We start from the raw sequence: 42,128 nt of genomic DNA, 5'->3' as shown, positions 1-42,128 counted from the left end.
GAGCAAGGCAGGCTAAATGCCTGCCTTGCTCCGTTTCCTCTCCATAGAGAGCGAGTGCTGCCTGAGCAAAGCCGCGGGCGGGCGGCGGGCGCAGCGCCTGTGCGGCGGCGAGCAGCGCAGGGCTCGTGGCTGCGCGCGCAGCGCGCTTCGTCAACTGACTCGTCGCGGCTGTTTGAGCGCAGTGAGCAAAGCGAACGAAGCGAGTTCCGCGACGCAGCCACGAGCCCGAGCAGCACAGCGCAGTCGGCCCGCAGGGCCGACCGCAGCACCGAAGCGAAGCCCGCCGCCCTCCCGCGGCTTTGCTCACGCCCGAAATCCGCAAAGCAATAGCAACGCGTGCCGCAGATCCGCAACGTGCCGAAAGCAGATGGTCGGTTCATTTCAGTGCACCGCCGAAAAGCACTCCGCCGGCAGCAGCCGCCCGCCGTTCGTGCAGCGGCACAGCTCGTCGTGGCCGATGGTGGCGTGGCGGTAGGCGACGCTCAGGTGCTGGTCGCTGTACTGCTGCAGTGTCTTCTCGATGCCGCGGTCGAAGGCCGGTTGCACGAAGTGCGTGCCGCCGGTAGGGGTGGCGGTGATGATGCCGGCGCGCGAGACGCGCACGCCGTCCTTGAATACGTGCTCGGGCGCGGTGAACATGGTCTCGGGATTCGCGTCGGTCCGGTAGACCGCGATGTCGGCCGCCGCGCCCGCTGCGAGATGCCCACGGTCCTTCAGGCCGAGCAACCGGGCCGGGCCGCCACGCGTCATGATCGCAATCTCGTTGAGGCTGAGTTCGCGCTTGATCGAGGCGAGCTGCGACTGCGCCGCCACGTCGGGGTGCAGCCGGGCGAGCTGCTCGTCGCGAAAGCTCTTGTCCATGAGCAGCCGGATCAGGTGCGGGTAGCTGGTGAAGGGCGCGCCGTTCGGGTGGTCGGTGGTGAGCACCACGCGCCAGGGGTCGTCGACAAGCAGAAAGATCTCCAGCCCGATCACCCACTGCAGCGCATTGACGAAGCTCTGCTCGCGGTACTTGAAGGGCACCACGCCGCAGCCGGCATCGCACTCGATGTCGGCGCCGACCCACTTGCGCGGGTGGGCGAAGCCGTGCTGCGCATGCTGGCGCATCGAGTCGCCCGAGGCGGTGACGGTCTGGCCGAACATGATCTGCCCGACGTCGATGCTGATGTTCTTGTTGGCGTTCACGGCCTCGATGAGTTGCTGTGCGGCCGACGAGAACTTCTTCGGCCCCTCGGTGCCGTAGGCGTGAAACTGGATGTGCGTGAGGTGGGCGCGCTGGCCTTCGAGCGCGTCGATGGTGGCCAGGGTCGATTCGATGTTGCCGGCCACGCCGAGGTTGCTGCCGTGGATGTGCAGCGGGTGCGGCAGGCCGAGCTCGTCGATCGCGCGCGCAAGCGTGTGCACCACCTTGCGCGGCGTGATGCGCCAGTGCACGTGGTCCTCGTCGACGTCGAGCTTGCGCTGGTTGAACTTGAAGGCCGAGATGCCGCCCGGGTTGACCACCTTCACGCCCATCGCCTTGGCGGCGTTGACGGTCCAGGCGACGTAGTCGCGCAGCAGCTCGAAGTCGCGCTCCTCGGCGAGCATTTGCAGGAACAGTTCGTCGTTGCCGAGCATCACGTAGGCGCCGTGATCGAGGATGGGCACGTCGCCCATCTCCATATGGGCGTGGCGCGCATTGGCCAGCAGCATGGCCGGCTCGAAAGCCGAGGTGTAGCCCATCTCGGCGTAGCGATAGCCGGTGGCCAGCGTGCCCGGCGTGCAGTGGCCGCAGGACGCGAGCTCCAGCGGATTGCTCGGCAGGGGAATCGGCTCGCGGTTCAGGCGGTGGTCCTCGGGCAGCAGCATGCGCGCAAGGTTGACCTTGCCGCCGCCGATGTGGCTGTGCAGGTCGATGCCACCGGCCATGACGACACAACCGCTGGCGTCGATTTCCTCGGTCACGGCTTCCTTGGCGTGCAGATCGACGATGCGGCCGTCGCGCACGCCGATGTCGCGCACGGCGTCCTCGCCGTGCTGCGGATCGATGACGCGGCCGCCCTTGATGCGCAGAGTGCTCATGCAGTGGCTCCGGATTTGAGTGCAGCGACACGTGCCGTGAGCCGCGCCAGCACTTGCGGCAAGCCCGGCAGCGGATCGACGCGCAGCGGCTCCAGCGGCAGCGCGACGACGCCGTCGGTGCGAAACAGATGGCCGGTGCCGCCGATGCCAGGCGTGGCGACCGGGATGAACACCGCGCCGTCGGGCACCGTGATCTCCGGATGACCGAGCACCACGCTGGGCAGCCCGCTTGCCGGGGCCGCCGGCTCGGGCCCGAAAGACGAGATCCACAGCAGCGCATCGACGCTGCCGTCTTCGATCAGCCGCGTCGCATCGAAGCGCTGCGGTTCGTGCTCGAGCCCGAGAGGGCCGGCACGGCTGCGCAGCGGCACGCCCGAGAGCCAGGTGAAGGTCTGGTTGACCGAGAGCATGCCGTCGTTGCCGCCGAGCGGCAGCGCGGCTGCGCGGGTGTGGTTGTTGAGCGTGCCGATGAGCTGGTGGTTGAGCGCTTCGGCCACCAGCGCGCCGTGCAGCGGCATCTCGGCCAGCTCCCAGATGAAGACGACATAGCGCGCAGCACGCAGCCGTTCGGCCAGCGCGACCAGGGTCGGCGAAGCGGCCGGCAGCTTGCGCTCGGCCACCAGCGCGGCCAGCGTCGAGAGCGTCTCGAACAGGTCGTCTTCCAGCGGTACGGCATGCTGGGTGATGCCCGAGCGTCCTTCGAGGACCGGATCGATGCCGGTGCCCAGGAAAACCACGTCGCGCTCGGCGACCAGCGGCTCACCGACGCCGCAGCGGCGCCAGATTTCGGGAAAGGCCTCGCGCGGCGAACTGCCCACGCACACGATCACGTCGGCGCGGTTGCGCACTTCGGCCAGGGTGGTGGTGAAGCTGCCACGGTCCTGCAGCGAACGCAGGTTGTGCAGCAGCGAAGGGCCGCCGGCGGGATCGCAGATGGCGCCCGTGGCGCAGGCCAGCGGGTAGAGCGCGCGCGCACCGATCACATCGGTCGCCAGGCCGCCGAACAGCGGCTGGCGGCTCGCGGCGAGGATCTGCGCAGCGCGCTCGATGGCGGCGTCGAGCGAGGCCGGCTGGCCATCGACCTGCGGCTGTGCGTTCGAAGCGCCGGCTCCGAAGTGGCTCAGGCCCCGGAGGGCGCGCGGGCAATCGCTGCCGCGCAGCGCCAGCCGATCGCCATCGGCCTCGATGGCGAAGCCGTCGCACAGCAGCGAGCAGAAGGGGCAGGTCCAGGGAGCCGGGCCGGCGGCGGTCTGTAATGCAGCGGCAGGCGCGGTGGCGGCGGGAACGGCACTCATGCGTCAGGGTTCAGGCAAGGCATCAGCCATTGTGGTTTGGTTTGCGGCGCCGGTTCGGCACAGGGGAGCAGGAAGCACCGAGGACAGACTGTGGCCGAGGTGTTCGTCGACGCGACAGTCTGTGTCGCTGAGTCTTACGCAAGCTGAGTGTGTCGACGCCGCTCACGGCGTGACCTTGTTCCTCCGGGACGGCGCCAAGGTGGGGGCAGGCCGGCACCACACCGATCCGCCCATCGTGCAAAGCCGAGGCCACCAGCCAGGCCTGCGCGCCGGCCTGCGCCGCGGCCGACAAATCGTCCTCGCCCCGAATTCCGCCGGCGCCGATCAGCGTGGCCTCGGGCGCTCTTGCACGCACGGCGCCGAGCGTGACGAGGTCGGGACCGCCATCGGCGCCCACGCGGTCCAGCGTCATCACGATCACGCGCTGCGGCCAGAGCGCGGGTGCATCCCACAGGCCGGCCGGGTCGAGCACTGCGGGGCCGCGCCGGTCGAGCGAGAGCAGCGCGTCAGGTGCCAGCACGAGGCAGCGCGACAGTTCGGCCTTCGAGGCGATCGACTCGCTGGCCAGCACCGGCGCCACGCGCGCGGCCGTGGGGCCGAGCGCAGCGAACAAGGCTTCGAGCGCTTCGCGGCCCGCGAGTCCGGCATCGAGCCACAGGCGCAGCGCCGGCCGGGCGTACAGCAGGCTTGCAAGCACCTCGATCTGCAATGGCCGGCCCTGCAACGCGTCGAGGTCGGCGACATAGAGCAGGTCGGTGGCACAGTGTTCGCATAGCCGATCGGCCACCGCGAGCGGCTCGGCGGTGCCGGCGAGCGCCGACACGATGGGCCGGTACTGCGCACGGTTGCCGCGCACGCCGCGTACCACCTGGCCGTGCAACAGATCGATCACCGGGACGATGTTCATCAATGGCTCAACGGCTTCTTGTTTGCGAGTATGTCAGCGGTGGCGGATGGGTCGAGGCGGCCCGCCATGCACGCGCGCAGGCCGGCTCTGCATTCGCAGGCACGATCACCGCTCCGACGGGCTCTGCGATCGGCGTGCGCGCATCGACCGGCGCCGCGAAGGGGGCACCGCCAGGGGCCGGATCCACCATCGCGGCGACCGCACAGAGCGATGATCACGACCTGCTCGCCCAAGGCCTGGCGATGCGCGACGCGATCGTGGCCGACGCGGCCGCGCTGCCCGGCATCGAACTGGCGTGTGTGCAAGGCCCGGGCGTGCCGCGTGCGGCGGCCGGTGGCTCCGTCGAACTGCGCCCGGGCGAATCGCTGCTGGATCTCGTTCGCCGCGAAGCCCTTCATTTCGACCGGGTTTGGGTGGTCGCGCCCGAGACCGACGGCTGCTTGCTCGCGCTGGCACAGGCCGTCGATGCTGGCCGCTGGATGGGCTGCCGGCCGGCAGCCATCCGCCTGTGCAGCAGCAAGCGCGCCACGCTCGCGCATCTGACCGCGCGGGGCATCGCAACGCCGCTGGCCATCGACGAGGACGCTGCTCGCTGGGTCGTCAAACCCGACGATGGCGCGGGCTCGGTGGAGACGCAGGTTCATGGCACACGCGAGGCCGCCGCGGTGGACGTTGCCGCGCGCATGTCACAGGGCCGGGCCGCCACGCTGGAGCCCTGGGTCGAGGGCGAGGCGCTCAGCCTCTCGCTTTTCTTGCGCAAAGACGCCGGCGAGGGGTGTGCCGCCGAGCTGCTCAGCGTGAACCGCCAGCACATCACCGTCGGTTCGAGCGGCACGCTGGCCTACCGCGGCGTGGACATCCTTGCCATCGGTCCGGCCGATACGCGCCACGCCGCGCTGCGCGACACCGCCGCCGCGGTCGCGCGCGCGGTCCCCGGCCTGCGCGGTTTCGTCGGCATCGACCTGGTGTGGCACGAGCGATGCGGGCCCGTCGTGATCGAGATCAACCCGCGCCTCACCTGTGCCTATGCAGGCCTTTCTTCGGCACTCGGCCGCAATCTGGCCGGCGAGATGCTCGCATTGCATGACCACGAGGCGAGGGCGCATGCACGAGCCTGAACACTTCATCGGCTGGGACATCGGCGGCGCGCATGTCAAGGCAAGCTGGGTGCAGCGGGGCGCCGACGGTCCTGTGCTGCGCGACGCGGCCGAATGGGCCTGTCCGCTGTGGCAGGGGCTGGCGCACCTGCGCGCCGCACTCGCTGCCGCGGCCGAGCGCTGGCCGGCGAGCCGCGGCGCCACGCACGCGGTCACGATGACCGGTGAGATGGTCGATTTGTTCGAGCACCGCGAGGCGGGCGTCAACGCACTGGCCGCCGAGCTGGTCGCGACGCTCGAGGGCCCGCTGCGCTTTTATGCCGGCGAGGCGGAGACCGGCGCGAGCCGTTGGTGCGGCCCGGCCGAGGTGGCCGTTCAGTGGCGCAGCATCGCCTCGGTCAACTGGCTCGCCACCGCTCAGTGGGCCGCGCAGCAACTGCCGGACGGCGTGCTGGTCGACATCGGCAGCACCACCACCGACATGATCGCCTTGCGCAGTGGCCGTGTGGCGGTACAGGCCCGCAGCGACGCCGAGCGGCTGGCTGGCGGCGAGCTGGTCTATCACGGCGTCGTGCGCACGCCCTTGTGCGCGCTGGCGCCGCGCATCGCCTTCAAGGGCCGCAGCGTCAACGTGATGAACGAGTTCTTCGCGACCAGCGCCGACGTCTATCGCCTGACCGGCGAACTCGACCCTGCGCACGACCTGCAGCCCAGCGCCGACGGTGCGCCCAAGGACCTGCCGGCCAGCCGGCAACGCCTCGCACGCATGATCGGCCTGGATGCACGCGACGCCGGTGATAGCGATTGGCTGAGCTTGGCGAACGCGTGGCGCGAAGCGCAACTGCACGAGTTGCGCGGCAATCTTGCGAAAGTGATCGAGCAGGCTGCGCTGCCTGTCGATGCGCCGCTCATCGCTGCCGGCTGCGGCGACTTTCTGGCGGCGGCGCTGGCCGCGTCGCTGAGGCGGCCCTGGCTCGCGTTCGCATCGCTCGCGGTCGCGGCGCCGCAACCTGACGCGGCGACATCCCGGGCTGCGGACGCGGCGCTCGCGCGGCAACCAAAGCAAACGGCGCTCATGCCGTCTCGAACCGGACCCGCGTTGACGTCGCTGCCATTCGAAGTCGAGGCAGCGCTTGTGCGCCACTCACTCGAAGCCACTGCAGCGTTTGCGCGCCGCGTGCAGGTCGCGGCGCCGAGCGCGGCCGTCGCCTTGCTGTGCGCCTCGGCCGGGCGTAACGGGAAGCCCGGCTGATGTGGGTCGTCAAACTCGGCGGCAGCCTCGGCCTCGACGCCGCGCTGCCGCGCTGGCTGTCGTTGCTGGTCGAATGCGGTGGCGGCCGCGTGATCGTCGTGCCGGGTGGCGGCGCCTTTGCCGAGCAGGCCCGGCAAGCGCAGGCGCGCTGGCAGTTCGACGATCTGGCCGCCCACAACATGGCGGTGCTCGGCATGGCGCAGACGGGGCTGATGATGCAGGCCCTGAGCCCCGCATTGCAGATCGCCACCGGCGAAGCGCTGCTGCGCACGGTGCTGCAGCACGGCCGCGCCGCCGTGTGGCTGCCGCTCGACCTGCTGCGCGAGGCGCCGGACGAACTCACGCACTGGGGCGTCAGCTCCGACAGCCTGGCGCTGTGGCTTGCTCAGCGCCTGCACGCCGAGCGGCTGATCGTGGTGAAGTCCTGCCCCATCGAGGCTGGGTACTCGCTGCGGCAGTTAAGCGAGGCGGGCGTGCTCGATGCCGAGTTCGCCGAGCGGGCGCGCTCGGCGGCATTCCCGATCGACGTCCTGCAGAGCACGGAACTGCAGCGCGCGCGGGCGCTGCTCCTGGACGAGACCTTGAACTGCGGGCCCTAGCGGCGGCGTTCGCCGCTGGCCGCGCCGGTGCTATTTGGCAAAGACCTGGCTGAGGTCGCCGAAGGCCTTGAACTCCAGTGCATTGCCGGAGGGGTCGAGAAAGAACATCGTGGCCTGCTCGCCCGCCTGACCCTTGAAACGCACCTGCGGCTCGATCAGGAACCGCGTTCCGGCCGCCTGGAGCTTGGCGGCCATGCCGTCCCAATCGGCCATCGACAGGATCGCGCCGAAATGACGCACCGGAACCGCTTCGCCATCCACTTCGCTGGTGTTGCGATGGCCGCATTCTTCCGGCGACAGGTGGGCAACGATCTGGTGCCCGTAGAAATCGAAGTCGATCCAGCTCGGCGAACTGCGGCCTTCCGGGCAACCCAGCAGCTCGCCGTAGAACGCGCGTGCTTCGGGCAGGTCGCGCACCGGAAACGCAAGGTGAAAGAGAGCTCGGGCGTTCATCGCTGTTCCTTGTAGGTGCCGCGCGTTTGCGCGATCCGTCGAGTATCGATCCTTCCCGATCGCGCTTCACCGCGACTCGCGGTGTCCGACTTCTACAAGCTTGAAAAGGGTTGCGGCGGGCGGGAGATCTGCGTTGCTCGACGGCGCCCGCCTGCCGCGCTTGCGATCAGTGTCGCGAACGGCGCCGCATCAGGATCAGCGCGCCCAGGCCCGCGATCATCAGCGCATAGGTGTGCGGCTCGGGGATGGGCGTGATGTTGCCTGCCCCGGAAATGCTGTTGTCGTAGGCGCCGAAGTCGATGTCCGAGAAGCCGGTGGTCACGAAGGCGTACTGCGTGCCGGCCGTGAGTTCGTAGGTGAAGCCCGAGCTGCCGCCGGGGCCGCCGATGTCACCGAGGTCGTCGTTGCCCACCAGCGCGCCCACCAGCGGCGCGGCGGGATTCAGGGACGGGCTGTACAGGAAGGTGAAGTTGTCCCAGCTCCCGCTGGCCATGCTCGCGAAGCTGTAGTCGCCCGAGGCATCCACCGAAAAGATCAGGGAGTTGTAGTTCACGTTCCCGCCGATGGGCGACACGATGTCCAGTGTTTCGATGAGCCGGTCGTAGGTGGGCGCGCCGGAGGTGTTGCCGCTGAACGAGTAGGTCGCGGCCTGGGCCGCGCCCAGAATGCCGGCGCCGAGAGCCAGCGCCAAAAGGGTGTGTTTGAAGGGCATGGTTTGTCCTGAAGTGTCGACAAGAGGGCGCGCCAGCGGCGCGCCCGAAGGCTCGCTTGGTTCAGCGGCCCGAGTTCATGGCCTTCGTGAGTTCGCGCATCGAGGCCACGAGGCGGTCGACGTCCTGCCTGGAATGGAACAGGTGGGTAGAGATGCGCAGCGGGTGGTGCGGCGCGGTCGAGCCGATCACGGGCACGCCGGTGTTGCGCACCACGATGCCGTACTGTTCACGCAGGCGGGTCACGAACGTGCCCGACTGGGCCGTTTCAGCCGCGGCTGCGGCGCCCGGTTGCAGCATCAGGCTCGGCCCGTGGAAGGGGTTGAACGAGGTCAGGGCCGAGACGAGTTCCGGGTCGTCCTTCGGGGAGTAAAGGAAGTCCACGCCCCAGGTCTGAGCGATCTTCTGCTTCAGGTAGGCCGACAGCGCGAGGTCGTGGTCCTCGATGGCCTGACGGCCGATCTGGTCCCAATAGACGCAGGTCTCCGAGAAGGCCTTGAGCATCGGGTAGTTCGGGTTGCCGACGCTCTGCACGGCCGAGCCGATGCCGTAGGTCGCGGCGTTCTCGTTGGTGCGCGGTCCGCTGACCGTTCGGTTGGTGTTGGTCGGCCAGAAGTTGAACAGATCCAGCGGGTTGAAGCTGCTGACCCGGTTGCGGATGTACAGGATGCCTGTGCCGCCCGGACCGCACTGCCACTTGTGGCCCGAGCAACCCCAGAAGTCGACGCCGGTTTCGTGGAAGTTCAGGTTGAACATGCCGGTGGCGTGGGCGCCGTCGACGATGGTCATGATGTTGTGCTGCTGCGCCAGCATGGCGAGCCGGCGGTACGGCAGCATGGTGCCGGTCAGGAAGGTCGGCGCCGAGAAGCAGAAGGCCTTGGTGGCGGGCGTGATGGCGGCGGCGAACAGGTTCACGTAGTCCTGCGCCGTCTGCGCATTGCCGACCGGCAGGATCACGCGCTTGATGATGACGCCCTTGCGCACCGCCAGCAGGTTCATCGGGCCGTTGCCGCCCGGGTGTTCGTGGTTGGTGGTGATGATCTCGTCGCCGGCGTTCAACTCGACGCCGGCGAGGATCTTGTTCATGCCGTCGGTGGTGTTGTAGGACATCACCATTTCGTCGAATGTCGCCCCAAACCCGGGGGCGATGGCTTCGCGCATCGGCCCGGTGCCGCCCAGGTTCTCGCGCGGGTTGCGCGCCACCTCGCGGTTGTAGTCGTCGAAGGCCTTCAGGATGTGCTTGGGCGTCGAGCCGGTGGTGCCGATGTTCATGTAGAGAATCTGCGGGTCGAGCACGAACGCCGGATTGGGTTCGCCGAGCCGGAAGTTGCCGGGCGCTGCCAGCGCCTGGGTGGGCAGGCCGAGCAGCGGCAGCGCGCCGGCCGTGGCAGCGCCTGCCCCGATCAGCTTGAAGAAGTCCCGGCGACGGTTGTCGGGTTGCGGTTCGAACGACAGGTGCGGATCACGATTCGACATGGCGATTTCCTTAGAACAGGTTGGCGAAAGGAGTACTCCGGGCCCAAGCGGGCGACGGCGGATTGCGTCTTGCCCCGCCTGGGCGAAGAAGGCTTTACTTCACTGCGACAGCGGAAATTTCCACCGCGACATCGCGCGGCAGGCGCGCGACCTGGACGGTGGCGCGAGCGGGGGGCTTGCTCTTGAAATACGTGGCGTACACGGCGTTCATCTTCGCGAAGTCGTTGAGGTCCTTCATGAACACGTTGGTGAGCACCACGTTGTCCATCGTCATGCCGTCGGCCGCGAGCACGGCCTTCAGGTTGTCGAGCACCAGGCGCGTCTGCTCCTCGATGGAGCCCGTGTTGAGCTGCTTGGTCTTCGGATCGATCGGAATCTGCCCTGCAAGGTACAGGGTGTTGCCGTGTTTGATTGCCTGCGAATAAGGCCCGATCGCTTCGGGCGCGTCTTTCGAGGCGACGACGGTCTTGGTTCCGGGAACGGCGCAGCCGACAAGGCTTGCCGCAACGACGATCACCGGCAGCAGCCGTGTCGTCGCAAATAGTTGATTCATATGCAAGTGCCTCTTCAGTTGTTGACAAACTCCATACTGGAGCAGTGCATCACGGTATCTGCATATTCGGAAGTAACAATCTGGTAAACGCTCGGGTGGTTTGGCATCGGCTTTGCTAGGTCGCCAGCGCCTTGCGGAACGAAGTGGCATAAGTGAAAATCACGTACTCACCAAATACCATTCACGAGTCCCGAAATGCGTGGAATCAGTTGCTTCATCCACGGTGAAGCGGTCTTCTCCCGGACGACATTTGCTTACCTACGGATGTGCCGTTGTGGAACTGTTTGTGCGCCGTGGCAACACGCGGTCCCATGCCTCGCTCGGTACGTCAGCGATGTGGTAGCGGTGTCACATGAAGTCTTAGACTCGGCGGCATGGGGATGACGACCGCCGTTGCCGCTTCCCGTCGCCCGCGACGCGGCGCCGGTGGCATCACGCTCGGCGATGTGGCGCGGCTGGCGGGGGTTTCGCCCATCACGGCATCTCGCGCGCTGAACACGCCCGAGCAGGTCGCCCCCGAAACCCTGGCCCGTGTGCGCGAGGCGGTCGCCCGCACCGGCTACGTTCCGAACCGGCTGGCGGGAGGCCTGGCCTCGGCGCGCAGCCGGCTCGTGGCGGCCGTGGTGCCGACCATCACCGGCCCGGTGTTCATGGAGATGGTGCAGTCGCTGACCGCATCGCTTGCCGATGCGGGCTACCAGTTGATGCTGGGCCAGAGCGGCTACACCGAATCGCGCGAGGACGCGCTGCTCGAGGCCATCATCGGCCGCCGGCCGGACGGCATCGTGCTGACCGGCATCATGCATTCGAGCGAGGGCCGCCGGCGGCTGCTGGCCAGCGGCATTCCCGTGGTCGAGACCTGGGATCTGACGCCGACGCCCATCGACATGCTGGTCGGTTTCTCCCATATCCAGGCCGCCGCAGCCGTGGTGAAACACCTGCACGCCAAGGGCCGGCGCCGGCTCGCGCTGCTGAGCGGCGACGACGAGCGGGCGCTGCGCCGCAACCGCGGTTTCGTAGACGAGGCGCTGGCGCTCGGCCTGGTGCGCGAGGCCAGTGAGATCGCGGTGCACATCGTGCCGGCGCCGACCACGCTGGGCAGCGGCCGCGCCGGCTTGACCCGGCTGATGGAGGAGGCGCCTGACGTTGATGCCGTGTTCTGCAGCTCCGACCTGCTGGCGCTGGGCGTGCTGACGGAGGCGGCGGCGCGCGGCATCGTTGTGCCGCGGCAGATTTCGGTGGTCGGCTTCGGCGATCTCGCCTTTGCCGGGGACACCCATCCTGCCCTGAGCACCGTGCGCATCGACGGTACCGGCATCGGCCAGCGTGCTGCGCGCTTCATCGTCGATCGGGCCGAGGGCCGGCCGGTCGGGGAGAAGGTCGTCGATGTGGGTTTCCGGATCGTGGAACGCGGCAGCAGCTGATCAGGGTTCACGCTCGATCCCAACGGCGGCTGGCTGCTGAAGGACGCCGTGCGCCTCATGCGCGACCTTCACGGCGTGGTGGCCTACGCGGAAGACCCCTGCGGCACGGAGGACGGCTATTCCGGCCGCGAGGTAATGGCGGAGTTCCGCCGGGCCACCGGCCTGCCGACGGCGACCAACATGGTCGCGACCGATTGGCGGCAGCTGACCCACGCGCTCTCGCTGCAGTCGGTCGATATCCCGCTGGCCGACCCGCATTTCTGGACGATGGCCGGCTCCGTCCGCGTGGCGCAGACCTGCCGCGACTGGGGCCTGACTTGGGGTTCGCACTCGAACAACCACTTCGATGTTTCGCTCGCGATGTTCACGCATGTCGGCGCCGCGGCGCCGGGGCGGGTGACCGCGATCGACACGCACTGGATCTGGCAGGACGGGCAGCGCCTCACCCGCGAGCCGCTGCAGATCGTCGGCGGACACGTTCAGGTGCCGAAGCGGCCCGGCCTGGGCATCGAACTCGACATGGCCGAGGTCGAGAAGGCCCACCGCCTTTACCTCGAACACGGGCTCGGTGCCCGCGACGATGCCGCCGCGATGCAGCACCTGCTGCCGAACTGGCGCTTCGATCCCAAACGCCCCTGCATGGTCCGCTGACCCGCCCGAATCCAGGAGTACACGACATGACGACCGCCTACCAATCGTTTCCCAACCGCCTGCGCGCGGACCTGCTGGCGGGCAAGCGCCTGATCGGCTGCTGGTGCTCGCTCGCCAACCCGATTACGACCGAGGTGCTCGGCGTCGCGGGTTTCGACTGGGTCCTGCTCGACGGCGAGCATTCGCCGAACGACGTGACCACCTTCATCCCGCAGTTGATGGCCCTGAAGGACAGCCCCAGCGCGCCGGTCGTGCGACCCTCCTGGAACAATGCCGTCGAGATCAAGCGCCTGCTCGATGCGGGCTTCTACAACTTCCTCATCCCGTTCATCGAAAGCGCCGACGAGGCGCGGCGCGCCGTGGCCGCCACGCGCTATCCGCCGCAAGGCATACGTGGCGTCTCGGTGGCGCAGCGGAGCAACCGCTACGGCACGGTGCCCGGTTATCTGGCGGGCATCAACGAACAGATCTGCGTGATGGCGCAGATCGAAAGCCGCGAAGGGCTCGCCGCAGTGGCCGAGATCGCCGCGGTGGACGGCATCGATTGCGTGTTCATCGGGCCCTCCGATCTCGCCGCCGGCCTCGGCCACCTCGGCAACGCGGCGCACCCTGAGGTGCAGGCCGCGATCGCCTCGGTGATCGATGCCGCGCGGGCGTACAGCAAGGCGGTCGGCATCCTCGCGCCCGTCGAGGCCGATGCGCGGCGCTACATGGAGATGGGCGTCAGCTTCGTCGGCGTCGGCAGCGATCTCGGTGTCTTCCGCGGCGCTACACAGGCGCTGCGCGACCGCTATCTCGCCTGAAGGAGCACACCGACATGAGCAAGCTCGGATTCATCGGCCTGGGCATCATGGGTGCGCCCATGTGCGGACACCTGATTGACGCCGGCCACACCCTGTTCGTCCACACGCGCAGCGGCGCGCCCGCCGGTATCAAGGGCCGCGCAACGGAGTGCCCTGACGCGCAGAGCGTCGCGCGCGAAGCCGACATCGTCTTCACGATGCTGCCCGACACGCCGGACGTGCAGACGGTGCTGTTCGGCGAGCACGGCGTCGCTGCGGGCCTGGCGCCAGGCAAGACGGTGGTCGACATGAGCTCCATCTCGCCGATGGAGACCAAGACCTTCGCGCAGAAGATCAACGCGCTCGGCTGCGACTACCTCGATGCGCCTGTCTCGGGCGGCGAGGTGGGTGCGAAGGCCGGCTCGCTGACCATCATGGTCGGCGGCCCGCAGGCGGCCTTCGATCGCGTGCGGCCGCTGTTCGAGCGCATGGGCAAGAACCTCACCCTCGTCGGCGGCAACGGCGACGGCCAGACCTGCAAGGTCGCCAACCAGATCATCGTCGCGCTCAACATCGCGGCGGTCGGCGAGGCGCTGCTCTTTGCCAGCAAGGCCGGCGCCGACCCGGCCAAGGTGCGAGAGGCCTTGATGGGTGGCTTCGCGGCGAGCCGCATTCTCGAGGTGCACGGCGAGCGGATGATCAAGCGCACCTTCGCGCCGGGATTTCGCATCGGGCTGCACCAGAAAGATTTGAATCTCGCGCTGCAAGGCGCCCGCGCCCTCGGCGTCTCCTTGCCGCAGACCGCAAGCGCCGCGCAACTGATGCAGGCCTGCGCGGCCAACGGCTGGCAGGACTTGGACCATTCGGCGCTGGTGCGGTCGCTGGAGCTGCTGGCCGGGCACGAGGTGGCGCAGGCGTAAGCCGTCGCGGCGGAATCAGGTTTCGCCAAGATCAGAAGCCCGGCGTGTCGGCTCCTTCTCCCGCTCGCGGGCGAAGGCGGGGGATGAGGGCTTCCCTGCGCTGCGCGACCCTGCACACGACAAGGTCACCGTCTTCGAGCCGCCGATAAAGAGCATGCTGCCCGTGCGGCAACGGCCTTTCCGGAAAGCCGCCGTGCCGCCTTGCGGAGGCGGCCATGACCAGCACCCGATCCCTCACGGTCCAGAGCGTTCGCGCGCGCCCCGTCGCCGTGCCGCTGCAACGGCCCATCGTCTCCAAGGTGGGGCTGTTCCACAACTGGCCGCTGATCCTGATCGATCTCTATACCGAGGAAGGCGTCGTCGGCCACAGCTACCTCGAGCCCTACCTCGCCGTTGCCGCGCGCGTGGTCGTGCCCCTGATCGACACGCTGGGCGCAGCGGCAAAAGGCCAGCCGGTCGCGCCCTTCGATGCCTGCCGGCGCGGCATGGGCTCGCTGCACCTCCTGGGGCGCGAAGGCGCGACGCTGATCGCCCTTTCGGGCCTCGACATGGCCGCATGGGACGCCTTGGCGCAGGCCGCCGGTGTGCCGCTCGCGGTGTACCTCGGCGGCACGGTCGGCCCGGTGCCGGCCTACAACAGCAACGGGCTGTGGTTGGGGCCTTCGGACGGCCTGGCCGAAGAAGCGGCGGCGCTGGTGACGGAGGGCAATTTCACGGCGCTGAAGCTGCGGCTGGGCCGGGCGACGCTGGCGGAAGACCTGGCCGCCATCGCGGCCGTGCGCGAGGCGGCCGGAGCCTCGGTGAAGCTGATGTGCGATTTCAACCAGGGCCTCTCGCTCGGCGAGGCGCTGCTGCGCTGCCACGGTCTGGATAACCAGGGGCTCGAATGGTTCGAGGAACCGATCGCCTACGACAACCTGCCGGGCTACGTGCAACTGGCGCGCGAACTCCGAACGCCGGTCCAGCTCGGCGAAAACTTCTACGGCCCGCGCCTGCTGTACCAGGCCGTGACCGCCGGCGCGGGCGACTGCGTGATGCCCGACATGATGCGCATCGGCGGCGTCAGCGGCTGGCTGCGCGCTGCCGCAATCGCGGGGGCGGCCGGCATCCCGATGTCCACGCACCTCTACCCCGAGATCGCCGCTCACCTGATGCGCGTGACGGAGACCGCGCACTGGCTCGAATGGCAGGACTGGGCGAATCCCGTCCTGCGCGAGCCGTTCCTCATCGACAACGGCCAGCTCATCGTGCCCGACCGGCCGGGGCAGGGCATCGAGTGGAACGAGGAGGCGGTGGCGAAGTACGCAGTGCAATGAGTCGCGCGCGACTCGGCGACCGCGCACCGCGCAGCACTCAACGCCGGGTCAAATAGACGAACATCCCGTCGATCGATTGCCGCTGGTCTTCGCGGACCGGCTCGCGCAGCAGCCGGGCGACCTCGAAGCCGTGCCGCGCGGCGAGTTCACGCACGTAGCGCTCCGACTGCGCATAGCGCAGGCTCGGCAGCAGCTCGAAATCGTGCGATTCGCTGCTTGTCAACTCGGCGGAAAAGCAGAACACGCCCGCTGATTCCATGACGCGGTGCACGGCAGCGAACACGGGCGCGAGATCGCCGATGTAGATGAACACGTCGGCGGCCAGCACCAGGTCGAAGCGCTCGTCCGTGGTGTTCAGGTAGTCGGTGATGTCCGCGTGAACGAGCCGCTCGTAGAGGCCGAGCGCTCGGGCCTTGTCCAACATCCGATCCGACAGATCGACGCCGGCAAGCCGTTCGGCCAGCGGTTTGACCAGCGGGCCGCACAGGCCGGTGCCGCAGCCCAGGTCCAGCGCCGATCGGAAGCGGCGCACGTTCAGCCCTTGCAGGTGGCCGACGAGCACCTTGTGCGCCCGGTAGTGCAGCACCTGCACCAAGTGTTCATCGAACTCGCCGGCGTACTCGTCGAAGAGCGGTTGCACGTAGCGCTTCGGCGCGGTCGTGGGAGTGTTCCGACCGCGGATCGAAGCCAGGTAGTAGCCGTTCAGTTCGGCATTGCCGCCATGGGCGATGGCTTGCTCGTAGGCATGAGCGGCTTCGTCTAGGCGCCTGGCTTCGCGCAGGATGCCGCCGAGGTTGCTCCAGGCTCGTGCCAGCTTGGGGTCGATCGCAAGCGCACGCTCGTAGGAAACGAGTGCCTCGTCGTGGCGGTTCAGGCTTTGCAGCGTCTGGCCGTGGCGCAGCCAGCCTTCGCCCAGCGCGCCGTCGAGCGCAAGCAGTTTCTCGAAGCCGGCCAAAGCTTCTTCGTGGCGACCCAGATCGCCGAGGGCGCTGGCGCGGTGGATCCAGGCGTCGCGGTTCTCGGGTTCGACGGCCAGCACCTGATCGGCCGCGGCCAGTGCTTCCTGTGGCCGCGACAGCGCCAGCCGTGTGGCGGCGAGGTTGACCAGCGTGGTCAGCCGTCCCGGCACCAGGGCCAGCGAGGCAAGGAAATGCTGCTCGGCATCGGCGAAGCGGCGGGCACCGAAGCACGCGAGGCCGTCGAAGAACAGCGTCTTCGCCTGTTCGAACGGGTCAGTGGCGGCGGGCTCGGGCATGGAAGAAGTCTTTCTGCCGGGCCGCCGAAGGATCGCAGCGCGCGGTGTCGGCCTGCAGGATGCACCGGGGCGATTATCCGGCTCGCTCGCTCGTTCTCGTCGCTGCTGATCGTGTGCCGCTTCGCCCTGGGGCGCCGGCGCGGGTCCTGCGAATTCGGTGCGATTCGCAGGGTTCGCGTCGAGCGTTGCTGGTGAGGAGTTGTGACACGCGGCGCATGTCACACGCGCAAAGCTTCAGGGCTACGCCAGATCCAGCACCGCCCGATCCACCGTCACCGTGCCGTCGGCTGCGATCACCACCGCCCCGACCTGAATGGCCGCGGCCAGCTCGCTCTTGCCGATGCGCCCGTTGCCGTCGCCGAACACGCGCATGAGGGCGTCGATGTCTTCGCCGCTGGCGTTCAGGCGGTAGCCGGCCTCGCCGAAGCCGTCCCTGAGGTCGCTTTCGTCGGCGCTCTCGGCCTTGGCCCCCGCATCGACCACGCGCGAGGCGATGTGGCCGGCCTGGCTGCGTTGCTGCGCCTGCAGTACGGCGGTATCGACGGTGACGGTGCCGTCGTCGTGAATGACGAGTGCCCCGTCGGCGAGGGCCTGGGCGAGTTCGTCTTCGGTCAAGGCGCCGCTGCCGCTGGCGCCGTAGGTGGCGATGAGGCGGTTGACGGCGAAGGCGTCGGTGAAGTCGCTGCCGTCCTGCCCGGCCTTGAGGTCGTAGCGGGCTTCTTCGAAGCCGGCGATGAGTTCCTTGCGGTTGGCGTAGCCGTCGCTGGTGGAGCCGGCCTGCACGACGCGCTGGGCGAGGTTGAGCTGGTCCTGGCTGGGCTGGGCCGGGGCCTCGGGCTGAGCCTGGGGCTGGGGCGCGCCGCCCGGCAGGCTCTGATCGTCGCCGCCGCCGCTGCCGGTGAGGGTCTGCAAGGCGCCGATGGCCCCGATATTGACGGCGGCGATGTCGCCCTGTTGGTCGAGGACGCTGTCGATGAGGTGGTCCAAAGGCTTCTTGTTGTTCTCCAGGGCCCGATCGACGAGCCGGGTGCCGGCGGCAAAGCCGAGCGCGCCGCCGAACAGGCCGCCGACGAAGCCGCCGACGGCGGCGGTGACGGGGCCGACGAGGGCGCCCAGGGCGGCGCCGACGCGTGCGCCGACGGCTGCTCCGCCCACACCCAGGCTCAGGCCGCCGAGCAGTTCGGCCAGGGCCTTGCGGGTGGCCGGGGCGCTGTGGTCGCCGTTCTTGACGTCGGTGTGGATGGCCTTGGCCAGGCCAAGGACCATGGCGGTCAGGGCCGCGCCCTCCAGGCCCCGGCCGGTCAGGCGCAGGGCGCTCTTCACAGCGGGGTGCTTGAGCATCTGCGCGGCCAGGTCCCGGGAGCCCTTCCACAGGCTGACCTCGGCGGCTCCGGCGATGTCCGCGCGGTTGGCCGGGCCGTGCGTGGCAGCGGCTGCGCGGATGTCGGTGTGGACGGCCGTGCCGGCAGCGGTGCCGGCTTCGCCGAGGGCGGCGTCGGCATCCGAGTGAGCTTGGGCGGGGACGACCTCATCGATCGTCACGTCGGTGCCGCCGGGGTCGAGTTCGCCCGGCTCGCCTTGGGGTTCCTGCACCCTGAGCGGGTCGCCCATGGGCTCGATCTCCATCAACCCGGACTGTTCGGCTTCCACCCTTGCCGACAGTGAGGCATTGGTCGCGGCATCCTCGGCGACGGCGATGTCGACCCGGTCACGGCTCGCCTGGTCGGCAGCGGCCCGCGCCCGATTGAAGGCCGCGAAGCGAGCGCCGATCTCGTGCGGCTCGGAGTTCTCGACGTCAGCCAACGCCGACTGCACCTCGGTGGCGGTCCCGCCTGCTGCCCAGTACAGGGAGATCGCGTCCACGGCCTCGTTTGCGCACACGAGTGCGTAAGCCCGGACTTGCTGCGCGGCCCTCACCGCGGCGGCTGCATCGGCACCGCCCTCCAGCGCTTCGGCTTCGTCGATGGCCTGCTGGAACACGGCGTCCGATGCGGCATCGCCAGCGTCGTGCAGTGCCGGAGCGCTGTCGCTGATGAGTGCCCTGAGGGCGGCGACGGTGGCCGGATCGCCACCTGCCGCCTCCAGCCGGTCGGCGGCGGCATTGATGGCGTCGTTGGATACCTGGTTGGCCGTGTCAGCCATGTCCGTGGCAGACGACAGGAGCAGCTGCGCTGCGATGCGATAGGTGGTCGCACGCGAAGCCTGGGCTCTTGTCGCGTAGTCCAAAGCGTGGCCCGCGTTTTGCCGTGCTTCGCGGGCCGCACGGGCCAGCCCGGCATCCCCGGGATTCGCCCGGGCAGCCTGCTCGGCGGTGCGTGCCACGACGGTGGCCGCGGCCGCCGCCGAGCGCGCCTCGCGTGCGAAGTCGTCGGCGGCCCTGGTATCGATGAAGCCGGAGGTGTCGCCGCCGGCCGCCGCGAGCATCGCCTGATACGCCACGTCGGCCGCTTGGTCGGCGGCCGCCGCGGCCCGGGTAGCCAGGTCGCCTCCGGCGCCATGGAAAACCGGGGGACCGTCCGGCGCAACGGTGTCGGTTTCGAGCGTTTGGCGCCGGCCGCCGGCACGGTGCAGGCTGACGGTGGGCGTGTTCGCAGGAGAGCTCGGTGACCCGTCGGCTTCTTTCAAGGCGGCGTACAGCGCGCTGAGAGCCTGCCCATCGAGCGAGGCCGCTGCGGGCTTGAAGAGGCGGCGGGACGCGGCGGCGGATCGGTGGGAAACGTCGGTGACTGTCATGGGTGTGGCGCTGTGTGTTCAAAGAGCGTACGTACTCATTCGTCCAGCGGAATTCAAGCTTGAGGCCCGATGAGTGAAAGCAGGCCTGAATGCCGCGCGGCTTGCGACGTGTCCCGCTGTTTGGTCTTGCAGCCGCCTGTTCTCAGCCGCCTTGACCGCCCCGCGCCGCAAGCGAACCCGTCACCGCGGCGGGAGCAACCTGCGCATTCGCCCCTTCCCATCCCCCACCCAGCGCCCGCACCAGCCCCACCGTGGCCTGATACCGCGCCGAGCGCACCTGCAGCGCCTGCCGGCGGTTGAAGAGCTCGCTGCGCTGCGCGTCGAGCAGTTCGAGCTGGCTCACGTAGCCGTTGCGCCAGCGCGAGTTCGACAGCAGCGTGGCGCGGGTGGCGGCAGCGACTGCGCGGGACTGCGCTTGTGCCTGCTCCGAGAGAAGGCGCAGCGCGGAAAGCTGGTCTTCGACATCGCGGAACGCAACGAGCACCTGCTCGCGGTAGCCGGCCAGCGCGGCGTCGAGCTCCGCGCTCGCGCTCTGCACGCCGGCCTCGCGCCGGCCGCCGTCGAACAGCGGCAGCGAGAGCAGCGCGCCGATGCCCCAGGCGCGTGCCGACCACTGGAACAGGTCGCCGAGTTCCGGCGAGGCATAACCGCCCGAAGCGGTGAGCGAGAAGTTCGGGAACCACGCGGCCTGCGCCACGCCCACGCGCGCCTGCGCGGCAAGCATGGCGCTCTGCGCGGCCGACACGTCGGGCCGGCGCGCGAGCACGGTGCTGGGTATGCCGGCCGGAATCACCGGCAAGGCGGTCGCCCAGTCGCTTGCGTCGATTTCGAAGCCGGAGGCGGCCTCGCCGACCAGAACCGCGAGCGCGTGTTCGAGCTCGGCGCGCTGGCGGTCGAGGGCCAGCGCTTCGGATTCCGTGGCGGCGACTTCCGTGCGGATGCGTGCAACGTCCAGCTCGGCGATGTCGCCGGCTTGGTAGCGGCGTTCGGTGAGGCTCAGTGTGTCGCGGTAAGCGGTGACCGTCTCGCGCACCAGTGCGCGCTCTTCATCGACTGCGCGCAGGGCCAGGTAGGTTCGGGCCACGTCGGCCTGCACGAGCAGGCGCGTGCTCTGCAGCAAGGCTTCGCGCGCATGCGCATCGAGCGCGGCCGCCCGGCTGGCGGTGGCGAGCCGGCCGAACAGGTCGAGCTCGTAGCTGAGGTCGGCGCCGGCGCCGAGGAAGGTCGTTGCGGTGCTGCCGGTGTCGGCCTGGGTGCCGCGCGAGGCACTGGCGCCGACGCCGACCTGCGGCGCGCGGTTGGCATCGGTGGCGCGCAGGATGGCGCGGGCCTGGGCGAGCCGCGCCGTCGCGACCTGGATGGCGTTGTTGGCGCGGCCGGCGCGCTCGACCAGATCGGTGAGGGTCAGGTCGGCGAAGGCTTGCCACCACTCGCCGCGGGCCTGCGGCTCGGCGGGGGCGGCGAGTGTCCAGCGGTCGTCGTGTTCCCTGAAGCTGGCGGGGGCGACCGGCAGGGAGGCGGGATCGATGGCGGGCGCGGTGACGCAGCCGGCGAGGAGGAGGGCGGCGAAGAGGGGGGCGAGGAGTGAATTCAGGCGAGCGCTTGGAGGCCGTTGGAATTCGGCTGCGGCAAGTGTTGGTTTCATGTGGGTTGCCTTTGGAGAGTTGTCGTTTGTTCGTGGGCTCGGCGAGCGTGAGCGTCCTGCTTTGCTCCCTCTCCTGCGTACTCGTGGGAGAGGGCTGGGGTGAGGGGATCGGCCGATGCAGTGCGCTGTGCTTTGCTGATAACGCATCCCGTCTTCGGAGACCCTCACCCCAACCCTCTCCCGCGTGCGGGAGAGGGGGCGGAGAAGGCATCACTCGTGATGCGACACCGGCGCGGCTGGCACCGGCTTAAGGTTTGCACCACCTGCACCACCTGCACCACCTGCACCGCTGGCACCGCTGGCACCGCTGGCACCCTGCGAGCCAGCAAAGCCTTCGACATGCGGCACCTCACCATGCAACTTGAGCGGCCGATTGCCGGTCATCCGGCGCAGCAACACGTAGAACACCGGCGTGAGGAACAGGCCGAAGGCGGTCACGCCGATCATTCCGGCGAACACGGCCACGCCCATGGCCTGGCGCATCTCGGCGCCGGCGCCGGTGGACAGCACCAGCGGCAGCACGCCCATCACGAAAGCCAGCGAGGTCATCAGGATCGGGCGCAGGCGCAGACGGCTCGCCTCGATGGCGGCCTGTACCGGGCTGCGGCCCGCGAACTCCAGCTCGCGCGCGAACTCCACGATCAGGATCGCGTTCTTCGCACTCAAGCCCACTAGCACGATCAACCCGATCTGCGTGAACACGTTGTTGTCCCCTCCGTCCAGCCACACGCCCGTCATCGCCGCGAGCAGGGCCATCGGCACGATCAGGATGATCGAGAGCGGAAGCGTCAGGCTCTCGTACTGCGCGGCGAGCACCAGGAACACGAGCAGGATGGCGAGCGGGAAGACCCACATCGCCGAGTTGCCGGCCAGGATCTCCTGGTAGGTGAGCTCCGTCCACTCGAAGCCGATGCCGGGCGGCAGCGTCTCGGCGGCGATGCGCTCCACGGCGTCCTGCGCCTGCCCCGACGAATAGCCCGGCGCGGCACCGCCGTTGATGTCGGCAGAGAGATAGCCGTTGTAGCGCATCGCGCGCTCCGGCCCGAAGCTGCTGCGCACGTTCATCAGGGCCGACAGCGGCACCATCTCGCCGGTCGATGAACGCACCTTGAGCAGGCCCACGTCTTCGGCACGCGCGCGGTGGGCGGCGTCGGCCTGCACGCGCACGGTGTAGGTGCGGCCGAACTTGTTGAAGTCGTTCACGTACAGCGAGCCGAGGTAGATCTGCATCGTGTCGAACACGTCGGTCACCGCCACGCCGAGCTGGCGTGCCTTGGTGCGGTCGATGTCGGCGTAGAGCTGCGGCACGTTGACCTGGTAGCTCGAGAACAGCCCCGCGAGCTCCGGCGCCTGCTGGGCCTTGGCCATGAAGGCCTTCACCGCTGCGTCCAGGCCTTCGTAGCCGAGCGAGCCGCGGTCCTCGAGCTGCAGCTTGAAGCCGCCCGTGGTGCCCAGGCCCTGCACGGGCGGCGGCGGGAACATGACGACGAAGGCTTCCTCGATCTGGCTGAACTGCTGGTTCAGGCTGGCGGCGATCGCGCTTGCACTGAGGCTCGGATCCTTGCGCTTGTCGAAGGACTCGAGCGGCGTGAAGACGATGCCCGAGTTGGAGCTGTTGGTGAAGCCGTTGATCGACAGCCCCGGGAAGGCGACCGCGTGCTCGACACCGGGGGTCTTCAGTGCGATGTCGCCCATGCGCCGGATCACGTCTTCCGTGCGGTCGAGCGTGGCGCCGTCGGGCAGCTGCGCGAAGCCGATGAGGTACTGCTTGTCCTGCGCCGGCACGAAACCGCTGGGCACCGCCTTGAAGAGGCCGAAGGTCACCGCGAGCAGCGCGAGGTACACGCCCATCATCACGGCCTTGCGCGAGATGGCGCGCGTGACGCCGCCGCTGTAGGCCGATGAGCCGCGCTTGAAGACGCGGTTGAAGGCGCCGAAGAAGCGGCCGAAGAGCTTGTCCATCACGCGCGTCAGCCGGTCCTTCGGCGCGTCATGGCTCTTGAGCAGCAGAGCGGCAAGAGCAGGCGAAAGGGTCAGCGAGTTGATTGCCGAGATCACCGTGGAGATGGCGATCGTGAGCGCGAACTGCCGGTAGAACTGCCCCGTGAGACCGCTGATGAAGGCCAGCGGCACGAACACGGCCACGAGCACCAGCGCGATCGCGATGATCGGGCCTGACACCTCGCGCATGGCGCGGTAGGTCGCCTCGCGCGGGCTCAGGCCCGCTTCGATGTTGCGCTCCACGTTCTCGACCACCACGATCGCGTCATCGACGACGATGCCGATCGCCAGCACCAGGCCGAAGAGGCTCAACGCATTGATCGAGAAGCCGAACAGGTGCATGACCGCGAAGGTGCCGATCACCGACACCGGCACCGCCAGCAGGGGAATGATCGACGCGCGCCAGGTCTGCAGGAACAGGATCACCACCAGCACCACCAGCGCCACCGCTTCGAGCAGCGTGTGGATCACCGATTCGATCGACGCGCGCACGAACTGCGTCGGGTCATAGACGATCTCGTAATCGACGCCTTCGGGCATGTACTGCTTGAGCTCGGCCATCGTCTCGCGCACTTGGTTCGAGATTTCGATGGCGTTGGAGCCGGGCGCCTGGAAGATCGGCACGGCCACGGCCGACTTGTTGTCGAGCAGCGAGCGCAGCGCGTACTCGGCCGCGCCGAGCTCGATGCGGCCCAGGTCGCGCAGCCGCACGACCGCCCCGTCGCCGCCGGTCTTGACGATGATGTCGCCGAACTCCTCCTCGCTTTGCAGCCGGCCCTGCGCGTTGATCGAGAGCTGCAGATCGACCCCGGGCAGCCCCGGCGACGCGCCCACCACGCCGGCCGCCGCCTGCACGTTCTGCCCGCGGATCGCCTGCACTACGTCGCTCGCCGACAGGCCCCGCTCCGCCACCTTCTGCGGATCGAGCCAGATGCGCATGGAGTAGTCGCCCGAGCCGAACAACTGCACCTGGCCCACTCCCTCGATGCGGGCCAGCCGGTCCTTGACATTGAGCACCGCGTAGTTGCGCAGGTAGGTCATGTCGTAGCGGTCGTTCGGCGAGAGCAGGTGCACGACCATCGTCAGGTCGGGCGAGCTCTTGACCGTGGTGATGCCCAGGCGGCGCACCTCTTCCGGCAGGCGCGGCTCGGCCTGCGACACGCGGTTCTGCACGAGCTGCTGCGCAAGGTCGGGGTCGGTGCCGAGCTTGAAGGTGACGGTGAGCGTCATGAGCCCGTCGGTGGTGGCCTGGCTGCCCATGTAGAGCATGTCTTCCACGCCGTTGATCGCTTCTTCCAGCGGCGTGGCGACGGTCTCCGCGATTACCTTGGGGTTGGCGCCCGGGTACTGCGCGCGCACCACCACCGAGGGCGGCACGACCTCCGGGTACTCGGAGATCGGCAGGCCGCGCAGCGCGATCAGGCCCGCGATCAGCATCAGCAGCGAGAGCACGCCGGCGAAGATGGGCCGGTCGATGAAGAACTTGGACAGGTTCATGGTTTCCTACCTCTTGTTTGCGGGGCTTCGGGCTCGTCGGCCCGATCAGGATTGCGGGGCTGCCTTGGCGCGGGCCTGCACTTCGGGTTTGATGTCCATCGCAACCGGCTTGGGCTCGACCAACGCGCCCGGACGAATGCGCTGCAGTCCGTTGACGACGATGCGCTCGTCGGCCTTCAGACCGTCCGTCACGACGCGCAGGCCCTCGACGTGCGCGCCGAGCGTCACCTCGCGGTACGCGGCCCGGTTGTCTGCGCCGACCACCATCACGAACTTCTTGTCCTGGTCAGTGCCCACCGCGCGCTCGTTGACCAGCAGTGCGCTGCCGTTGCGGGCGTGGCCCATGCGCAGCCGGGCGAATTGGCCGGGCATCAGGCTGCCGTCGGCGTTGTCGAACACGGCGCGCACGCGCACAGTGCCGCTCGCCGCATCGACCTGGTTGTCGACCAGTTGCAGCCGGCCGACCAAGGGCGTGCCGCTGCTGGCCGCTGTGCCCATCTGCACGGGAATCTGTTCGAGCAGGCTGCGTGCGCTCGCGCCTGCCTTGCCGAGGCCTTGCAGTTCATTCAGCGCACGGGCGACGACCTGTTCGTCGGCCTCGAAGCTGGCGTAGATCGGGCTCACCGAAACGAGCGTGGTCAGCACGGGCGCGCCGGGCCCGGCCGCCACCAGGTTGCCGACGGTCACCTCGAGCCGGCCCACGCGGCCGGCCACCGGCGCGCGGACCTGCGTGTAGCCGAGCGAGAGGCGTGCCGACTGCAGCGCGGCCTGCGTGGCGCGCAGGCTCGCATCGGCCTGGAGTTGCGCGCTGACGCGCTCGTCGTACTCGCGCTGCGCGATGGCGCTTTCCTGCAGGAGGCGCCGGGCGCGATCGAGCTCGCTGTGCGTGTGGGTCACGCGGGCCTGCGCGGCGGCGACCTGCGCTTCGGCCTGTTCCACCTCGGCCGCATAAGGCGCCGGGTCGATGGTGATGAGCAGCTCGCCCCGCTTCACGAGGGCGCCTTCGCGGAAGTGCACCGAGCGCACCGCTCCGGCGACACGCGATCTGACGTCCACGCGTTCCACCGCTTCGAGCCGGCCCGAGAACTCGTCCCAGGCGGAGACCTCGCTGCGCACGACCGTGGCCACCGAGACCGGCGTGGCGACCGGTGCTTCGGTCGGCGCTTCGGCGCTGCTGGTCTGCATGCCGAAGAAGGCGGCGCCGACGGCGGCGATCGCGGTCAGCGTCGTCAAGACAATGCCGGCGGCGGCGAGCCGCGAACGGGTGCCTTCGAGGAGGGAACGTGTCATGGCGGTTTCCTGATTTCGAGTTGTTGAATGGGGGATCGAAAAGCGACGCGTGAGCGGCGGAACGGCACGCGAGGCCGTCTAGAAACGACGGCTTATGCAGCGGTAGGCGGATCGCCGCCGCTTCTTGCCTGATCCGCCGAAAGAAAGCGGCGCAGCCTGTCGCGCAGCGCAGCAGCCCAGACGGGCTCGGCTTGCGGCGTTTGCATGAAGGCACAGGGCCAGCCGGTCGGCGCAGGCAGGAGCGCTTGTTCGACGATGACGCCCGCCTCGCGCAGGCGCTCGGCGTATGCGTGCGTCTCGTCGCGCATCGGGTCGTCCTCGGCAGTGATGAGCAAGGTCGGCGGCAGGCCGGCCAGACGCAGTGCGCGGCCGGGCGCCGCGTAAGGGTGAATCGCGTCGTCGGGGCCGGCCAGATAGTCATGCCAGCCGTCGGCCCAGCGGCAACCGACCGGGCCGGCTTGCGCCTTGCGCAGCGAAGCGGTCGCCACGCAGGTGTCGAGCATGGGCGACAGCAGGATCTGACCGGCGAGTTGCGGCTGTTGCTGGTCGCGTGCCATTGCCGCGACGGCGGCTGCAAGGTTGCCGCCCGCTTCTTCACCTGCCACCCAGAGATTCGCGGCCGGGCCGGCCAGCCGGCCGCGCTGGCGATGCGCCCATTCGAGCGCGGCATGGCCGGCTTCGACGGCTGCGGGAAACGGCTGCTTCGGCGCGAGCGGGTAGTCGATCGAGATGACCACCGCGCCGGCCTCGGCGAGCAGGCCGGCGACGAGCTCGCCACTGTCCAATCCGCCGCTGACGAAGGCGCCGGCGTGGAAATGCAGCACCAGCGGCCGCCCGGATGCCGAATTCGAAGGCGCGGCCGTGCGGCTCCGTTGTCCGTAGATGCGGGCCGGCAGCGAGCGGGCTGCGTCGAGCGGTATTTGCTCGTTGGTCGGCGCGGCGAATCGATTGAACGGGACGGTGGACATCTGCATTTCGCCTGAGGGCGGTAGATCTTGTTGCGATGCAGCAGAAGATAGATCGTGACCCCCCGTTAATAAATAGCCATGTCGCTCATGCTTTATTTCGCCAACGCAACAATCGGCGCCTCTCAGGCGGTTTCCAACCCCTACAAAATCACGACGCCAGAGCGCCCCAAGAGGAGGAGGACCGATGGACAAGTTCGCTGCAATGCAGGCCTTCGTGCGGGTCGTCGAGGCCGGCAACTTCACCAAGGCCGCCGATTCGATGGCGCTGCCCAAGCCCACGGTCACTCGGCTGATCCAGTCGCTCGAAGGCCACCTGCACACCAAGCTGCTCAACCGGACGACTCGGCGCGTGACGGTCACGCCCGACGGCGCCGCCTACTACGAGCGCGCGCTGCGCCTGCTGGGCGAGGTGGACGAGCTCGAAGCGGGCATGTCGCAGGCCAAGGCCAACCCGCGCGGCCGGCTGCGCATCGATATCAGCGCCTCACTCGGGCGCCTGGTGCTCGTCCCGGCGCTGCCCGAGTTTCACGCCCTGTACCCGGACATCCAGATCGACCTCGGCGTTACCGACCGGCCGGTCGATCTGATCGGCGAGAACGTCGATTGCGTGCTGCGCGGCGGCGTGCTCACCGACCAGTCGCTGGTGGCGCGGCGCATCGCGGAGCTGCATTTCATCGCTGCCGCCTCGCCCGGCTACCTGAAGCGCCATGGCGTGCCGCGCCATCCACGCGATCTGGAGACCGGGCACACGGTGGTGAACTATTTCTCATCCCACACCGGCCGCATCTTCCCCTTCGACTTCACGAAGAACGGCGAGCGCATCGAGATCCGGGGGCGCCACATCGTCTCGGTCAACGACTCCAATGCCTACGTGGCGGCCGCGATCGCCGGTCTGGGCGTGCTGCAGGCACCGTCGTTCATGCTGGAGGTCTGCATCGACCGGGGCGAACTCGAACCCGTGCTGGCCGACTGGTGCGTGGACCCGCTGCCGCTGCACGTGGTGTACCCGCCCAACCGGCACCTGAGCACCAAGCTGCGCGTGTTCGTGGACTGGGTGGCCGAGCTCTTTGCGCGCAACGATCTCATGCAGCGGCGGTGCACCCTGCCGCCGCCCGAGCCGGCGGCACAGTTCGCGCCCATTTGCGTGCGCGCGCTCAGCGAATCCACGGCAAACCCGTAGAGTCGGCCGAGCATCCCTCCCTTCTTTCTGGAGTCACGCCATGAGCTTCACCACCGAATCCCACCCCGGCGTCTGCGAGCAGCCGCCCGCTGCGTCCGCCGGCTTCACGCTCAACCACACGATGCTGCGCGTGAAGGACCCGAAGGTCGCGCTCGACTTCTACACGCGCGTGTTCGGCATGCGCGTGCTGCGCAAGCTCGACTTCCCCGAGATGAAGTTCACCCTGTACTTCCTGGCCCGGTTGGCCGGTGGAGAAGCCCCGCCGCCGGACGATGCCGGCGAACGCACCGCCTGGACCTTCGCACAACGCGGCGTGCTGGAACTCACCCACAACTGGGGCACGGAGGATCAAGCCGACTTCCGCTACCACGACGGCAATGCGCAGCCGCAGGGTTTCGGCCACATCTGCTTCTCGGTGCCCGACCTCGACGCCGCCGTGCGCTGGTTCGACGAGAACGCCGTGCCCTACGTGAAGCGCCCGGAGCAGGGAAAGATGAAGGACGTGGCCTTCATCAAGGACCCGGATGGTTACTGGATCGAGATCGTGGAGCCCGCGCGCCTGAAGCAACTCGGCCGCTGAGCTGGCTACGAAGCCACAACGGCTGAGTTTCTTTGCAGCAAGCTGTCATTTGCGCGGTGCAGCACATGGTTTTCACGTAGTTTCCAAAGGTTGAAAAGGGTCGAGCGGTCACATCCGGTTCGCTATATTGCTCAACAGGAGGACACCATGCCCAATCCCGTTGCGAAGCTTGATCGTGGCTTGCCGCTCAGCCGGGGTGAGCGGCTCAACGTGCACTTCCGCGAGGCGGTCGATCGCATCGAAACCGGCCGCTCGGCCCAGCTCGATGCCGGGGAACTGGCCGACTACATTGCCCTGGGCTGGCTGCAAGGGGCGGGCGAGCAAGTTCGCCTGACCATCATGGGCGCCTGCGTCTACAACGAGATGCTGCGCGTCTGGTCCAGCGGCACGTCGGTTTGATTCACTTCCGGCTGCGGCGGTAGCGCCGGGCCGCCGCCCAGGCAGGGCCTGCTGTCCCGGCTGATCAAGCCGGCGTCAACGTAGGCCAGGTCGGGCTCGAGGCGGGCGTTGGCCGATGCAGGGCCGCACGCAGTTCGCGCAGGCGCGGCACGCTGAGCGCTTCGGTGCGCGCACCATCGCAAACCGCGCTGCGAAAGCCGGCGAAATCGGGCGCCAGCGCGGCCAGGTGCGGCAGGTGTTGACGGCGCAGCGCGCCGGCCAGGCCGCTCAGCTTGCCGGCCGCGCGCACGCGCAGTACGAAGCGCTGGAGGGCCGCATCGTCCAGCACGTCGAACAGGCTGCCGCGCGCCTTGTCTGCGGTGTCGAGCATCAGCGCCGGGAAGTCGTGCTCGCAGGCGCGCGCGAGCAGGGCTTCGTCCAGGCCTGCGTCGGCGATGAACACGGGCACCACCGCCGCGTCGCATTGCGCCAGTGCATCGAGCAAAAGCCGTGCGCCGGGCAGCACGCCGACCTTCACGTAATCCACGCCACACGCGGCCGTGGCGGCCACGCGCTCGAGCACGGGACCCCGCGCATCGGCCGCGAAATCGCCGACCGTCGCGCTGATCGGCCGACCCGGATACCGCGCGCGCAGCGCCGCCACGACCGCGCTCAACGTTTTTAGCGGCAGGGCGCCCAGCGCGCCGGCGTGCGGTTCCTTGCAGTCGATGAAGTCCGCGCCGGCTTCCGCCGCCAGCAGCGCCTCGTCCACGCTGCGCACGCTCACGAGCAGCTTCATGCTCCGCCGCCTGCGCCGCCTGCGCCGCCTGCGCCGCCTGCGCCGCCTGCGCCGCCCATGCTGCCTGCGCTGTCTGCACTTCCTGTGCCGCCTGTGCTGCCTGCGTCGCCCGTGTCGTCCGCGCTGGCTTCGCTGCCTTCAGGGGCCGGCGCTGCGCCCTTGCGGTGCCGTTCGATGGCTTGGAGCAGCCAGCCCCAGGCTTCGCGTTCCTCGGGCCCGGCAGTCTTGTCGATGGCGATTCGCAGGTAGGCCAGCTCGGCGTCGATCTTCTCGGCGCTCAGCATGTGCAGGCGACTTACCAGCACTGCGCCTTCGATCACCGCGGCCTGCGCGCGGTTGAAGCCGATGTAGGGCGCGTGCTGCGCTTCATGCACTCGCGCCATGGTCAACACCGGGCGCTGCGCGTCGTCGCTCTGGGCGTGCAGCTTCAGCTCCACGTGGCCGAGCGCTGCGGCCAGCCGCACGCCGCTGATGCGCTCGGCCGCCACCATCGGCCACTCGCGCCGACCCAGCCAGCGCGCCGCCACGCAAGCGGCGAACACGCGCGTGTCGGTCAACAGGTTGAGCACCGCGTGGCCCGTGGCGGAGATGTTGTCGAACGTGGTCGAGGGGCGAAACGGCATGAGGATGACGTGCTCGCCGCGGTAACGCACGCCCATCGGCGCCACATGCGGTGTGCCGTCGGGGGCGACGGTGGTGACCACCGTTTCGAAGATCTGGTCGTTCATGGGTTCGTGTGGTTCTCGGGTCAGCGCCCCTCACCCCGGCCCTCTCCCCGCACGCGGGGCGAGGGAGTAAGGCCGTCGTCCATCGGGGCGGACGTAACGTTCTTCGCGGCAGGGGCTGACTTTGCTTGCGGTGCAGTGGAAGCCGGCGTTGGTCTCTTTACGGCAAGTGCTGGAGATGTTCCCTCTGCAGCCGAAGCTGGCGTTGCTCCCTCTGCAGCCGAAGCTGGCGTTGCTCCCTCTCCCACGGAAGTGGGAGAGGGCTGGGGTGAGGGTTTTCTCGTGCCGGCCAGCGTCGTCCCCGGCGCACACCATTCATCCTTGCTTTCGCGCGACCGCTCCGCCGCCACGCCCCAATCGAGCGGCTGGTCCTGCACGTAGCGCTTGCCCAGCTTGAAGGCGATCTCCGCCTGCGCCAACTCCACACCCATGTAGAACGCATGCGCCGCGTCGTTCTCGAGCCCGAGCTGGGGCCACAGCGCGAAGGCATCCTGTGCGAGCCGCATGCCATCGCGGTTGTACACGTGCAACCCTTCAGGCGAAATCTGCACGCGGAAGTTGGGGTCGCGCACCAGCGCGGCGGTGGCCGCGATTTCTTCCGGCGTGTCGGGAAAAGGCTGCTTGTCGTGCGTCGTCATCAGACCGCCGCTCAAGCCCTTGGGGAGCGTGTTGTGACGCGCCGCCGCGTGCATGATGCGGCGCGCCAGGTCGGCCTCCTTCACGGCGCGCCGCGCGTGCTTGCTCACCTGCGTGGTCAGCACGGCCGCTACCTGGAGCTCGGCACAAACGCCGAACAGCACTGCGTTGATGCCGCTCGTGTCGGCCTCGGTCAGCTCCGTGACGTTACCGATGCCCATCATGATCGGTGCTTCAGGGAAGCGTTGGCGCAGGGCGTGATAGCGCACGAGCGAATTCGTGAAGCCGAAGGGAATCGGATCGAGGATCGGGTCGGCGAGGAAGGGCTTGCCGCGCCGCTGCATCTGCTCGATGGCTTCGAACAGCGAAGCCATGTCGCTCTGGTCGCTGGCGATCAGCACGGGCGTGGCCGCGCACTCGTCGGCCACCCACAGCGTCTCCAGCTTGAGACTAAGAAGGTAGTCGGCGCCGGCGCGGCCGCCGCGCAGCAACTCGTCGGTGAGCATCGAGTCAACGCTCACCGACAGGCCTTCGCCTTTGAGCGCGCGCACGCTGTCTTCCAGGTGCTCGAACGGTGTGGCGGGCAGGCAGCCGAGGTCGATCACGTCGGCGCCGTCGCGCGCCAGCTCCCTGGCGCGCGCGACGATCTGCTCGACCGTTAGGCGCGGTGCATCGACGATCTCCGCGAAGATCGCCACCTCGTATTCGTTCAGGTCGATGGCGCGCGCTTCGCGGTTGAAGAACTGCGGCAAGTCCTTGAGCTCCTCGGGCCCGCGCTGCACGACGATGCCGTAATGCGTGCTCAGCGCATCGACGTCGCCGCGGCAGCGCCCGGGCAGCAGCAGGCGGTCGGCGCGCAGCGGCGAGCCGCCTTGCACGGCGGCGTGATGAATGCCTTCGGGCGCGCTCTCCAGGGGTGCTGCCACTCGGCGCCTGACCATGTCGGTCGTCATCAGCCCGGCGACCTGCAGGCCGATCTCGCGCACCTCGTAGCTGAAGGCCGGTGGCTCGATCGACGCCAGCACACGCTCCAGCGACGGCTGCGCCAGCCGGCCAGTCAGGAAGACGATGTGTTCCATGCGAGCTTCAGCGTCTTCAGGCGCGCGTCGAGCGCGGCTTCGAGTTCGTCGGGCGTGGTCAGCACTTCGCAGAAGTCGATGGCACGCAGGCGCGCCACGTTCTCCAGCTCGATGGCGCGCGGCCGCAAAGTGAGCCAGTCGGTGTCGTGCGTGTGCGGCGCCTTGGTCACGACCACCGGCTCGGTGTCGCAGGCGAACACGAGGCCCGGCACACCGAGCTTGCCAGCCTGCGCGAACATGTTGGTGGGCAGCGTGTCCGACAGACCGAGCGCGCACTTGGCGACCGTGTTGCTCGTGGCCGGCGCGATGACGACGGTGTGATACGCCTCGGCATACAAGCGACCGACCGGCACAGCACTCGCGCTCTTGTCGAGGAACACGCGAAATCGCTCGCGCAGCGCTTCGACCTTGATGCCGTAGAAAGGCAGCACTTCGTCGGCGGCGGCCGAGAGAAACAGGTCGACCCGCGGCAGCCGTGCAGCCAGCGCAAGCGATTCCTCGAGGTAGTGGCCGGAGCCGGTCACGCACCAGGCGAAGCGCGAGCGTGGAGGCTCGGCGCCAGCCGGAGCCTGATCGTCACCCAGCTCGGCGGCCCACCGTGCGGCGTCGTCGCTGTCGGCTGCCAAGGCGCGGTCGACCACATCGGCGGTCGAATGAATCACAGCCAGACTTGCGCGCTCGCGCTGCCAATTGTTCTGTCCGCGTGCAATGGTGCGCCGCTCAGGCGCCGGCCGCTTTTGCGGCACCGTTCGGGGCGTCCGGATGGGACAGGGCGATGTGCAGCTTGTGGAGCTTGCGGTAGAGGGTGTTGCGGCTGACATCGAGCGCCTTGGCGACATTGCTTACGTTCCAGCGGTGCTGCTCGAGCAGTTGCAGCAGCACCTCGCGCTCCTTGGCCTGGAGGGGGCCCAGCCGCGGCAGCGCCGGGCTTGCATTGTCGGCGCTCGGCGTCGGCGAAGCCGTCGCGGATGCCGGCGACGAGGGTGCGGTCAACGGCACGGCGAGACCACGTGGGGTCTCGCTCAGCGAGGGCAGGTGTTCGACGCCGATCGTTGCCGCGCCATCCGCCAGTGCCAGCGCCGTGCGCAGCGCATGGCGCAACTGACGCACGTTGCCCGGCCAGGGGTGCTGTTCGAGAAGAGCCTGTGCGCCGGCGCTGAGGCGCGGTGCGCTGCCGCTACCGTTGCCCATATCACCGCCTGCGCTCGCCTCGCGCGCCAGCAGCCGCTCGATCAGCGCGCGCTTGTCGCTGCGTTCGCGCAGCGGCACGAGCGCCACCTCGAAGCCTGCCAGGCGGAAATACAGGTCTTCGCGGAAGCGCCCTTCGGCCACCGCGCGCACGAGATCGTGGTGGCTGGCGCTGATCAGCTGGAACTGCACGTCGAGCGTTTCCTCGGCGCCGAGCGGCGTGACCTTGCGCTCGTCGAGTACGCGCAGCAACCGCGCCTGCAAGGGCAGCGGCATGTCGCCGATCTCGTCGAGAAACAGCGTGCCGCGGTCGGCCTCGAGGATCTTGCCGCGTCGTCCGCTGCGCTGAGCGCCGGTGAAAGCGCCGGCACGGTAGCCAAACAGCTCGGCCTCGATCAGGCTCTCGGGCAGGCTGGCGCAGTTGATGGCGACGAAGGCACCGCCGGCCTTCGGGCTGGCGTCGTGCAGCGCGCGGGCGAACACTTCCTTGCCGCTGCCGGTTTCGCCGTGCAACAGCACCGGGATGTCGCGGGCGATGGCGCGGCGGGCCCGCTCCAGCTCGCTGTACAGCCGCGGATCGCCGAAGTCGGCGGCCGCCGCCGGGACCGATGCGGCCGCTTCCCCGCGCGGCTCGGAGCGAGGAGTCGGCGTGCGCGGCCGTATGGCATTCAAGGGCCCGGGCAGCGCATCGGCCTGCGCCGCCGAGGCCGAAGGGCGTGCCACCACGAAGAAGCGGCTCGCGCCCTGCGCGCCGTAGCTCACCACCGGATGGAAGGCGCTGCGCAGGCTGCGCTGCACGATCTCGTCCAGGCGGGTCTGGAACAGATCGCTCAGGCAGCGTGCGCGCAGCTCGGCCACAGAACCGATGCCGAGCTGGAAGAGGGCGCTGCGGTTGCCGGCCAGGATGCCGCCGTCGGCGTCGAGTGCCAGCCTGCCTTCGTGCAAGGTGTAGACGAACTCCGGCCGGCTGTGGAAGTGCAGCAGGTGCGCCTGCGGGTGGCGCAGCTCGAGCAGGCGGTTCTCGATCATCTGTGCCGTCATGCCCAGAAGCACCAGCGAGTGCTGCTGCTGCAGGCCCGAGCGGCTGGTGACGTCGAGCACGGCGGTCATGCAGCCCTGCGGGTCGAACACCGGCACGGCCGAGCAGGTGAGCGAGGTCAGCCGCGTGAAGAAATGGTCCTCGCGACGCACGGCGATCGGCGCTGCGGCGACCAGGCAGGTGCCCATGCCATTGGTGCCGGCCTCGGCCTCGCTCCACATTGCGCCGACGTGAAAGCCCAGCGGCGTCACCGCCTCGGCGAAGGCCGGCGAGGAAACGAGGTGCAGGATCACGCCGTCGGTGTCGGTCAGCACGACGGCCGACTCCGCGTCGGCGAGCTGCTGGTACAGGCTGGCCATCTCGTAGCGTGCGCAGTCGATCACGTCGGTGAGCCGCGCCTGGCGCTCGGCCAGCTCCGCCGCCGCGACCACGGCCGGGCAATGCGGCCGGTCGGGGTGCAGGCGGTGCTGCTTCAGGCAGCGCGTCCATGAGCTGGCCATCGCCTCGTCGCCGCTGGCGCCGCGCGAGCCTTCGCGCACCGCGCCCAGGATGCGGTGCGCATGCTCGCCCGCCTCGCGCAAGCCGATCATGTTCATAGCCGCCCTCCGTCATTGCGCCTGCCGATCGGGCGAGCCGGGAACACTGTGTTCATGTCGTCCTCTCCTGAGATTCGGTTTGTGTCGATTCTGGTGCACCGCAGCAAGCCGACCAATGCAGTGGAAGCCCGGGTCAGAGTAGCGCAGTGTTCCAAATTGAGTATGGCCCGCCGCTTGCAGCCGGGACGCACAATGAGAACCCGCCAGGAGACGCCTTGATTGCCCCACGCCAACACCTGCAGGCGCCCGCTTCCCTTGCATCCGGAGCGCCGGACGCCTTGCCGCTGGACCTCATCTTCATCGAGGGCTTCACCGGCCAGACCGTGATCGGCATCCACGACAGCGAACTGCACCGGCCCCAGACGATCCGCATCGACCTGACCGCCGGATTGCCACGCACCCGCGCCTGCGACACCGACAGCATCCGGGACACCATCGACTACGGCGTTGTGCGCGAGCGGCTGCAGCGGCTGCTCGGGGAACACAGGCTGAGCCTGCTGGAGCCCTTCGCTGAAGAGGTGGCCCGCATCCTGATCGGCGAGTTCGGCGCACACTGGGTCCGGGTTGTGGTTGCCAAGCCGAGGAAGTTCGACGACGTGGAGTCGGTAGGCGTGGCGATCGAGCGCTGGCGGGAGATCGAGCCGGCCGGCGGTGCCGCTGCCCGATAGCGCGGCCCTTTGACACACAAAAAAAGCCGACCGGGCGCCCGGTCGGCTTTTTCTTCGACGCTTCGGTTTCCGACGCAGCGCGCCGCAAGCCGAACGGTCTTACTTGGCCGCGAACGGGTGCGAGGCGCTGCCCTTCTTGGCGACCACTTCCTTGGCGGTCGGCGAGCCGGCCACGGCGCGCTGGATCGACTCCTTGACGGCCTGATAGTTGTAGTCCTGGATCTTCTTGTCGTCTTCGGCCATCCAGTGGATGAACACGCCGACGCAGATGAACAGGTTGTCGGCTTCGTCGGCCGGGATGGTGCCGTCCTCGACGCTGTCGGCAACGGCCATGGCCACGCCGCGCTGCGCCGGGCCGAACATCTGCACCGCCTGCTTGGCACCCTTGATCGTGACCTTGTTGAACATCACGGTTGCGGGCTTGGTCAGCAGGTTGGGCGCCACCACGGCGAGCAGGGAGGTGAAGCCGTCCTTGTTGTTCACCAGCGCGTTAGCGAAGGCGGACTCGGCGGCGCTGCCGCGCGGCCCGATCAGGAGGTCGATGTGGGCAACTTCGTTGCCGTCGCCCACGAGCGATTCGCCCACCATCAGTCGGTCGATCTTTGCCATGTTCGTAGTCTCCGTATGCAGTTCTGCAGGAAAAGAAAACACTGGTCGCGTTGCCAGTGAGCGGTGGAACTTACACGTTCCATGCCAAGAGCGCAATCAAGGAGAAGCAGGCAGCGAAACGGCGCCGAGTGTGCCAGCGAGGAACAGTGACGCCACTGTCAGATCGGCGCTCGTCCCGGGGTTGAGGCCGCGCGCCTTAAGGGTTTCGTCCCACGCGCCGAACGCCGGATCGGCGTCGAGCGACTCGCCCTGCTCGGCTCGTTGCAGCCAGGGCAGGGCCTCGGCCGTGACAGCCTGTGCCTGCACCGGGCCGAACTTTCGAACAATGTGTGCATCGGGAAAGCGGCCGAGGAACGCAAGGAACAGCGCCTGGACCGCAGGGGCGCCGACCGGCATGCCGTTGGCCGGGCGAAGCTTCTCGAGCGTGCGCAAGCCGGGGTCGAACAGGTCGGCATGGTCGTTCGCGTATTGCCAGGCGATGCGGTCGCGCCGGGCGGCCAGTCGCATGGCTTCGAGCAGGCTCACCGTGGGCTCGGCCGCAACGTCCTGCGCTTCGGCGCGGCCCAGGCCACCGGGGCGGGCCGCGCCGATGGCGCGGTAGGCGGCGCGGGCGTCCTCGACATCGAGTGCGGCGAGCACCGAGCGCAGGGCGGCTCGCAGGCTCGCCTCGCTGGGCGCGGCGCCGGCCTGCTCGAACGCAAGGGCGAGCGGAGCGCACAGCAGCACGATGCCCAGGTTGGTGTTGCAGCCGGCGACCGACAGCGTGGCAGCAACCGCCGCCTCGATGCGCGCGCCGACGCTTGCGCCTTGGGTGAAAAGCCCATCCTGCGCGGCCTGCGCGCTGGCGAGAAAGAGGCCGGCGTGCATGCCGTGGCCCGGCGAGGCCGCGCTCACATTGCCGGGCTTGCGCACCGCCACGTCGAGTGCACAGGCGCGAAGGAAGTTTCTGCGCAGGCGCTCGGCGTTCATTGGGGCACCTGCGGTGCGCGCAGCGGCTTGCAGGCCGCTGCCGCTCGGCGGGCTCGCCGCATGCGGCTCGAAAGCCCCGCCTCGCCCCTGGGCGCTGCGTGCCGTCCCGCCAAGCGGGAGCATGAGCCCTCGGGTCGGCCCGGTGTGCTCATGACGCAAGCTGCGCGCTACGCGCTGCGGAACTCACCTTGGCAGAGGCTCGGCAGTTCATGCTTGGCGACGCGCGCCGGCCTGCGCCAGCTTGCGCCCCAGACAGTCGGCCACCAGCGCCTCGGCGATGTTGAAGCGCGTCACCCGCTGCAGGCCCTGCCAAGCGGCCACGCCGTTGACTTCGAGCACCTGCGGGCCGTCGGGCGAGGGCAGGATGTCGATGCCGGCGTAATCCATGTCGAGGGCGGCGGCGGCGCGCTGTGCCAGATCGGCAAGTTCATCAGTGAGCACGGCCGGCTCGACGCGCGCGCCCTGCTTGACGTTGTGGATCCAGTGCTCGCTGACGCGGCGCATGGCGGTGAGCGCCTGCCCGCCGACCACCAAGACGCGCCAGTCGAAGCCGGGCGCCTGCATCGGCGGCACGAAGCGCTGCAGGTAGGCAAGTTCGCCGTAACCGCTGAGCGCGGGCAGCGGCACATGCACGCCACCCACGTGGCCGACAAGCTGCAGCCCCTTGCCCTGCGAGCCGAACAGCGGCTTCAACACCAGCGCATGGCCGGCCGCGCTTTCGCGCGTGACGAGGCGCTGCGCCTGCGAGGCCGATTCCATCGCCCAGGTGGGCGGCGTGGCGACGCCCGCGGCGTGCAGCAGCAGGCTGGTCATCGACTTGTCGACGCTGCGCTCGATGGCGCGCGCATCGTTGTAGACCGGCACGCCGAGTTCGCGCAGCGCATGCAGCACGCCCAGGCGCTTGGTCACCTGCTCGAAGCTGCCGCCGGCGATGCCGCGCACGAGTGCGGCGTCCGGCAACCCGGAGCCGTAGCCCGGGATCACCAGGCCGTGCCAGGCGGCCGTGGTGTCGATGCGGCAATCGGCCAGGTCGATGCAGCGGCCCTCGGCCCCGCGCGAGCGCAGCGCGCGCTGCAACTGGCGGGTGTGCCAGCCGGTTTCGTCGGTGAAGAGGGCGACGCGCATGAGAAACCAGCGATCAGAAAAGGTCAAGCGGCCGAAAAACAGCGAACATCGAAACTCGCAGGCTCGTCACCAGCGCCGAACGTCAGTCGCACCACTGCTGCTCGCAGGGCACGCCGTTGTCGTTGCCGTCCATCTTCACGCCAGGGGAGCTCTTCAAGAGAAAGTGGCTTCGGCGCAGGACGTCATTTGTGAGCAATGGGTTCGCCCGTCGCATTTGAAAGTTGGCGACGCTACGGGCTCCGGTCCGTCGATCGATGCACCGGTCGATTCGCCCGCCTGCACGTCGCCTTGCGCGTGAGCACTCTGATATTTCGTGTAGCCCTGCCAGCAAACGGCCGCAAGGATCAGCAAGATTGCCAACCGGATCGTGCGCAGTCCCTGGGCCTTTTCATATCAAGCCTCGTCCAGCCACTGCTCGCGCAGCAGTTGCAGATTCAACCGCCCCGCATGCCAGGTCTTGCCCGATTCCAAGCTCGATACCCACACCTCGGCCGGCGCGAACAGCGCGCCGTCGATCTTGTAGAAGTCGAACTCGGCGGCCTTGAAGATGTCGGCGAACCCGCGGCCGTAGTCGCGCGAGTTCTGCGAAGGCAGTGATTTGGCGAGCAGGCGCGCGGCGTCGTCGCCGCCGCGCACGGTGAGGTGCACGCGGCCGCCGTAGAGGATGGCGTCGTTGGTGCGGCCCATGGCGTCCAGCGCGTCGGCGCCGGGAGCAGGCAAGGGCGCGCTCGCCACACCTTCGACGATGTGTTCGAGCGCGAAATGCAGTTCGTGCGCCTTGTGCAGCGCCACCTCCAGCACGCGCGCTACCACTTGCGTGGTGCCGGCGAGGCTCTTCGTCGGCGTGAGGATGAGCGTCAGCTGCTCGGGTGCCAGGCCGCAGTCGCGCAGCACCTTTTCGATCACCACCGGCGGCGGCACGCGATCGACTTCGAGCACCAGCACGCCGCTGCGTCCAGCGGCCGGCATCGGGTCGCGGTAGCCGAGCTCTGCGAACAAGGCCTCCTTGCCGGCGAGCGCCCGCGCCGGGCCGGAGCCGAGCGAAAAGAACTTCTTGCCGCCGGCTTCTTCCTTGCTCGCGGCGAGGCTCCAGCCGGCGTACTGGCTGGCCAGGCAGGCGAGCACCGGCTGGCTGCTGCGGACTTCCAGCCAGCTCGGCCAGCCGGCGGTGGAGTCGGACGCTCCTTGTGCCGCGAGCTGCACGCTGCCGAGGCCGCCCATGCAGATTTCGCCGATCAGGATACCGGCTTCGATGCTGCCGGGCGCTTCGATGCCGGCATCGATGAGGCTCACGCCGCTGTCGTCGCGCGACACGGTGATGCCCAGGCGCTGCGCCTCATCGACGAGGCGCTGGACGAGCGCTTGTGCGCTCGCGTTGACGCTGAGGGGGTGGTTGGCAAACGGGGAGGTGCTGCCGTTCGCTGCGTTCGGGTTACTCATTGCGGACTTTCGTGATGCGCTGGTTGTATTTCCCTCTCCCTCTGGGAGAGGTAGGGTGAGGGCTTCGGCCTTCGCACTTGAACCGATACCTCTTGTCCGAAGGTTCCGGCTGGCTCTCACCCCAACCCTCTCCCAGAGGGAGAGGGAGGAAAAGGATCGGTGCTGTCTGGAAGATTGTTGCCTACCGCCCATTCGTGGCGCAGTCGTCGGCGTTTGTCTGCAAGCTCGGCCCGAACGGCAGCCACGCTTGCACCACACGCGCTGACGCTGCACACCGGGTCGCCGGCTTCAAAGCGACTGCCGGCGGTGGGCAAATCGTGGCAATCGGCGCATGCGGCCAGCGCTGCGGCTTGCGCGGCGCTCAGCCGCAGGGCCGTGCGCGCGAACACGATCTCGCTGCCGCGCAGTGCGGGCTCGTGCTCATCATCGTGTTCGTGCGCCCATACCGGCGCAGGCAAAGACCCGGCAAGACACGCCTCGACATGGCCGCGCATCAGCGCGCCCGTGTGCAGACCCATGCTGGCCGAGGGGCGCGGGTTGATTTCAAGCAGCCAGAACTGCCGGCCGTCGTCGATGAAGTCCAGGCTGGCCAGGCCACGCAAAGAGAAGGTGCGTGTCAGTGTCTGCAGCATCGCGTCGAGCGCGGCAAGCCGCTGGGTCGACAACAGCAAGGGACCGATCGCGCCGCGGTACACGCAAGGCCGTGCACCGAGCGCGTGCACGATGAGCTCGTGGCAGCCGATCAAGCGGGCTTCGCGGCCGTTGCCGATGATCAGCGCCGACATCGGCGTGCCGGCCTGTTCGCGCTGGAAGTACGGCCGGCGTTCGGGCTCGATGGCGTGCGCGCTGTCGGCCGGCCGAATGTGCCAGCCGCCGGCGCTGCGCGCGTGCTTGCACAGCCAGCCGCGTGGATCGTTCGGCGCGGCAAGTTGCGTCTCGGGGTGCGGCAGTCCCAGCGCGCCCAGCACCTCGAAGAAAACCGCCGGATCGCGAACCCGGCGCACCGCGTCCGGCGCCGTGCCGATCAACGGCAGCAAGGCCGCGCCGCGCTCCAGCAGCTCGGGTTCGCATTCCAGATCGCTGCCCGCCACCCAGCCGATCACATGCGTATCGGCAGCGGTCTCGGTCAGTGCATGCAGCAGGCGTTCGGCATCCAGCCGCAACGCACCGGGCCGCCCGATCGGCTGCCAGCGCTGGGCGGCGCGGCGCGTGTCGGCATCGCCGAAGGCGTCGAGCGCAATCACGCCATAGCCGTCGCGTGCAGCGGCCTCGGCCATCAAACGGGCACTCAGGCCGGCCACCACCAGGGTCGGCCGCGCGCTCGTCGTCGTCACGGCTGCTGGCCCGTCACCGCCGCTCAGGGCGTTTCTTTGAGCACCGTGCGCGCGACCGCCAGTGCCTCGGGAAAGCTCAGGTAGACCGGCTTGTCGGCAGCCTGTCGCATCTGCACCAGCAGGCGGTGCTGGACCTGGTACTTCACGTTACCGATCGCCAGAGCGCCGATGCCGACGGCACGGGTACCCGGTAGCAGCTTGCCGCAGTCCATCACGCCGACGCCGGCGATGCCCTCGGGCGGCACCGCGTTCACATCGGCAGCCACGAGCAGCCGGGTGGCCACGGTGAGGTCGGATTCGCTCAGCACCTGAACGCCGGCAGCGGCTGTGCCGAGCACCACGTCGGCCTCGGCAATGGAAGCGCGGATCGCCTCGACGCCCTTGCCCGACACGCCACTCATGGCGCTGCCGAAGCGCACATTGGTCTCATCCGCCGCATGCTGCGCGGCCTCGCTGCCCTGTCGGCTCGACAGGCGCACGTCGGCGCCGAGCTGCTGCGCCAGCACGCCGGCGATGCGGCCCACGGTGCCGGTGCCGCCGAGGATCACCACGCGCTTGCCCGCGAGGTCGGTGCCGTGCACCTTCTTCAGCTGCGACTCGACGCAGGCGACCATCGCGGCCGCAGTGGTGTAGCTGCCGCTCGGGTCGGCCATGACTGAAACGACGAAAGGCTTGACCATCGCCTGGCGCGCCTTGTCGAGCATGTCGGCGGCGAGCAGCACGTCGCGCCCCCCGATGAAGATGCCGGTCCGCGCCACGCCCTTGGGGCCACGCGAGAAGATCGCATCCTGCGTGAGGCCGGCCACGCCGTCGAGCGTGACCTCGCTGTAGCTGGGCAGCATCTGGTAGCCGGCATCGGCTGCCATGTTGATGTCGAACGGGCTCATCTGCTTGCCCG

At 68.8% G+C, this 42,128-nt stretch carries 33 protein-coding genes and 3 pseudogenes; 12 read left to right on the top strand and 24 right to left on the bottom strand.

Translation table 11 applies throughout. The annotated features are described in order from the left end of the window. Positions 1–381: 381 nt before the first annotated feature. The 3 genes from H0W40_RS07175 to H0W40_RS07165 are packed head-to-tail and all read right to left on the bottom strand — an operon-like array spanning position 382 to position 4,263. A complete protein-coding gene (locus H0W40_RS07175; protein ID WP_292444751.1) occupies positions 382–2,061 on the bottom strand; it encodes a formylmethanofuran dehydrogenase subunit A in 1,680 nt (559 codons plus the stop codon). Beyond that, positions 2,058–3,356 carry a formylmethanofuran dehydrogenase gene (locus tag H0W40_RS07170; RefSeq protein ID WP_292444748.1) on the bottom strand — a complete coding sequence of 433 codons (1,299 nt, stop codon included), beginning with the start codon at positions 3,354–3,356 and terminating at the stop codon, positions 2,058–2,060. The genes H0W40_RS07175 and H0W40_RS07170 overlap by 4 nt, the downstream gene beginning before the upstream one ends. A 22-nt stretch (positions 3,357–3,378) precedes the next feature. Further along, positions 3,379–4,263 carry a HisA/HisF-related TIM barrel protein gene (locus H0W40_RS07165; RefSeq protein WP_367153758.1) on the bottom strand — a complete coding sequence of 295 codons (885 nt, stop codon included), beginning with the start codon at positions 4,261–4,263 and terminating at the stop codon, positions 3,379–3,381. Between the two features lie 2 nt (positions 4,264–4,265). On the opposite strand from H0W40_RS07165, the gene H0W40_RS07160 reads away from it, so the two are divergent. From H0W40_RS07160 to H0W40_RS07150, 3 genes are read left to right on the top strand one after another with little or no spacing between them, the layout of a single operon-like run. Next, the gene (locus H0W40_RS07160; protein WP_292444745.1) at positions 4,266–5,381 is read left to right on the top strand and encodes an ATP-grasp domain-containing protein; all 1,116 of its coding nucleotides are present in this window, start codon (positions 4,266–4,268) and stop codon (positions 5,379–5,381) included. Further along, positions 5,368–6,612, top strand: a complete 1,245-nt coding sequence (locus tag H0W40_RS07155) for a hydantoinase/oxoprolinase family protein (RefSeq protein WP_292444742.1) — start codon at positions 5,368–5,370, stop codon at positions 6,610–6,612. The genes H0W40_RS07160 and H0W40_RS07155 overlap by 14 nt, the downstream gene beginning before the upstream one ends. After that, complete coding sequence (locus H0W40_RS07150) at positions 6,612–7,211, top strand: aspartate kinase (RefSeq protein WP_292444740.1); 600 nt, start codon at positions 6,612–6,614, stop codon at positions 7,209–7,211. Before H0W40_RS07155 ends, H0W40_RS07150 begins: the two co-directional genes overlap by 1 nt. Before the next feature lie 30 nt (positions 7,212–7,241). Here the strand turns inward: H0W40_RS07150 and H0W40_RS07145 are convergent, their stop codons facing one another. The 4 genes from H0W40_RS07145 to H0W40_RS07130 form a co-directional block, all read right to left on the bottom strand. Next, positions 7,242–7,664, bottom strand: coding sequence for a VOC family protein (locus H0W40_RS07145; RefSeq protein ID WP_292444738.1), 423 nt, complete (start codon positions 7,662–7,664; stop codon positions 7,242–7,244). 166 nt (positions 7,665–7,830) lie between these two features. Continuing rightward, positions 7,831–8,376 carry a PEP-CTERM sorting domain-containing protein gene (locus tag H0W40_RS07140; protein ID WP_292444736.1) on the bottom strand — a complete coding sequence of 182 codons (546 nt, stop codon included), beginning with the start codon at positions 8,374–8,376 and terminating at the stop codon, positions 7,831–7,833. A 61-nt stretch (positions 8,377–8,437) separates the two neighbouring features. After that, positions 8,438–9,850, bottom strand: a complete 1,413-nt coding sequence (locus H0W40_RS07135) for an aminotransferase class V-fold PLP-dependent enzyme (RefSeq protein ID WP_292444733.1) — start codon at positions 9,848–9,850, stop codon at positions 8,438–8,440. A 94-nt stretch (positions 9,851–9,944) separates the two neighbouring features. Next, complete coding sequence (locus tag H0W40_RS07130) at positions 9,945–10,403, bottom strand: RidA family protein (protein ID WP_292444731.1); 459 nt, start codon at positions 10,401–10,403, stop codon at positions 9,945–9,947. Between the two features lie 380 nt (positions 10,404–10,783). Here H0W40_RS07130 and H0W40_RS07125 point away from each other — a divergent pair, with 380 nt between their 5' ends. The 5 genes and pseudogenes from H0W40_RS07125 (at position 10,784) to H0W40_RS07105 (ending at position 15,496) form a co-directional block, all read left to right on the top strand. After that, a complete protein-coding gene (locus H0W40_RS07125) occupies positions 10,784–11,827 on the top strand; it encodes a LacI family DNA-binding transcriptional regulator (RefSeq protein ID WP_292444728.1) in 1,044 nt (347 codons plus the stop codon). Between the two features lie 9 nt (positions 11,828–11,836). Then, positions 11,837–12,478, top strand: a pseudogene (locus H0W40_RS07120) (enolase C-terminal domain-like protein); the annotation flags it as partial. Between the two features lie 26 nt (positions 12,479–12,504). Further along, positions 12,505–13,281: a 2-dehydro-3-deoxyglucarate aldolase gene (gene garL, locus H0W40_RS07115; protein WP_292444725.1), complete on the top strand. Its 777-nt coding sequence runs from the start codon at positions 12,505–12,507 to the stop codon at positions 13,279–13,281. 14 nt (positions 13,282–13,295) lie between these two features. Then, the gene (locus H0W40_RS07110; RefSeq protein ID WP_292444723.1) at positions 13,296–14,180 is read left to right on the top strand and encodes a 2-hydroxy-3-oxopropionate reductase; all 885 of its coding nucleotides are present in this window, start codon (positions 13,296–13,298) and stop codon (positions 14,178–14,180) included. A 215-nt stretch (positions 14,181–14,395) separates the two neighbouring features. Further along, a complete protein-coding gene (locus H0W40_RS07105; protein ID WP_292444720.1) occupies positions 14,396–15,496 on the top strand; it encodes an enolase C-terminal domain-like protein in 1,101 nt (366 codons plus the stop codon). 37 nt (positions 15,497–15,533) lie between these two features. Here the strand turns inward: H0W40_RS07105 and H0W40_RS07100 are convergent, their stop codons facing one another. From H0W40_RS07100 to H0W40_RS07075, 6 genes are all read right to left on the bottom strand, one after another. Continuing rightward, a complete protein-coding gene (locus H0W40_RS07100; protein WP_292444718.1) occupies positions 15,534–16,751 on the bottom strand; it encodes a methyltransferase domain-containing protein in 1,218 nt (405 codons plus the stop codon). Between the two features lie 240 nt (positions 16,752–16,991). Next, entirely contained in the window at positions 16,992–19,484 is a 2,493-nt protein-coding gene (locus tag H0W40_RS07095; RefSeq protein ID WP_292444716.1) for a hypothetical protein, read from the bottom strand. 142 nt (positions 19,485–19,626) lie between these two features. Next, a complete protein-coding gene (locus H0W40_RS07090; RefSeq protein ID WP_292444713.1) occupies positions 19,627–21,129 on the bottom strand; it encodes an efflux transporter outer membrane subunit in 1,503 nt (500 codons plus the stop codon). Between the two features lie 210 nt (positions 21,130–21,339). After that, on the bottom strand, positions 21,340–24,627 hold the full coding sequence (locus H0W40_RS07085; RefSeq protein WP_292444710.1) for an efflux RND transporter permease subunit: 3,288 nt from the start codon (positions 24,625–24,627) through the stop codon (positions 21,340–21,342). Between the two features lie 45 nt (positions 24,628–24,672). Continuing rightward, complete coding sequence (locus H0W40_RS07080) at positions 24,673–25,917, bottom strand: efflux RND transporter periplasmic adaptor subunit (protein ID WP_292444707.1); 1,245 nt, start codon at positions 25,915–25,917, stop codon at positions 24,673–24,675. A 92-nt stretch (positions 25,918–26,009) separates the two neighbouring features. Further along, positions 26,010–26,885, bottom strand: a complete 876-nt coding sequence (locus H0W40_RS07075; RefSeq protein ID WP_292444705.1) for an alpha/beta hydrolase — start codon at positions 26,883–26,885, stop codon at positions 26,010–26,012. A 184-nt stretch (positions 26,886–27,069) separates the two neighbouring features. Between H0W40_RS07075 and H0W40_RS07070 the strand changes: the two genes are divergently transcribed. The 3 genes from H0W40_RS07070 (at position 27,070) to H0W40_RS07060 (ending at position 29,044) form a co-directional block, all read left to right on the top strand. Further along, the gene (locus tag H0W40_RS07070) at positions 27,070–28,065 is read left to right on the top strand and encodes a LysR family transcriptional regulator (RefSeq protein WP_292444702.1); all 996 of its coding nucleotides are present in this window, start codon (positions 27,070–27,072) and stop codon (positions 28,063–28,065) included. Positions 28,066–28,105: 40 nt separating this feature from the next. After that, positions 28,106–28,645 (top strand): lactoylglutathione lyase, encoded by a 540-nt coding sequence (gloA, locus tag H0W40_RS07065; protein ID WP_292444699.1) that lies wholly within the window; start codon positions 28,106–28,108, stop codon positions 28,643–28,645. Between the two features lie 147 nt (positions 28,646–28,792). Beyond that, positions 28,793–29,044, top strand: a complete 252-nt coding sequence (locus H0W40_RS07060) for a hypothetical protein (protein ID WP_292444698.1) — start codon at positions 28,793–28,795, stop codon at positions 29,042–29,044. Positions 29,045–29,108: 64 nt separating this feature from the next. Here H0W40_RS07060 and H0W40_RS07055 read toward each other — a convergent pair whose 3' ends face one another. From H0W40_RS07055 to H0W40_RS07035, 5 genes and pseudogenes are all read right to left on the bottom strand, one after another. Next, the gene (locus tag H0W40_RS07055; protein WP_292444696.1) at positions 29,109–29,822 is read right to left on the bottom strand and encodes a (5-formylfuran-3-yl)methyl phosphate synthase; all 714 of its coding nucleotides are present in this window, start codon (positions 29,820–29,822) and stop codon (positions 29,109–29,111) included. Between the two features lie 161 nt (positions 29,823–29,983). Beyond that, a pseudogene (locus tag H0W40_RS07050) lies at positions 29,984–30,550 on the bottom strand (DUF447 domain-containing protein); the annotation flags it as partial. Positions 30,551–30,840: 290 nt separating this feature from the next. After that, positions 30,841–32,262 (bottom strand): annotated as a pseudogene (locus tag H0W40_RS07045) (DUF6513 domain-containing protein); the annotation flags it as partial. Continuing rightward, positions 32,241–32,846 (bottom strand): flavoprotein, encoded by a 606-nt coding sequence (locus H0W40_RS07040; protein WP_292444759.1) that lies wholly within the window; start codon positions 32,844–32,846, stop codon positions 32,241–32,243. The gene H0W40_RS07040 and the pseudogene H0W40_RS07045, both read right to left, overlap by 22 nt. Before the next feature lie 136 nt (positions 32,847–32,982). Beyond that, positions 32,983–35,085, bottom strand: coding sequence for a sigma-54-dependent Fis family transcriptional regulator (locus tag H0W40_RS07035; protein WP_292444695.1), 2,103 nt, complete (start codon positions 35,083–35,085; stop codon positions 32,983–32,985). Between the two features lie 284 nt (positions 35,086–35,369). On the opposite strand from H0W40_RS07035, the gene H0W40_RS07030 reads away from it, so the two are divergent. Then, complete coding sequence (locus H0W40_RS07030; RefSeq protein ID WP_292444756.1) at positions 35,370–35,753, top strand: dihydroneopterin aldolase; 384 nt, start codon at positions 35,370–35,372, stop codon at positions 35,751–35,753. 99 nt (positions 35,754–35,852) lie between these two features. Here the strand turns inward: H0W40_RS07030 and fae are convergent, their stop codons facing one another. From fae to H0W40_RS07000, 6 genes are all read right to left on the bottom strand, one after another. After that, on the bottom strand, positions 35,853–36,362 hold the full coding sequence (gene fae, locus H0W40_RS07025) for a formaldehyde-activating enzyme (protein ID WP_292444694.1): 510 nt from the start codon (positions 36,360–36,362) through the stop codon (positions 35,853–35,855). 96 nt (positions 36,363–36,458) lie between these two features. Next, entirely contained in the window at positions 36,459–37,331 is an 873-nt protein-coding gene (locus H0W40_RS07020; RefSeq protein ID WP_292444693.1) for a triphosphoribosyl-dephospho-CoA synthase, read from the bottom strand. Positions 37,332–37,538: 207 nt separating this feature from the next. Continuing rightward, a complete protein-coding gene (locus tag H0W40_RS07015; protein ID WP_292444692.1) occupies positions 37,539–38,456 on the bottom strand; it encodes a RimK family alpha-L-glutamate ligase in 918 nt (305 codons plus the stop codon). 393 nt (positions 38,457–38,849) lie between these two features. After that, positions 38,850–39,896, bottom strand: coding sequence for a methenyltetrahydromethanopterin cyclohydrolase (gene mch, locus H0W40_RS07010; RefSeq protein ID WP_292444689.1), 1,047 nt, complete (start codon positions 39,894–39,896; stop codon positions 38,850–38,852). 116 nt (positions 39,897–40,012) lie between these two features. After that, positions 40,013–41,230: an ATP-grasp domain-containing protein gene (locus tag H0W40_RS07005; protein ID WP_292444688.1), complete on the bottom strand. Its 1,218-nt coding sequence runs from the start codon at positions 41,228–41,230 to the stop codon at positions 40,013–40,015. A gap of 23 nt (positions 41,231–41,253) precedes the next feature. Beyond that, positions 41,254–42,117 (bottom strand): NAD(P)-dependent methylenetetrahydromethanopterin dehydrogenase, encoded by an 864-nt coding sequence (locus tag H0W40_RS07000; RefSeq protein ID WP_292444753.1) that lies wholly within the window; start codon positions 42,115–42,117, stop codon positions 41,254–41,256. Positions 42,118–42,128 lie beyond the last annotated feature (11 nt).

This window comes from Methylibium sp., from assembly GCF_013817345.1.
Classification (GTDB): Bacteria; Pseudomonadota; Gammaproteobacteria; order Burkholderiales; family Burkholderiaceae_C; genus Methylibium.
This window is presented reverse-complemented; position numbering and strand designations above follow the sequence as displayed.

What these genes read in the sequence shown, in the direction of transcription:
- H0W40_RS07175 (WP_292444751.1), bottom strand. Translation starts at nt 2,061, where the DNA reads ATGAGCACTCTGCGCATCAAGGGCGGCCGCGTCATCGATCCGCAGCAC.
- H0W40_RS07170 (WP_292444748.1), bottom strand. Translation starts at nt 3,356, where the DNA reads ATGAGTGCCGTTCCCGCCGCCACCGCGCCTGCCGCTGCATTACAGACC.
- H0W40_RS07165 (WP_367153758.1), bottom strand. Translation starts at nt 4,263, where the DNA reads ATGAACATCGTCCCGGTGATCGATCTGTTGCACGGCCAGGTGGTACGC.
- H0W40_RS07160 (WP_292444745.1), top strand. Translation starts at nt 4,266, where the DNA reads ATGGCTCAACGGCTTCTTGTTTGCGAGTATGTCAGCGGTGGCGGATGG.
- H0W40_RS07155 (WP_292444742.1), top strand. Translation starts at nt 5,368, where the DNA reads ATGCACGAGCCTGAACACTTCATCGGCTGGGACATCGGCGGCGCGCAT.
- H0W40_RS07150 (WP_292444740.1), top strand. Translation starts at nt 6,612, where the DNA reads ATGTGGGTCGTCAAACTCGGCGGCAGCCTCGGCCTCGACGCCGCGCTG.
- H0W40_RS07145 (WP_292444738.1), bottom strand. Translation starts at nt 7,664, where the DNA reads ATGAACGCCCGAGCTCTCTTTCACCTTGCGTTTCCGGTGCGCGACCTG.
- H0W40_RS07140 (WP_292444736.1), bottom strand. Translation starts at nt 8,376, where the DNA reads ATGCCCTTCAAACACACCCTTTTGGCGCTGGCTCTCGGCGCCGGCATT.
- H0W40_RS07135 (WP_292444733.1), bottom strand. Translation starts at nt 9,850, where the DNA reads ATGTCGAATCGTGATCCGCACCTGTCGTTCGAACCGCAACCCGACAAC.
- H0W40_RS07130 (WP_292444731.1), bottom strand. Translation starts at nt 10,403, where the DNA reads ATGAATCAACTATTTGCGACGACACGGCTGCTGCCGGTGATCGTCGTT.
- H0W40_RS07125 (WP_292444728.1), top strand. Translation starts at nt 10,784, where the DNA reads ATGACGACCGCCGTTGCCGCTTCCCGTCGCCCGCGACGCGGCGCCGGT.
- garL (WP_292444725.1), top strand. Translation starts at nt 12,505, where the DNA reads ATGACGACCGCCTACCAATCGTTTCCCAACCGCCTGCGCGCGGACCTG.
- H0W40_RS07110 (WP_292444723.1), top strand. Translation starts at nt 13,296, where the DNA reads ATGAGCAAGCTCGGATTCATCGGCCTGGGCATCATGGGTGCGCCCATG.
- H0W40_RS07105 (WP_292444720.1), top strand. Translation starts at nt 14,396, where the DNA reads ATGACCAGCACCCGATCCCTCACGGTCCAGAGCGTTCGCGCGCGCCCC.
- H0W40_RS07100 (WP_292444718.1), bottom strand. Translation starts at nt 16,751, where the DNA reads ATGCCCGAGCCCGCCGCCACTGACCCGTTCGAACAGGCGAAGACGCTG.
- H0W40_RS07095 (WP_292444716.1), bottom strand. Translation starts at nt 19,484, where the DNA reads ATGACAGTCACCGACGTTTCCCACCGATCCGCCGCCGCGTCCCGCCGC.
- H0W40_RS07090 (WP_292444713.1), bottom strand. Translation starts at nt 21,129, where the DNA reads ATGAAACCAACACTTGCCGCAGCCGAATTCCAACGGCCTCCAAGCGCT.
- H0W40_RS07085 (WP_292444710.1), bottom strand. Translation starts at nt 24,627, where the DNA reads ATGAACCTGTCCAAGTTCTTCATCGACCGGCCCATCTTCGCCGGCGTG.
- H0W40_RS07080 (WP_292444707.1), bottom strand. Translation starts at nt 25,917, where the DNA reads ATGACACGTTCCCTCCTCGAAGGCACCCGTTCGCGGCTCGCCGCCGCC.
- H0W40_RS07075 (WP_292444705.1), bottom strand. Translation starts at nt 26,885, where the DNA reads ATGTCCACCGTCCCGTTCAATCGATTCGCCGCGCCGACCAACGAGCAA.
- H0W40_RS07070 (WP_292444702.1), top strand. Translation starts at nt 27,070, where the DNA reads ATGGACAAGTTCGCTGCAATGCAGGCCTTCGTGCGGGTCGTCGAGGCC.
- gloA (WP_292444699.1), top strand. Translation starts at nt 28,106, where the DNA reads ATGAGCTTCACCACCGAATCCCACCCCGGCGTCTGCGAGCAGCCGCCC.
- H0W40_RS07060 (WP_292444698.1), top strand. Translation starts at nt 28,793, where the DNA reads ATGCCCAATCCCGTTGCGAAGCTTGATCGTGGCTTGCCGCTCAGCCGG.
- H0W40_RS07055 (WP_292444696.1), bottom strand. Translation starts at nt 29,822, where the DNA reads ATGAAGCTGCTCGTGAGCGTGCGCAGCGTGGACGAGGCGCTGCTGGCG.
- H0W40_RS07035 (WP_292444695.1), bottom strand. Translation starts at nt 35,085, where the DNA reads ATGAACATGATCGGCTTGCGCGAGGCGGGCGAGCATGCGCACCGCATC.
- fae (WP_292444694.1), bottom strand. Translation starts at nt 36,362, where the DNA reads ATGGCAAAGATCGACCGACTGATGGTGGGCGAATCGCTCGTGGGCGAC.
- H0W40_RS07020 (WP_292444693.1), bottom strand. Translation starts at nt 37,331, where the DNA reads ATGAACGCCGAGCGCCTGCGCAGAAACTTCCTTCGCGCCTGTGCACTC.
- H0W40_RS07015 (WP_292444692.1), bottom strand. Translation starts at nt 38,456, where the DNA reads ATGCGCGTCGCCCTCTTCACCGACGAAACCGGCTGGCACACCCGCCAG.
- mch (WP_292444689.1), bottom strand. Translation starts at nt 39,896, where the DNA reads ATGAGTAACCCGAACGCAGCGAACGGCAGCACCTCCCCGTTTGCCAAC.
- H0W40_RS07000 (WP_292444753.1), bottom strand. Translation starts at nt 42,117, where the DNA reads ATGAGCCCGTTCGACATCAACATGGCAGCCGATGCCGGCTACCAGATG.